Genomic DNA, 56,462 nt, shown 5'->3' with positions numbered 1-56,462 from the left:
TCGAGCACGTAATTGCGGATCTGACTGCCCCAGCCGATGTCGGCTTTCTCGTCTTCCGTGCTCTGCGCCTTGTCGCGCTGCTTCTGCAGCTCCAGTTCGTAGAGCTTGGCACGCAGCTGCTTCATGGCGTGATCGCGGTTTTTGTGCTGCGAGCGATCGTTCTGGCACTGCACCACGATGCCCGTCGGCTCGTGGGTGATACGCACCGCCGACTCGGTCGTGTTGACGTGCTGACCGCCCGCGCCCGAGGCCCGATATACATCGATACGCAGGTCCGAGGGATCGACGTCGATCGCAATGTCCTCATCGATCTCGGGCGAGACGAACACGCTGGCAAACGAAGTGTGCCGGCGATTGCCCGAGTCGAACGGCGACTTGCGAACCAGGCGGTGCACACCGGTCTCCGTCTTGCACCAGCCGAAGGCATGATCCCCCTCGACGTGAATAGTCGCACTCTTGATGCCGGCCACGTCACCCTCGGACAATTCGATGATCTCGGCCTTCCAACCGCGATTCTCGGCCCAGCGCAGATACATGCGCAGCAGCATTTCCGCCCAGTCCTGCGCTTCGGTGCCGCCGGAGCCGGCCTGGATGTCGATGAAACAGGGGCGGTTGTCCATTTCTCCGGAGAACATGCGCTGGAACTCCAGCTCCGCGACCTGTTTTTCGAGATCCTGTAGATCGCCGGCCACGCTCTCGAGCGTGTCCTCGTCCTCTTCCTCCTGGGCCAGCTCGAGCAGGTCCGCGGCGTCGCTGACACCTTCGATCACCGCCCGCTGGGCGGACACGGACCGGTCGAGATCGGAACGTTCCTTGCCCAGCTTCTGGGCATGTTCGGGATCGTCCCAGACGGATGGATCCTCGAGTTCCCGGGTGACTTCTTCGAGCCTTTCTACCTTGCCATCGTAGTCAAAGGTACCCCCTCAGCGCACTAACACGGCGCTCCAGGTCGTCCAGAAGGGTCTTGATTGCAGTCAGTTCCATTTCGGCTGTGATCCTTGTAGCAAGTCTGAATGGCAAAACGCGCTATTGTAACGCCGCCCAGTCACCAGCGGCCAGCACACCTAACCGAGCGATTCCACCAGGTAACGGATCTTCATCTGGGGTATCACTCGCCCCTGCCAGCGGTTGACTTCCAGGCTGTAGACCACGCCGAGCGGGTCCGGCAGCTCCTGGTGGCAGAGGCTGCCGGCTCCGAAGGCGATGGCATCGAGCGCGGGACCACCCGACTCCGCCTGGAGTCGCAGCTTGAGATGGTGCGCGCCGACCACGCGGCGGTCGAGCACCCGAAAACGACCGTCGAACAACGGCTCCGGCCAGGCCTGACCCCAGGGACCCGCCTCGGCGAGCGCGGCGGCCGTCTCCAGCGACAGTTCCTCGGCCGCCAGCGCGCCATCCGTATGGACGATATCGGGCTCGAAGGTTCGATCGGCCAACTGTTCGTGAAAGGCCTGGCGAAAGGCCTCCAGGCGGTCTTCGTTGAGGCTCAGTCCGGCCGCCCGGGCATGACCGCCGAATCGGTCGATCAACCCCGGATTCCGGACGTCGATATCGACCAGCAGGTCGCGCATGTGCACGCCGGCGGGGCTGCGCCCCGACCCCTTGAGTTCGCTGCCGCCGGCTTCGGCCGGCGCAAAGGCGATAACCGGTCGTTGCAGGCGCTCGACCAGGCGCCCGGCCACCAGTCCGACGACGCCCTGGTGCCAATCGGGATCGAAGACGCAAAGGCCCGGCAGGTCGCCATCGAATTGCTCACCCAGGCGCTTCGCCTGTTCTTCGGCCATTTCCTGCATGTCGGCCTGCAGCGACTGGCGCTCGCGATTGAGCGCATCCAGTTGTTGCGCCAGTTCGGTGGCCTCCGATTCGTTGTCTGCCAGCAGGCAGCGAATGCCGATACCCATATCCTCCAGGCGCCCCGCGGCATTGAGGCGAGGGCCGGCGGCAAAGCCCATGTCTGACGCGTCGACATGGCGCACGTTGCGCCCCGCCACTTCCAGCAGAGCGCGGATGCCCGGCAGGCATCGTCCGGCACGGATGCGCTGCAATCCCTGTTGGACCAGGCGGCGGTTGTTCTCGTCAAGCGGCACCAGGTCGGCCACCGTGCCAAGCGCGACCAGGTCGAGCCACTGATCGAGCCGCGGCTCGGTTCCGTGCGCAAAACGGCCGTGCTTGCGCAAATGCGATCTAAGGGCCATGAGCAGGTAGAACATCACCCCCACTCCGGCGAGCGCCCTGGAACCGAAGGTCTCTCCGGGAAGGTTGGGGTTGACGATGGCGTGGGCCGGCGGCAGTTCCTCGCCCGGCAGATGGTGGTCGGTGACGATCACGCGCATGCCGGCCTCGATCGCACGCCCGATACCCTGGTGCGAACTCACGCCCTGATCGACGGTAACAACGAGGTCGGGCGCGAGTTGCTCCAGTTCTTCGACAAGGGTGAGACCGAGGCCATAGCCGTGACGAAAGCGGTCGGGTACCCGCCAGTGCACATCAGTCGCGCCCAGCGCGCACAATCCGCGCACGGCCAAAGCCGTGCCCGTGGCCCCGTCGGCATCGAAGTCGCCCACCACGACGATGCGCCGCTTTTCGGCGATGGCGTCGGACAACAATTCGCAGGCGGCTTCCAACCCCTGCAAGGTTGGCGGCAAAAGCGTCGACAAGGAATAATCGGGAACGCCCGTGGCACCCCGCGCGGCCAGCACACGGCCGACCACCGGGTGAACACCGGCCACGGATGAGGCCAGCCCGTCGCGACGGCGGACATGCACACGGCGGATCATCGCCACACCCGCCAGGCATCTCCAACCGAGAAACGACGCAGCGTTTCCATGCCGGCCAACTCCAGCTCGCGGATACGACCCAGCCGCAGCCGACGCCAGACAGGACGAAGGTATTCCTGCAATTGCTCGAGATTGGATTCGGCGGAGGCCTCGAAGCGTGACGGCCACTCGACCAGATCGCCGGCTTGCAGCTCGACGTTCCTGCCAAACGTCCGATTCGGCAGACCCAGCCAATCCGCGAGGCCACCCAATATCGGGTCGTCGGCGACGATGCGGCACACTCGCGGCTCGATCGACTCGGGGTCCGGCAGCGCACCGCCACCCCAGAACCACAGGCTCCCCGGAATCGAAGCCGGCTCTTCCGCGCCTTGGCGATACTGCTGCAGGAGAACCTGCGTTTCGTTGAGCAGCCGGCGCCATTGGCGGGCATCGGGGCCTTCCGGCAGGCAATGTTCGAGGCTGTTGCCCGCCAGGGTCCAGGGGGGCTGAAAACGCGCATCGGGAGGGGAATCGAGCCTCAGGTAGCCCCGCCCATGCTCGGTCAGATCCAGATCGAGATCCTCCTCCGCGAGCAATTCGACCAGCTCCCGTTTCCAGGGACCGGGCTCGAATCCCTTGTCGGCTTGCAGCCAGACCGCCGCGAGATCGGGAATCAGCCCGACCGGATCGGCCCGCAACCAGGTGCCGCTTGCATCATGGGGCCGGTCGATCCGTCGGGTCAGTGGTGCGGCCGGCAGCGCGACGCCGGACGCCAGTTCAGCCTGGGGCGATTGTCGATCCAGCGTCTGCGGCCGGCCGCTGCGAATCAGCGCAGCAATCAACGGCGGCAGGCACGCGGCTTCCCGCAGCAGGGACTCCAGCTGCGGGACATACAGGACAAGGCGCTGCTCAGGCTTCGTATCGGACCTCGACAATCTCATAGGTCCGTTTGCCGTTGGGCGCTTCGAACTCCACAACGTCACCCTCCTCATGCCCGATCAGGGCGCGAGCCAGGGGCGCGGAGATGGCCAGCCGGCCCTCGCTTGTGTCGGCTTCGAGGTCGCCGACAATCTGCCAGGTCACTTCCTCGGCATCGTCGGCATCCTCCATCAGTACCACCGTGGCACCGAAGACCACCTTGCTGCCGGCATTGAGCGAGGCAACGTCGATCACGCGGGAATTGCCCAGCGCGGCCTCGAGATCCCGAATGCGGGCCTCGATGAAGCCCTGCTGCTCGCGCGCGGCATGGTATTCGGCATTTTCCTTGAGATCGCCATGCGCACGCGCCTCGGCGATGGCCTCGATCACCGCCGGACGTTCCTTTTTCTTGAGCCGATCGAGTTCGGCACGCAGGCGCTCGGCGCCCGCCTTGGTCAGTGGCGTCTGGCTCATAGTTACTCCTAAGGGATTACTCGGCGTGCAGCTCGGATAGGCTGCGCACGCCCCGTTCGTCCCAGTGGTCCATCGCTTTCAGCGTTGCCCGGGCACCGGCGATGGTCGTCGAATAGTTGACCTTGCGCTGAAGCGCCTCGCGCCGGATGGAAAACGAGTCCGCGATGGCCTGGCGTCCTTCCGTCGTGTTGACGATGTAATCGATTTCATCGTTCTTGATCAGGTCGACGATATGCGGTCGGCCCTGGATCACCTTGTTGACGTAGTCACACTCGACGCCGTTTTCAACCAGGTACTTCCAGGTGCCTTCTGTCGCCACAAGGTCGAAACCTCTTTCCGTCAGTTCGCGCGCAACCGGCAACAGGTCTTCCTTGTCAGCGTCGCGCACGCTGAGGAACACGCGGCCGCTCATCTTGACGATGATACCCACACCCTGCTGCGCACGCGCCACGGCCGATCCGAACGACCGGCCGACACCCATCGCCTCGCCGGTCGAGCGCATCTCCGGCGTCAGGATCGGATCCACACCCTGGAACTTGATGAAGGGGAAGACGGGCTCCTTGATGGAATAGAACTGACTTGAAAGATCATCGACAATACCTTGATCTTCAAGTGATTTTCCAACCATACAACGGGCGGCAATCTGCGCCATGGCAACGCCCGTGGCCTTCGAGACGAAGGGCACGGTCCGCGATGCCCGGGGATTGACCTCGAGCACGAAGATATCGTCACCACGAACGGCGAACTGCACGTTCATCAGGCCGACGACCTTCAACCCCAGCGCCATCTGGCGAGTCTGGTGGCGAATTTCCTCGATCACCGCTTCGGGCAGGGAAAACGGCGGCAGGCTGCAAGAGGAGTCGCCGGAATGCACGCCGGCCTGCTCGATATGCTCCATCACGCCGCCGATAACCACCCGCTCTCCGTCACAAACGGCATCCACGTCGACCTCGATGGCATGGTCCAGAAAATGATCGAGCAGCACGGGTGACTCGTTGGAAACCTTGACCGCCTCGTTCATGTAGCGCTTGAGCTCGTCCTCGCCGTGGACGATGTCCATGGCCCGGCCGCCGAGGACGTAGGAAGGCCGCACGACCAGCGGGTAGCCGACCTCACGTGCCAGGATCAACGCTTCTTCGGGATCACGCGCCGTTCGGTTGGGCGGTTGCTTGAGCCCCAGACGATTGAGCAGGTCCTGGAACCGCTGACGATCCTCGGCCAGGTCGATGCAGTCGGGCGTGGTACCGATGATCGGGGCGCCGGCGGCCTCGAGATCGCGCGCCAGCTTCAGCGGCGTCTGGCCGCCGAACTGGATGATGATGCCCTCCGGTTGCTCCAGCTCGACGATGGACAGCACGTCCTCGAGCGTGAGCGGTTCGAAATACAAACGGTCGGAGGTGTCGTAGTCGGTCGAGACCGTCTCCGGATTGCAGTTGACCATGATCGTTTCGTAGCCGAGATCGCGCATGGCCAATGCGGCGTGAACACAGCAGTAATCGAACTCGATGCCCTGCCCGATCCGGTTGGGACCGCCGCCGAGCACCATGATCTTGCGCCTGTTCGTCGGCTCGGCCTCGCAATACTCACCCCAGGTCGAATACATGTAGGCCGTACTCGTGGCGAACTCCGCCGCACAGGTGTCGACGCGGTGATACGCCGGCGCAATCGAGAGCTTGCCGCGCAACTTGCGCACCGAGCGCTCGCTCACGCCGGCCAAATCTGCAATACGGGCATCCGAAAATCCGTAGCGCTTGATCTCGAGCATCCGTTCGGCATCCAGTGCGGCCACGCCCTCGTCAAGCAGCACCTGTTCGATCTCGATGAGCTCTTCGATCTGGTCCAAAAACCAGGGATCGATGCGGGTAAGCTGACGGATCTCCTCGAACTCGATACCGCGACGAAAGGCTTCGGCGACGTACAGCAGGCGCTGCGGGCCGGCCTCGCGAAGTTCGCGCCGGATCAGGGTCAGCTCGTCGATTTCCTCGCTTTCGAATTCGACCGGGTCGAGCCCGGTCAATCCGGTCTCGAGACTGCGCAACGCCTTTTGCAGAGACTCCTGGAACGTACGGCCGATGGCCATCGCCTCGCCGACGGACTTCATCTGTGTCGTCAGGCGGTCGTTGGCGGCCGGGAACTTCTCGAAGGCGAAGCGCGGAATCTTGGTAACGACATAATCGATGGTCGGCTCGAAGGACGCCGGCGTAGCGCCGCCAGTGATTTCGTTTTCCAGTTCATCCAGGGTGTAGCCGACGGCCAGTTTCGCGGCCACCTTGGCGATCGGAAAACCGGTGGCCTTGGAGGCCAGTGCCGATGAGCGCGACACGCGCGGATTCATCTCGATGACCACGACACGACCGGATTCGGGATCGACCGCGAACTGCACGTTCGAACCGCCGGTATCGACACCGATCTTTCTCAGCACCGCGATGGCTGCGTTCCTGAGTGCCTGGTACTCCTTGTCGGTCAGCGTCAGCGCAGGTGCAACGGTGATCGAGTCGCCGGTGTGAACGCCCATCGGATCGAGGTTTTCGATCGAGCAGATGATGATGCAGTTATCGGCCTTGTCACGAACCACCTCGAGCTCGAATTCCTTCCAGCCCAGCAGCGACTCGTCGAGCAACACCTCGTTGGTCGGCGACAGGTCCAGACCATGCTCGACGATCTGCACGAACTCCTCCCGATTGTAGGCAATGCCGCCACCGGAACCGCCCATCGTGAACGAGGGCCGGATGATCACGGGAAAACCCATTCGCTTCTGGATCTCGATCGCCTCGTCCAGCGTATGGGCCATCTCCGCCTCGGGCGATTCAAGACCGATATCGCGCATCGCCTCGCGGAATTCCTCACGATCCTCGGCCATGTCGATGGCTTTCTTGGAAGCGCCGATCATCTCCACGCCGAACGCTTCCAGCACGCCTTCCCGATCGAGATCCAGAGCGCAGTTCAGTGCGGTCTGCCCGCCCATGGTCGGCAGCAGCGCATCGGGCCGTTCCTTCTCGATGATGTCGCGCACCACGTCCCAGCGGATCGGCTCGATGTAGACCACATCGGCGATTTCCGGGTCGGTCATGATGGTCGCCGGATTGGAATTGACCAGGATGACCTTGTAGCCCTCCTCACGCAGCGCCTTGACCGCCTGCACCCCCGAGTAGTCGAACTCGCAGGCCTGCCCGATCACAATCGGCCCGGCCCCGATGATGAGAATGGTCTGGATATCGGTTCTCTTAGGCATCTGCGGTTTCCATCATTTCCACGAATTGGGCAAACAGTGGCCGCAAGTCGTGCGGGCCCGGGCTGGCTTCGGGATGGCCCTGGAAGCCCATGGCCGGTTTGTCCTTGATGCGAATTCCCTGGAGCGTGCCATCGAACAGCGAGCGGTGGGTCGGAATGACCGTCGCCGGCAAGCTCGATTCATCGACGGCAAAGCCGTGGTTCTGGCTGGTGATCAGAACCTGGCCGGTCACGAGATCCTTGACCGGGTGATTGGCGCCATGATGGCCGAACTTCATCTTGACCGTCTTCGCCCCACCACTCAGAGCCAGCAACTGGTGGCCCAGGCAAATGCCGAATGTCGGCACATCCTTCTCGAGCAGGCCGCGGATCGCCTCGATGGCATAGTCGCAGGGCTCGGGATCGCCGGGGCCGTTGGACAGCATCACGCCGTCGGGCTTCATCGCCAGCACGTCGGCCAGCGGCGTCCGGGCGGGCACGACGGTCACACGGCAGCCGGCATCGACCAGGAGACGCAGAATGTTGCGCTTGACCCCGTAGTCATAGCAAACGACATGAAGGCGGCCCTGGCCCTGACGGAACTCGCCCGCTCCCAGATCCCAACTGCCGTCGTTCCACTCGTAGGCGCGCTCGACAGTGACCGTGCGGGCGAGATCCTGACCGCTCATCGGGGCGCATTCGCGGGCCCGGCGCAGTGCTTCCTCGGCATCGACGGTATCTCCGACCAGCAGACAGCCATTCTGGGCGCCCTTGTCGCGCAGCAGAACGGTCAGCGCACGGGTGTCGATTCCTGCAATGCCCGAGGCGTCGTTATCCGCCATCCAGTCCGACAGCGACTGCGTGGCACGCCAGTTACTGTGGCGGCGGGGATAATGACGGATGACCAGGCCGGCGGCATGGATTCTTCCAGCTTCGACGTCCTGTGGATTGACGCCGGTATTGCCGACGTGGGATGCGGTGAGGGTGACAAGCTGGCCGGCATAACTGGGATCGGTAAGGATCTCCTGATAGCCGGTCATGGCCGTGTTGAAGACCACCTCACCGGCCCGCGTGCCCGGCGCGCCGATGCCCCGCCCGGAAAACGTCGTACCGTCTTCCAGCGCCAGAATTGCCTGCATTGAAGAACCTCCGGGTACACAAAGCGGGCCGAAGCCGCGCACGGCAAGGCCCGCTTGTCGCTTACCGGGCCAGCCGCCCGGCATCCGGATCAGTATTCTAAACCAAGCCGGCCGGGCAGGCCAGAAAAACCGCCTCGAATCAGGCTTCGGGAGCCGCCGCCCCGACTTCCGGCGAAAAATCGCCCACAGGGTGCATTGTCTCGGCACCGTGGCCCCGGGCGATGAGATGATCTAGCCACTTCAGCAGTGCCCGGTTGAGCCGCCAGTTGCGAGCGACCAGACCGTTGATCGCCAGATCCGGCCCGGCGAATCGCTGGATTCCCTGCTGGGGGCTGAAAGCAGTGGCTTCGGCCATGGCAGCGTCGTGATAGATACGCACGTGGGCGTTGGGATTGTGCGAACGCTCCGCCCCGATAATGTAGGACAGGCGAACGAAAGTGGTATAGGGATGACGCTCGATCACCTCCAGGTACAGCTCGGGCTCGGAACCCGGCTGCGAGACGAGGTGGTCGCTTTCGGCAAGCGCATCGGGCAACAGGACATTGAGCGCGCGATAGAGCGCGCTGTGCAGTTCCGGAAGCCGCCGCGCCAGAATCCGGCTCGAGGGCTGCAGTTGGCGGGTCGTTGTGAGCATGGCCGGCGAGAATATCACACCGGCAGAAAACTGCCACCCCCTGCCCAACTTCAAGCACCAAATCCCAAAACCCAATTTCCAAACAAATTCGAATGATCGAAATTCGAATGTTCCAAACGGATTAGCGCATTTCGCGGTTGAGACCCAGTTCCAGCAGGATCCGGCTGGCCAGCTCTTCCACCGAGGTCTCGGTCGACGACAGCATCGGCACGCCTTCTGTTCGAAGCATGGCCTCGGCCGCCTCGACCTCGTATCGACACTGCTTGAGCGAAGCGTAACGGCTACCCGGGCGTCGCGCTTCGCGAATGTGGGACAGGCGCTCGGGGTCGATACTCAGACCGAACAGTTTCCGCTTGTGCTCGCGCAGGAAACCCGGCAGGCGCGTTTGTTCGAGATCCTCCTCGGTCAGCGGATAGTTCGCCGCCTTGACGCCGAAATGCAGGGCCATGTACAGGCAGGTCGGGGTCTTGCCGGAACGGGAAACGCCGACCAGGATCACTTCGGCCGTATCCAGACGCTTGGAGATGCCGTCATCGTGCGTCAGCGCATAATTGGTCGCCTCCATCCGGTCCTCGTAACCCTGCGAGTCGCCCATGCCGTGCGCCTGGCCGACACGGGGTGAACGGGGCACGCCCAACACCTCCTCCAGCGTTCCCATGAAAGTACCGAACATATCGAACAGGTGGCCTTTCGAATCGTCCAGGATGCCGCTGACTTCCGGGTCGACGATCGTGCTGAAAATAATGGGTCCTTCGCCGTTTTCGGCCTCGGCTGCCCGATCGATCAGGGAGACCGCATCACGCGCCTTGCTCGGTGTATCGACGAAAGGCAATCGCACCTGCCGGAAATCCACGTTCGAAAACTGCGTCATCAGGCTGTGCCCGAAGGTTTCGGCGGTAATCGCGGTGCCGTCGGAAACGAAAAATACGGTTCTTCGCATGAGCCTCGTGCCATCTACAAGCGGTTACAATAAGCAGCTGGTCTAAACCGCTGCTGTTGGAGTTCGAGTGTCCGAGTATATCCTTTGGCTCGATGAGCTTGGTATGGGCGACCTGGATCAGGTCGGTGGGAAGAATGCCTCGCTGGGGGAGATGATCAAGCATCTCAGTGACCTCGGGGTCAGCGTGCCCGGCGGATTCGCGACCACGGCCGACGCCTTCCGAAAGTTCCTCGAGCAGTCCGGACTGGCCGAGCGAATCGGCGAGACACTGGAGACGCTCGACGCAGACGACACCCGCGCCCTGGCGAAGGCCGGCAGTGAAATCCGGCAATGGATCATGGACACGCCCCTGCCGGAAGACCTGGAGCAGGGCATTCGCGACGCGTATGTCCAGATGCAGGAACGCTACGGGGGCGACCTGGCCGTCGCCGTGCGTTCCTCGGCCACGGCCGAAGACCTGCCCGACGCTTCGTTTGCCGGCCAGCAGGAAACCTTCCTCAACGTCTGCGGTATCGACGCGGTGCTCGAGAAGATCCACGCCGTCTTCGCCAGCCTCTACAACGACCGGGCAATCGCCTACCGCGTCCACCAGGGATTCGCCCACGCCGATGTGGCGCTGTCGGCCGGCATCCAGCTGATGGTGCGAGCCGGTACCGGCGCGGCCGGCGTGCTGTTCACCCTCGACACCGAATCCGGCTACCGCAACGTGGTCTTCATCACTTCCAGCTACGGGCTGGGTGAGTCGGTCGTCCAGGGTGCGGTCAATCCGGATGAGTTCTACCTGTTCAAGCCGAACCTGCGCGCCGACAAGCCGGCCGTGCTGCGTCGCAGCATCGGCACCAAGGCGAGCCGCATGATCTACGGCAGTGGTGACGGTGGCGGCGTGCATACCGAAGACACGCCCGAGGCGGACCGTCTCAAGTTCTCGATTTCCGATGCCGAAGCGACCGAGCTGGCGAAGATGGCCCTGACCATCGAAGATCACTATGGCCGCCCGATGGACATCGAGTGGGGCAAGGACGGCGAGACGGGCGAACTATTTATCCTCCAGGCCCGCCCGGAAACCGTGAAAAGCCGTGCGGGCCAGAGCATGGAACGCTTCCGGCTGGAATCGACCGGCTCGATCCTGGCCGAGGGCCGTGCCATCGGCCAGCGCATCGGGCAGGGCAAGGCTCGCGTGATCGAGTCACTCGACGAGATTCACGAAGTCGAGGAAGGCGACGTGCTGATCACCGACATGACCGACCCCGACTGGGAACCGGTGATGAAGCGCGCCGCTGCCATCGTCACCAACCGCGGCGGCCGCACCTGCCACGCGGCCATCATCGCCCGTGAACTGGCCATTCCGGCCGTGGTCGGCTGCGGCGACGCCACCGAGCGCGTCCCTCACGCGACCGAAGTCACCGTGGCCTGCAGCGAAGGCGACACCGGCCGCATCTACGACGGAAAGCTCGAATTCAGCGTCAGCGAGGATTCGCTCGACGACATGCCCGAGCCCCCGCTAAAAATCATGATGAACGTCGCCAACCCGGACCGGTCCTTCGATTTCGCCCTGATACCCAACCATGGCATCGGCCTGGCGCGCCTGGAATTCATCATCAATCGCATGATCGGCATCCACCCACTCGCCCTGCTCGACTACGACGGCCAGAGCGACGAAGTGAAAGCCGAGATCGACCGGCGAACCGCCGGTTACGACGACCCGGTGAGCTTCTACGTCGACAAGCTCGCCGAGGGCATTGCCACCATCGCCGCACCCTTCGGGCCCAACCCCGTCATCGTGCGCCTGTCGGACTTCAAGTCCAACGAGTACGCCAACCTGATCGGTGGCGAGCGCTACGAGCCCGACGAGGAAAACCCGATGATCGGTTGGCGCGGCGCCTCGCGCTACGTCGACGAGAATTTCCAGCCCGCCTTCGAGCTCGAATGCCGGGCAATGAAGAAAGTGCGCGAGGAAATGGGGCTCGACCATGTCTGGGCCATGGTGCCCTTCGTGCGCACCGTCGGCGAAGCCCGCGACGTTGTCGCCGTCATGGACAAGTTCGGACTCAAGCGCGGCGAGAACGGATTGAAGATTATCATGATGTGCGAGTTGCCTTCGAACGCGCTCAGCGCCGAAGCCTTCCTGGAGCATTTCGACGGCTTCTCGATCGGCTCCAACGACATGACCCAGCTGACCCTGGGCCTGGACCGTGATTCCGGGCTGGTCGCCCACCGCTTCGACGAGCGCGATCCGGCCGTCAAGGCAATGCTGGCGATGGCCATCGAGGCCTGCCGCAAACAGGACAAGTACATCGGCATCTGCGGCCAGGGACCGTCGGACTACCCCGACCTCGCCGAGTGGCTGATGGACCAGGGCATCGAGAGCATGTCGCTCAACCCGGACACCGTAGTGGACACATGGCGCAACCTGGCGCAGCATCGCGGTTGAGTTCGGTGGTGGTTGGTCTAACCTCGTCCGTCGGGGAATCCGGTGGCTCGACTGTCGAAGACAACCGGAACCACGGAAATCACGGAAGGCACGGAAAAAGAAAACCTTTTCACTCTTCCGTGTTTTCAGTGAGTTCCGTGGTTACAAGATTTTAAGTCCCACCAAGCTCCCCCATGAATCGCCGATAGTACTTGAGCTCCTCGACCGAATCCCTGATATCCTCAAGCGCCTGGTGGCTGGATTCCTTGCTGAAACCCTCGGCCACCCGCGGCGCCCAGCGGCGCGCCAGTTCCTTGAGGGTGCTGACATCGAGATTCCTGTAGTGAAAGTAGGCTTCGAGTTCGGGCATCAGACGCGCCATGAAACGGCGATCCTGGCAGATGGAATTGCCGCACATCGGCGAGACGCCGGCCGCAACGTGCTTCTCCAGGAAAGCGATTGTCCGTCGCTCGGCTTCGGGCAGATCGATCTCCGACTCAAGACAGCGGCGCACGAGCCCGGACTCGGTATGCGTGCGCGTGTTCCATTCGTCCATGCCCTCGAGCATCGCCCGAGGCGTGGCGATCGCCAGTTCCGGCCCGACGGCCACCTCGGCAAGATCGGCATCGGTCACCAGCGTGGCGATTTCGATGATCGTGTCGGCGGCCGGGTCAAGGCCGGTCATTTCCAGGTCGATCCAGATCAGGTAGTTGTCGTTCATGCCCGGGCGGGGAGTTGCAAAACCGGCTTCGCACTATACCAGCCCGGACGTTGCGCATGACCGCTGGCGCTGTCCGTCTTGTTCAGGCGCACGCCAATCATGGGGCAGCCGCGGTCGACGGTGAACTGAAGCCGGTCCACTTCCCACGCCGAATCGAACGCCCCCTGCCCGGCGATCTCGTCCGGATCGACAACGCCGGAACCCTGACCGAGGTTCTCGAGCGACGAAACCTCTTCGGCCGCGGCGATAATCGCGGCCGCTTTCGCCCGATTGCCGCCAATCTCGACCGCGCGGTGATCGTTATCGCAGCCGAACCGGCACCCAGCCGGGACCTGCTGCACCGCTACCTCGCCGCCTGCCTCATACGCGAGATTGAACCGCTGATCGTGGTCAACAAGTCCGATCTCCCGCGGCCCGAGCAGCCGCCATTTACCGAACTCGACCAACTTGCCGAACTCGGCTTTGCCTCGATCGAGGCACGCTGCCAGCCGGACCTGGACGTCGCGTCGCTCGAAGCAAGGATTCGCTCGGGCGTCACCCTGCTTGCCGGCCAGTCCGGCGTCGGCAAGTCGTCGCTGCTCAATGCGCTCATTCCGGACCTGGAAGCCCGGACCAGGCAGCTGTCACGGGTCACCGGCAAGGGCAGACACACAACCACCACGGCCACGGCCCACCCCTACGCGGACGGAGGCTGGCTGATCGATACGCCCGGGGTATGGGAGTACGGGCTCTGGAAAATGGACGCCAGGACGCTGGAGCGCGGCTTCCCCGAATTCTCGGAGCACGCCGCCGCCTGCCGCTTCCGCGACTGCCGCCACCGCTCCGAGCCGGGTTGCGGCGTCATCGCCGCCGTCGAATCGAGCGCCCTGCCCGCCTTCCGCCACGAAGCCTGGCTGCGCCTGCTGGCCGAGCAGGAGCGATTGGGTCGGTAGTCGGTAGTCTGTGGTCTGCACCTCTGACGACAGACTACAGTCCTACCATGGCAATTCCTCGCCATTGGCGTGGCGGAAGCTGCCGGTCGTTTCCATGCTCAGCTCGTCGATGCGCTCGACCAGGCCGGCAGCCGCCTCGGCGGGATCAACGTGCCCCTGACCGCCGGTCATGTCCGTGCGAACGAAGCCCGGGTGCAACAGGCCGACGGCAATCTCCCGGTCCCTGAGCTCGTGAGCCAGGGTCACCCCGGCCATGTTCACGGCGGCCTTGGACATGCGATAGGCCCAGGCGCCTCCGGAACCGTTGTCGGCGATGGAACCGACCCGCGAAGAAACGATCGCCACCTTGCCCCCGTCGTTGAGGTGATTGAGCAGGGCGCGCGTCACGCGCAGGGGTCCGAGGGAGTTGACTTCATACTGGGCCCGCCAGTTGTCGATTTCATCCTCGATGCTGTCCAGACTCGAAGGAATCAGGAGGCCGGCGTTGTTGACCAGCAGGTCGATCCGCGTGCCTCTCAGGCGGTTGGCCAGGTCCTCCAGGCTCGCGCGATCAGTGATGTCGATGCCCTCCTCGACCTGGGCGTCGAGCGCCTTGAGATCGGGTGACGCCTCACGGCAGACGGCGATGATTCGGTAACCCCGATCGCCGAGCTGGCGGGCCAGTTCGAGCCCGATACCGCGATTTGCACCAGTAATTACGGCTGTTTTCATGATTGCGAGAGTCCGCTTTGGGTCCGGCCCTTATGCTACTATTTTTGCGCGTACGTTTAGTCTTGCTGTGAAAATCACTGCAGGCCGTGAGGGCACTACCAGAGGAACTGCCATGATGCGAAGAATACCGGGCAAGCTGGTTTTGGGGGCGGCTTTGATTGGAATGACGGGGATCGCCATGGCCGGCGATGTGCTGTTGATCGAAAAGGTCGAGGAGCGCATGATGCGCGACCTCCCTCAGAACGGGCTCACCAAGGCCCGGGTCGAGGAGCGCTACGGCGCACCCGAAGAAAAGCATGCGGCCGTGGGTGAGCCGCCGATCACGCGCTGGGTCTACGACGATTTCAACGTCTTTTTCGAATACAACCTCGTCATTGAAAGCGTGCTCCACCACGACGCCATCGTTCGAGAGGCCGAGGCTCGGCGCTAGCCCTGGAAGCCGCGAGCAGTCATGTCGCATACCGACTACCGTCTTCCGGCGGAATGGGAGACCCAGAGCGCAACCCTGCTCGCCTGGCCGGCAGACGATTCCGACTGGCACCATAGCCTGGAAGCCATACGGGACGAATACCGGGCATTGATCGAAGCCACACTGGCTTTCCAGCCGGTCGTCCTGCTGCACTCCGCCGGCGAATCCGGCCCGGAAGGGCTGCCCCGGCGGCCCGACCTGCATCGCCTGCCGATGCGCTACAACGACACCTGGTGCCGCGACTACGGCCCGATCACCCTGGTATTTTCCGGGTATCGTCTGGCGCTCGATTTCTACTTCAACGGCTGGGGTGGCAAGTATCCGGCCTCGCTGGACAACCGCGTCAATACGCACCTGTCGCGCCACGACCTTTTCGACCGGATGCAGTTCCGCCAGTACCTCTTCGAACTCGAGGGCGGCGCCATTGACAGCGACGGTCGCGGTCGCCTGCTGGTCAACTGGCATTGTCTGAGCATGCGCCATCCCCATCTTGACAAGGGCGAGATCGACTTCGAACTGCATAACCTGCTCAATGTGGACAAGGTCATGGGCATCGATCTCGAGCCCATGACGGGCGACGACACCGACGGTCACATCGACACCCTGGCACGGTTTGCCGACCACGACACCATCGTCTTCCAGACCCAGTCGCAGGCGAAGCGCTCGAATCGGCTACGAGGCCAGCTGGAGGCGTTGCGTACGCGCGACGATGCCGAATACCGCTTGATCGCCCTGCCCCACCCCGACGATATCGGTGACGATCTGCCTGCCAGTTACGCCAACTTCCTGTTCGTCAACGGGGGCTGCCTGGTCCCCGCCTACGGCAGTCGACATGATGAGCGTGCATGCGACATCATGGCCGAACTCCTGCCTGACAGAGTGGTGGTATCCATACCGGCAGCCACGATGATCACCCAATCAGGCGGTCCGCATTGCGCCAGCATGCACATCCCGGCGGCACTCGGATGAGCACACGCCAACTCGACATCGCCCTTATCCAGCACGCCATGGGGCCGGAGGCCGAAGACAACCGAGCCACCACGGCCAGCGGCATCGCCGAGGCGGCCGAACTGGGCGCCGAACTGGTCGTGCTGCCGGAACTGCATGCCAGCGAGTATTTCTGCAAATACCAGGACCCGGCCCTGTTCGACCTGGCCGAGCCACTCGACGGACCCACCGCGCGAATGCTCTCGCACGCGGCAGCCGATCACGGCGTGGTGGTGGTCGGGTCGATTTTCGAGCATCGGGCGGCCGGGCTTGCGCACAATACCGCACTCGTGTTCGAACGCGACGGCAGCCTGGCCGGCATCTATCGCAAGATGCACATACCCGACGATCCCGGCTACAACGAAAAGTTTTACTTCACGCCGGGCGACCTGGGCTTCGAACCCATCGATACCTCGGCAGGAAGACTGGGCGTCCTGGTGTGCTGGGATCAGTGGTACCCGGAAGCGGCCCGGCTGATGGCCCTCGCGGGCGCGGAAGTTCTGCTGTATCCAACCGCGATCGGTCTCGACCCCGACGACGAGGAACCCGAACAGCTCCGTCAACTCGATGCCTGGCGCACAATCCAGCGGGCCCACGCAGTGGCCAACGGGATCCCGGTCGCCACCTGTAATCGGGTCGGTTTCGAACCCGACCGCTCGGGCGGAGAGCGAGAGGCGGAATTCTGGGGCCACAGCCTGGTCGCCGGCCCGCAGGGCGAGATTCTCGCCGAGGCCGGCAGCGAAGCGGAAGTCGTTTTCGCCCGGGTCGATCTCGGCCGCTCCGAGGAAGTCCGGCGCATCTGGCCCTTCCTGCGCGATCGGCGCATCGACGCCTATGGCGATCTTCTCAAGCGCTGGCGAAACTGAGCGGCAGCCGGGATCCATGGGCGCGCGCTTCGTCATTCTGACCTGGCATTCCATCCGGGTGCTCGACAACACCCCGGCGGAGAACGACCTGATCGCGTTCAGTGACAACCTCGCGCTGCTCGACAGGCTCGGCTGGACCATCCTGCCGCTATCCGACGCGCTTCGCCGCCTGGCAACGGGCGACTTGCCCGAGCGAAGCGTGGTGTTGACCCTGGATGATGGCTCGATCATGGACTTCCATGATTTCGAACATCCCACTTGCGGCCCGCAAGAAAGCATCTACAACCGCCTTCGGGCCTTCGCCCAATCCCCCGCCATCGGGCCGCGCCATCGCGTTCACGCCAGCACCTTCGTGATTGCCTCGCCCGAGGCGCGCGAAGAGCTCGACCGGAAAACCACCCTCGATCTGGGCGTCTGGCCGGACGACTGGTGGTCGGCCGCGAACGCCAGCGGCCTGATGTCAATCGAAAGCCACAGCTGGGATCACAACCACGATGCGCTGGCCCGCACAGCCCAGCGGGACAACCGCCGCGGCGACTTCAAGCTGATCGACACACCCGCCGAATGCCGCGCCGAGATCGACCAGGCCAGCGACTACATCGAGCATCGCGCCGGTCGCCGCCCGCGCTTTCTGGCCTACCCCTACGGCCAGGCCAGCGACTACCTGGTCAATGATTACCTGCCCCGCCACGCCGGGAATCTCGGCCTGGAAGCAGCGCTGGGGTGCGAGCCGGCCCCCGTCACTGCAGGAAGCAATCGCTGGATGCTGCCACGCTATGTCTGCGGCCACGACTGGACCAGTGATCAGGAACTCGAGCGCCTGCTCAATGAGGCGGCTCCGAAACTGACCGCGTCAACGATCACCGGCTAAATCGGTGGCTTGCTGTTACGGCTCAACGCCGGTTGAAGTACCAAATCACAAGCACCAAATTTCAAACAATTCCCAATGAACGAAATTTCAATGACCCAAACCGGGCCGCCGGCGAGATCATGCGGTTTGCCGCAATCCCGGGTCAGATCGGCCCTTATTGACCTCGCATATGGGTGCTTGAAATTTGGGATTCTTCAAGCCCGATCCATAGCCAAAAGGCGAGTAGTTTGCGGATCCCCTATCCGGGACTCGAAAGCGCGGCGTCCTTCCATTCAAAAGGGACCCAACTCGTATACCGCCTCGGTCAGTGCCTGCTTGCGCTGCGCTTCGATCGGTCGATGAAAATGAGCGAGCAGGTGCTTGTACCGGGTGTACTCGAATCCGGCTTGCAGGTCCACTTCTTCGGCGCGGGCGTCCCCGCAGTAGCCGAAAAAAGCCTCGAAGTCCCCGGCCATTCGCGTGAAGGCATGACGCAGGAGCGAATAGAGGACACCGCCGGCTTCGCGGATGGCCGCGGCGTGCCCGGCGTCGACATGCGCAAAGGCCCGGCCGTCCGTGCAGCCTCCTCCGACCAACGCGACCGTTTCATGCCGACCGATCTGCAGGTATCCCAGGGGCACGAATCGAAACGGCCCGGCCCGATAGCAGCCGATGAGGTGCCGACCGCGATCGGGCAGTTCATGGCCCAGCTTGTGGCGAAAAATCTCGCCGGCGAGAAAGTCGCCGTCGCTGACCTCCACGACGCGATAGAAATCCTGCAAACGAGTCACGGTTGATCCCCGCCTACCAGTGGATACCGCGCATGAGCGAAGCGAAGGCCACCTGCTCCTGGGTCGGCTGGACTTCACCTTCGTCCTCGCGCCCCTTGGCGGCCGCCGAGTCCGGGAACATCCGGAACGCGGAATTCATCACGATCTCCGCGATCTTGGGCGTTGTGGCGTGCAGGACCTGGGAAAAGATGCCCAACCTGGTCGCGATCCGCTGCGGCCGGTAGATGACCGCCTGCTTGATCATGTCGGCGGCATCCTCGGGCGTGATGGTCGGTACGTGCTCGTAGATCTTGGTCGGCGCGATCATCGGCGTGCGTACAAGGGGCATGTTGATGGTGGTGAACGACACCCCGGTATCGGCAAACTCCGAAGCCGCGCAACGCGAAAATGCATCCAGGGCCGCCTTGGACGCGACGTAGGCTGAAAACCGTGGTGCGTTCGAGAGCACGCCGATCGACGAAATATTGATGACCTGTCCGCCGCCACGCTCGACCATCACGGGCAGGAACCCCATGATCAGCTTCAAAGAACCGAAATAGTTGAGCTGCATGAGGCGCTCGTAATCGTGGAAGCGGTCGTAGGAAAGCTGGATGGAACGGCGAATCGAGCGGCCCGCGTTGTTGACCAGGATATCGACCGCGCCATGGTCGGCCAGCACTTGCTCGATCAGCTTCTCGCCCTGCTTCATGTCGGCAAGGTCGGCGGTGTAGTAGAAGGCCTTCCCGCCGTCGGCCTCGATTTCGGCCTGGGTCTCCTTCAGGCCCTCCTCGCCGCGCGCGACAATCACGACCTTGGCGCCGGCCTGCCCCATCATCAAGGCGGTGGCCTTTCCGATACCTGAGGAAGCGCCGGTGATCAAAACGATCTTGTCGCGCACCTGCCCCGACAGTGACCGGTCGATGAACAACTCCGGATCGAGGTGACGTTCCCAGTAGTCCCAGAGCACCCAGGCATAATCTTCCAGCGGCGGCACTGAAATACCCGAACCCTTGAGCGCCTTTTCCGCATCGCGATTGTCGAAGCGCGTGGGGTAGCTGAAAAAGCTGAGCATGTCCTTCGGAATGCCGAGATCCTCGAGCACCTGCTTGATGATCCGGCGTACCGGCGGAAGCATGGTCAGCCCCTGCTTGACCGGGGCCGGAATGAAACTGAACAGCCGTGCATCGATGCGCATCGACATCAGCGGCGCATGCGCGGCTTCGGCAAACAGGTTCATCACCTCGCCGATGCGCTTGGGGTTGGGATCGGTCAGGTGAAAACACTGGCCGTCGAGCTTGGGCTTGTGGGCGATGTGATCCATGGCCTGGGCGACGAAGTCGACCGGCACGATATTGATGCGGCTACCCTCCAGGCCGAGCGTCGGCACCCAGGGCGGCAGCATGCGACGCATTTTCTGAATCAGCTTGAAGAAATAGTAGGGGCCGTCGATCTTGTCGATCTCGCCGGTCTTCGAGTGACCGACGACGATACCCGGCCGGTAGATCCGCCAGGGAACGGAACATGTCCGGCGCACCAGGCCCTCTGACTCGTGCTTGCTCCGAAAGTACGGGTGCTGCAGTCCCGTCGCCTCCTCGAACATGTCTTCCCGGAAAGTGCCCTGGTAGAGGCCGGCAGCCGCTATCGATGAAGTGTGGTGGAAACGCTTGGCATTGATCTTTTCGGCCAGCTCGATGGCGTGCCTGGTGCCACCGATATTGGCCGCCTCATTGCTTTCGGCATCCGCCGCCAGGTCATAGACTGCGGCCAGGTGGAAGAAATGCCTGACCTTCCCCTTGAGCTGCTCAACATCCGCCTTGCCGACGCCGAGTGCCGGCTTGGTCAGGTTACCGGTCACCGCCACCAGGCGCCGCTTGTGATCCGGCCAGCGTTCTTCGACGAGCTTGTTGAACTTGGTCTTCGAACCCCGCCGCACCAGCACGTAGATCGTTCCCTTGCGCCTGACGAGCTGGTCGATCAGATTGCGGCCGATAAATCCGGTCCCCCCGGTGACGAAATAGCTCATTTCTGGCACTCCCTGCGACGTGGTTGTGATCAGCCCCAAAGATACCGACTCAATTCCCATTCCGCCACCATCCAGCGCCGGAATCGAAGCGTTGACCCGTTTCGGGCGGCATGCTAGAAAGACCGATACTGGCGACCATAAAGGGAAAACGACTCGATGAGCGACCTGGAGACACGCTTCAAGCAGGCAGCCGACGATGCCCAGAATCTTGACCAGCGTCCGGACAACGACACACTGCTCAAACTCTACGCGCTGTACAAACAGGGTTCGAAAGGAGACGTCTCCGGGGAAAAGCCGGGGTTTTTCGACTTCGTCGGCGTGGCCAAGTACGAAGCCTGGGAGAAACTGCAGGGCATGGATGCCGACGAGGCGAAGCAGAAATACATCGACCTGGTCGAGTCCCTGAAAAGCTGAGTCTGCCTTCCCGGCCGCGACAGGAATGAGCCGGAACACGCGTGAACGCATTCAGGGCGTCGCCCTGACCCTGTTCAATGAACTGGGTGAGCCGCACGTTCCCACCAACCGGATTGCCGATGAACTCGAAATCAGCCCCGGCAATCTGCATTATCACTTCCGCACCAAGGGTGACCTGATCCAGGCGCTGTTCGAATCCTTCGAACACCGCATGCTGGATCTGCTGGCCACACCCGATTCACGCAATGTCCACGTCGAGGATATCTGGTTTTTCCTGCACCTGGTATTCGAAACCATCGGCGAGTATCGCTTCATCTACCGTGACCTGACCGACCTTTGCGGACGCTTCCGCAACCTGCAGCAACGTTTCCAGGCCATCATCAAATTGTCGATGCAGACAGCCCGCCACCTGAGTGAAGGCCTGGCCGATCAGGGGCAACTCGAGGCGAGCCCCGAAGAGTTGGACGCACTTGTCCGCAACATCGTGCTGGTCTCGACCTTCTGGCTGTCCTTCGACCAGGTCGCCGAGCGCAACGCAGAGCCGCAACCGGATCGTGCTGCTTGGCAGGTGATGAGCCTGATTGGTCCGTATTTGGTCGGGGAGGCGCGGGAGGAGTTGTCGGAGCTGGCCAGGGCGTATCGCCGGGAATAGAAAAAAAGAAAATAGTGAATAGAAAATAGAGGGTGACCCTGTCGGCCACTGCGGCGTTGCTGCGGCCGCGATCCACCTTTCCTTTTTTCTATTTTCTATTTTCTAACCCCATTTTCTTTTTTCTAGAAGGCGAATCTCCAGCATCTCGCTCAAAGCCTTAACCAGGCGCATCCCAGCCCGCACGGCCATCAGCCAGACAAAAAAAGACCCGGACAGGGTCCGGGTCGAAGGAGCAGCGGTTCCGGGCCGAGGGAGGGAGCCCGGGCTGCTTCGGGGTAGTCTGGAGAAGTCGACTACTGCACCTCAGGAAGCGCTCTTGCTCTCGGCAGGCTTGCTGGCGGCCTTCTTGCTGGCCGTCTTCTTGCTGCCTCCGCCGGCAGACTTCTTCTGCTGCTGGGAAAGTGTGCGAACCTCCTTGTTCAACTCGGCGACACGATTGCTGAGCTGGGTGATTTCGTCGGAGGTCGGTACACCCAGGCGAGACAGGGCACGAGCGACGCGCTGCTCGAATACCTTCTCAAGCTTGTCCCAGTTGCTCTGGGCCGATTCGCGCACCTTGCCGACTCGGTTTTCGACGTCGTCGCGCACACCGCTGACGGTGTCAGTGGCCGCCTTGCGGCCCCGGCCTTCGAGCTTGCTGCCTTCCTTGACCAGGCGTTCGAACATCTTGTTGCTTTCACCCACAACTCGGCTGCTGGTTTGCTCGACGGTCTTGCGACTTTGATCGAACAGCTTCTCACCTTCCTGCTGCGCCATTGCGAAAGCGCCCAAGCCGGCCAACCAGATCTCGTGGGCGTAGTCCTGAACCTGTGAAGTGGCAGTCTTGCGCGCGGCGGTCTTGCGGGTTGCCGTCTTGCGCGTTGCAGTCTTCTTGGCCACCTTCTTCTTGGCGACCTTCTTCTTGGCAGTCTTCTTAGCCATGTCTCTGCTCCTTTCTCCGCCGCTTGGCGGATGTCACGTGGATTTCAGTTGTAAGATAGGCCGAATTTCTAGAGCAGGCACACTAATCATGGATACCGCCAGCTGGGCCGCCTTCCCGCATGCCAACAAGACGCTTCAGTACCCCGGTGACAAGCTTGTCCAGGCCTGGGATGAGCTCCATCGCGGCGACGCTGAACCGCTCCCGGAAGATTCCGCCATCCTCGAGGCTTGGCGCCGATTTCACGCTGGCGACTTTGCCCAAGCGGTGGACCTGGCGGACAGCACCGGCCTCGAGGCGCATGCCGTGGCCAACAAGGCAAGCGGTATCTACGCCGACTACCTTGAAGAAGACGAGGACACCCAGGTGGCCATCTATCAGGAGGGTATCCGGCGCGCCGAGGCGGCGATTCGAAAGTGGGATGACGACGCCAACGCTCACTACTTTCACGCCTTCCTGCTCGGCCGCTACAGCCAGAGCATTTCGATCGGCCGGGCCCTGACGCAGGGTATCGGCGGCAAGGTACGCGATTCGCTCGAGAATGCCCTGTCGCTGGCTCCCGACCACGCCGAAGCCCATACCGCACTCGGGCTCTATCACGCAGAGATCATAGGCAAGGTCGGCAGGATGGTCGGCAAGCTCACATACGGCGCCACTACCGAAAAGGCGCTCGAACATTTCGAGCAGGCCCTGAAACTGACTCCCGAGGCGCCGATCGCACACATCGAGTACGGCAACGGTCTGCACCTGCTGTTCGGTGACGACCGCCTGGACGACTCCAACGCCGCTTATGAGAAGGCCGCAACCATCAAGCCCATCGATGCCATGCAGAAGCTGGATGTGGAGTTTGCGAAGGCGAGCGTGTGAGGGGGCGCCGACTCAATCATTGGGGCGCCCATTGATCAGCTGACCTAATCACGCAGTGGTGACCAGAAAATAGAAAAAAGTAAATAGAAAAAAGTGAAAAGAAGTACTCCACGAGGCCTGATCGAGGACCGCCTCTATTTTCTATTTACTATTTTCTTGCCACTACTGGCACGGCACCTACGGACAGCCGAGCCCCCTGCTTCGGCAAGCCACTTAAATCCCCTCCCCATCGATCCACTCATGCACCATCTCGGCCATCTCCGGGTGGGGCGGCTCTTCCTGCGGGCCCAGCAGCATGGCCAGGTGCAGCAGGTTTTCGAATTCACGGCCGAAGTTGACCACGACATTGTGCGGGTCGGGCACCAGCTTGTTGTCGGTAATCAACCCCGAGAACACCTTGCCGTTGTAGCTGATGATGCTGATGCCCATGCCCACCGATCCGTTTTGCGGAACCCAGACCATCATTTCGCGAATTCTGGCGCCGGCCATGTAAAGCGGTGCCTGCGGACCGGGCACATTGGTCAGGACGGAAGAGGCCTTGCGACTGAATAAGTCGAGCGCGGGTTTCTGCAAGGACGCCGGGCCCATACCGAGCGCGGCTAGAAGACCCAGGGACATCATTGCCTGCCTGGAATTCTTGAGTTCATGCATGAGGTCGGCCACGCGGTAGACTCGGGCCAACGGATTGTCCTCTGCGACCGGCAGCTCGAGGAACACCAGGCCGAAATGGTTGCCGAGCTCGCGAGCATGCTCCAGTGGTCGCAGGTTCACCGGGACCGTGGCACGCATGGTGACCTCCGACGGGTCGTCGCCACATTCGACCATGTAGCGATGCAGCGCCCCGCTCATCACCGCAATGAGCACATCGTTGACGGTGCAGCCCAGCGCCTTGCCGACGGCCTTGACCTCCTCGAGATCGATTGGCTCGGCCCAGGCGACGTTCTTGCGCACGCCGAGCTCCCCCTTGAAACGTGACGGCGGATCGTCCGGCAGCAGCAACACATTGATCAGTTCGGCGCTCAGGTCAGTGGCGATCCCGGCGTAATCGCCCGCCAGATGGGGCTCGCGAAACACCTGCGCGACCTCCTCCAGCATCTTGTAGCTTAAATGGCTCACTGCGTCGATTCCCTCCCGCGCCGGAGCCATCAGCCGTCGGAATATGTTCGATTCCGCCGCCCGCCGCTTCTTCCAGCGCTCGGGGCTGATTTGCCGCAGCGACTTGTCGGGATCGGACTCGGTCAGTGACAGCAGCACCTCCACCAGCGCGATGCCGTCTGCATAACAGTGGTGAATGCGGCTGATGACCGCCGGACCGCCCGCGTAGTTCTCGACCAGGTGGAACTGCCAAAGCGGCTTCGTCTTGTCCAGGGGGGTCGAGGCAAGCTGGGAGACCAGCTCCTCGAGCTCCACCTTGCCGGCGTCGCCGGGAAGCGCGGTGCGCACGATGTGGGCGCTGGGCTCGAAAAGCTCGTCGGTTTCCCACCAGCAACCTCGAGCGGATTCCACAGCCTTCTGGCGAAATCGGCGAAAAGCCAGAAAACGGTTGACCAGTACATCGCGAAACGCCTCGAAGTCGACCGGCTCATCGAGCATGATCACACCGGTGATCATCATCAGATTCGTCGGCTGCTCCATCCGCAGCCAGGCGATATCGACCTTGGAAATGGGTTCCCGCTGCACTCCCGTCACGTGCTCATGTCCCTGCTGTTGTCGTGGCTCGATTCTTCCACGCCCACCACCCCGGGTCAATTTGATCCCCTTTCACCAACAAGCGCACTTCACACTTGAAATGGGTCAATGCACCTGTCTCTGGCCGACCTGCTGGGCCGCGTTGCCTGCCAGATCGTAAGGCAGTTTGATCTGGTCGAGCCCGAATTGCTTGAAAATCGGCTGGAGCTGGTGGTGAATGAGGGGGTAGAGCTGCCTGGTCAGGGTGCCGTGATTTTCCTTGAACGTCTCGAACCCGACCGGCTCACCCCGAAACTGTTCGTAGACCACTTGCAGGACCAACTCGATCGTGAACAGTGGCTGGTCGGGGTTGTCCGATTCCCTGTTTCCCCGGCATTTCAGGCGGGCAGTCACCTGATACTGGGGCAGCTCACCCTCGTAAGGCATCTCCAGCGGCGTGAGCTTGAGTTCCACCTTGGCGCTGAACGGCTCGTCAGGCGACACGATTTCCCGCAGGTCCGCATTGAGGCGCGTTACCTGGGTGTGCGCAAGGGAAAAATGGTCTAGCAGGTTGATCATGAAACATCCACAGGGGCGGAACAAGTACAGAAGATGGCCTTGATCTCGATGCGTTTCAAGATTCAGGCCCCAGACCGGAAAGGAAAGCGCCCGCACGGTGGCGGGCGCTTTCGACTCCGTCAACGCCGTCAAAAGTTCATGGCGTGAAGGTCGTGCTATCCACGGCGCTCGACTGACCACCGCTTTCGCCGAAGCTCAGCGGCAGGTAGTCGTTGACGAGCCACAGACGCAACTGGTTGGTGTAGAAGGGACTCACCAGTACACCGCTGCGACCACCGGGCAGAACCTCCGATACGTTTGGCGTGCCGGGCGTCATCTCGGCAACCGTGCGACGCGCCGGGCCGGATCCAAACATGAAATCGTTGACCCCATCGGCCCGAACGCTGTGCGAGGCGGCATCGACCGTCTGGTAGCCACCCGCTCGTGCCACGCCGGGCAGGCCCTCACCCACGTCGCTCAGGCCGCCGCCGTTGGGTACGTTGAACGGATCGCTGCCCAGGGGATGACTGAAGACGATGCGGTGCAGCTTGCCCCAGCGATAGTCGCTCTGGTCGGTAGAGTTGGCGAACGCCGGTGCGAACTCGTCGCTGGCCAGCAGCTCGAGCGACTGCGCCAGACTGGCGAGCAGAATCGTGTCTCGCGCCGAGGCCATGTCCGGGGCTTCCTCGACATTGAAAAACGGCACGCCTGAAGCGCCAAAGCCGCCATTTTCATCAAAGTTGGCCAGCAGGTTATGGAATGCGCGCAGGGCGTCGCTCGAACCCGGTCGATGGTCGCCAAGCTGCAGGGCCTCGAGCGTGGCATCGATCGTGTTACCGATCACCTGGCCGCGCCAGACCGAGTAGATGGTGGCCGCCACGCTGTTGGCAACTTCCTCGGCCGAAGGCTCACCACTACCGGCCGGGCTGCCGGGATCCCAGCCTGCGGCCAGGCCCGTAGGCGTGGAGAAATCCCATTCGGCCAGACGACCGATGGCTTCCTGCACACCCGGATCGAGGGCGAACTGCGCCAGTCCGGGCCAGGCATCCTCCCCGGTGGCGTTTTCGAAGGCCTCGAGAATATGGGGCACCAGCAGTTCGGCATCGAACATCTGGTTGTTGGCCTGCAGGGCCTTCATCTGATCAACGCTGACCGGACCGGCGGCGATCATGTCCTGCAGTTCCCGATCGATGCGCGCCATGCGCAGTCCCGAGTAGGACGGGTTGAGGTAATAGATGCCGTTGCCGTCCGGACGCAGTTGGTTGAGCGGGTTGTTATCCAGCGTGGTACCCACCGGATCGTTGTTGGCGTTGGCGATGTAGCCCCAGGGCGGATTGACCACGTGCGGCATTTCCGACTTCGGCAGCGAGGCGAACGGCGCTGCCCGCGGCGAGTCTTCGTTGGCGGGCAACCAGTCGTGGCCGAGGGCGCCCGAGCCGTCGCGAAGCAGGAATGGCGGAACGCCGCCGCCGACGTTGTTGTTTTGCAGGTCTTCGCGCAGTGGCACCGCGCCGGTGGTGAAATAGGCGATGTTGCCCTCGACGTCGGCGTAGGCGACGTTCTGTGAGCCGAAGGTCCAGTTGTCGATGGCCGCCCGGAATTCCTCCATATTGCTGGCACGCTCGAACCCGCGCAAGGTGCTCAGTTCGAACGTCGCGCCCCAGCCGGCGTACTGCACCGAAATCGCGGAACTGGCATCGGGCTGAGCGACGATGGGGCCATTGTTACGACGCGGCACAAGGAAGGTGATGCCACCGGCATCGTAGCCGACGTTGGCCCGATTGACGTTGTCCATTTCGCCGTCGCCGACGCCGTTGACGAAATAGCTCTGGAAAGCATAGAGCACAGACTCTTCGCCGTCTTCGTGAACGGTGTGCGTGGGCAGGCCGTAGCTGTTGGTCAGGATGTCTTCCTGGAAGTAGTCGGTGACGTCGATATTGTGATTGGTCAGCCCCCAGCAGATGTTGAGGTTGCAGCCCAGCAGCGTGAGCGGCGTTCCGGGCGGGTTCACACCGCTGACGACCCGTTCTTCGTCACGGATGACAATATTCTCGTTGATCATCAGCGCCGGCATGTCCAGGCCCAGGTGGGGATCGTTGGCCATGACCGGGAAACCGCTTTCGGTGTGTTCGCCCGAAACGACCCACCAGTTCGAACCGGCACGGTTCTCGGCCCGGCCGACGGTCGTGCCCAGCAGCGGGATGTTGCGGACACGCTCCATGTAGCTGCTCAGGCTGTCGACGACTGCATCGTCGAGCTGCGGTACGTTCTGCCAGCCACCTGATGCAGAAGATTCGCCGCCTTCCGACTGCAGGCTCGGCTCTTTCGAGCCGGGGACCTGAACGATGCCGGCGGACTCGAAGAAATTCGGAATACTGAGGCGATCATCCATGGGCGCGCTGCGCGAGAGATCCTCGGAAAACAGCGCCATGCCGTCGAAACCGGCTGCGTCGCCGACCCCCTGGTAGTTGGCCAGTCGGATGGTGCGATCGACCACGCCGGAGTCGAACGACAGCTGGAATGCCAGCAGCTTGCCGATAATGAGCGAATCCACCGGCGACCAGCGTTCGACCTGGGTCAATTCCAGGGCGCCGTATTCCGGCGGCAGCTGATCGGCCGCGGCCAGGAAGGCGTTGACGCCGTCGGAATACGCCTTGACCCAGGCCTTCTCGTCGGCGTTCATGTGCTGCCAGGTTTCGAGCGCTCCGCGCCGCAGTCCCAGCGTACGCAGTTCGATGTCGCTGCTCAGCGCGCCTTCGCCCAGCAACTCGGCCAGGGTACCGGACGCGACCCGCCGCAGGTAATCCATCTGGAAGAGTCGATCGCGCGCGTGCAGGAAGCCGCGCACGTAGTTGACGTCGTGCTCGGTGTCGCCGACGATCGTCGGTATGCCGTTGGCATCGGTATGAACCGTCACCGGCGCGGAAAGGGCCGGCATCGGCACCGACTGCGCATTGAGGCCGGCAGCCAGCGCCAGTCCGCCGACGAGTGTGATCAGTTTTTTCATCCTCGAGTACCCCTGATTGTTGTGTTAAAGCAAAAGTGATTATGGCATAAACGCCCCGATAGCCTCCGAATTGGCGGCATTTGCCACTTTTCCCGTCCTGAAGCCGCCCAGGCGCGAAGGTGACAGGGTGTTTCCTCCCGCCGGTTCGAAGCGCTTATAATACGCCCCCGTTTCGGAGTGGCCGGCCGGCGCTCCGGGATCCGGAAAATCACAAAGAGAGGATTCGTCATGGCGCAGACCGCCGCCGCCTTCAAGGTGGATTATTTCCAGTTTCTCAAGCCCGACGGCAAGCTGGTCGAGGACCAGCAGGTGCCGGCGCTGGCGAAGGACTTCGATAGGCTGACCGAGCTCTACAAGCTGATGGTGCTCACGCGCAGCTTCGACAAGAAGGCCGTTGCCCTGCAGCGTACCGGCAAACTCGGCACGTATGCGTCAAGCCTGGGGCACGAAGCCGCCCACGTGTCCATCGGCGCGGCCATGAAGGAAGAGGACTGTTTCGCTCCCATGTACCGCGAGTACGGCGCACAGTTCTATCGCGGCGTGAAAATGTCGGAGGTTCTCCTCTACTGGGGTGGCGACGAACGCGGCAGCGATTTCAGCGGACCCGAACACGATTTCGCCTGGTGCGTACCCATCGCCACGCAGTGCCTGCACGCTGCCGGTGCTGCCATGGCCTTCAAGCTCAAGAAGGAAGAGCGCGTGGCCGTGACCGTCGTCGGCGACGGCGGCTCCTCCAAGGGTGACTTTCTCGAGGCCATCAACGCCGGCAGCGCCTGGAAGCTGCCGCTGGTGCTGGTCATCGTCAACAATCAGTGGGCCATCTCGGTGCCGCGCAAGAAGCAGAATACCGCCGCGACGCTGGCGCAGAAGGGCATTGCCGGCGGCCTGCCCAGCATCCAGGTCGACGGCAACGACCTGATCGCGTGCCTGTGGGCCATGGACAAGGCGATCAACGCCGCGCGCCGGGGAAAGGGTGCTTTCGTCATCGAGATGCTCACCTACCGCCTAAGCGACCACACCACGGCCGACGATGCCCGTCGCTACCGTCCCAGCGACGAAGTCGACGAAGCCTGGGACAAGGAACCGCTGTCACGCCTCAAGACCTACCTGGTCGAACAGGGTGCCTGGAACGAAGAGCAGGAAGAGGAATTGCTGGGTGAGTGCAAGCAATGGGTGCAGCAGGCAGCGGACGAGTACCTCGAGATGATCGAGAACGATCCGCAGCCCGTGACGGCCATGTTCGATTACATGTTCAAGGAGTTGCCGCACGACCTGATCGAACAGCGCAGCTACGCGCAGGACTACGCCGAGGACGGAGGGCAGCACTGATGGCAGCGATTACCCTGATTGACGGGATCACCATGGCGCTCGCGCGGGCCATGGAAGAAGACCCGGCCGTGGTCATGTTTGGCGAGGACGTCGGCGTCAACGGCGGCGTCTTCCGGGCCACCGCCGGCCTGTACGACAAGTTCGGCGAGGAACGCGTCATCGATACTCCTCTGGCCGAAGTGATGATTGCCGGGATGAGCGTCGGCATGGCCGCCCAGCACATGAAACCGGTTGCCGAGGCCCAGTTCTGCGGCTTTACCATGCCGATGATCGACCACATCATGTGCCACGCCGGCCGCCTGCGCAATCGAACCCGTGGCCGGATGAGTTGCCCGATGGTGCTGCGTTTTCCTTCCGGCGGCGGCATTCACGCACCGGAACATCATTCCGAAAGTCCCGAAGCACTGTTCGCCCACATGCCGGGGGTTCGGGTCGTGATCCCCTCCTCCCCGTCGCGCGCCTACGGGCTGATGCTGGCGGCCATCCGCGATCCCGATCCGGTCATCGTCATGGAACCCAAGCGCATCTACCGCTGGCAGAAGGAAGAAGTGGCCGACGACGGTGAAGAACTGCCGATGGACGTCTGCTACACCCTCCGCGACGGCAACGACATCACCCTGGTCACCTGGGGTTCGATGGTCAAGGAGACCCAGGAGGCCGCCGATCAGCTCGAAGAGCAGGGACTGAGCGTCGAGGTCATCGACGTGGCCACGGTCAGCCCGCTCGACATGGAGACCATCATCGAGTCGGTGGAGCGCACGGGTCGTTGCGTGATCGTGCAGGAAGCGCCGAAACACTGCGGCGTGGCCAGCGAAATCGCGGCCGGCCTGGCAGACGCCGGCATCTGGCACCTGCACGCGCCGGTCAAGCGCGTTTGCGGCTACGATGTGGTCATGCCGCTGTATCGAAATGAAATGAAGTACATGCCCAGCGCCCGTCGCATCGTCGACGCGGCCAAAGAGATTCTGGAGGTTTCATGAGCGTTTTCAATCTGCCCGATCTCGGCGAGGGTCTGCCCGATGCCGAAATCGTCGAATGGCTGGTTTCCGAGGGTGACGAGGTCGAAGTGGACCAACCCCTCGTTTCGATGGAAACGGCCAAGGCCGTGGTGGAAGTCCCGAGCCCGTTCGACGGCAAGGTGGTCAAGTTCTACGGCGGCCCCGGCGACGTGATCAAGACCGGCGCCCCGCTGGCCGAGTTCGAGGTCGAGGGCGATGCCGGCACCGAAGCCTCCACGCAGGACGAACCGCCGGCCACCGAGGCGGCGGCCGAATCGGAACAGCCGGACGAAGCTGCGGGCGAGGCCTCAAGCGAAGCATCGCCGCAGGAAAGCTCCGAGTCCGATACCACTGGCTCCGAAACCGGCGACTCCGAAACCACCGGGAGTGAAGAACGCGAGGATTCAGGCACGGTCGTCGGCAAGATGCAGGCCGGTGGCGAAGTGCTGCAGGAACGCACTTCGACCGTCGGGGGCGTCAAGGTCACTCCGGCCGTCCGCGCCCTCGCACGCAAGCACAAGGTCGATCTCGGCCAGGTCACGCCTACCGGCGCCGACGGCGTAGTCACGGCCGCGGACGTTCGAAAGGCAGCCGAAGAGGGTACGGCTCCGTCGAAACCGCGCCAGGCGCAGTCGGCAGGTCGCCCCGAGCCGGATTTTCCGACCGACGCCGAACGCGCGCAAAAGCCGGCCGAGTCCGGCCGACCCAGCCAGCCGGCCGCATCGGCCAGCGGCGAATGGGAACCGCTGCGCGGCACCCGCCGAACCATGGCGCGCACGATGAGCGAAGCGCACAAGCGCGTCGTACCCACCACCCTGATGGACGACGCCGACATCCACGCATGGCGTGCGGGCGAGGACGTCACTTTCCGCCTGCTGCGCGCGCTCGCCGCCGGCGCGAAGGCCGAGCCGGGACTCAACGCCTGGTTCGACGACGAACAGAACATGCGCATGGTGCACAAGGGCATGGACGTCGGCATGGCGGTCGACACCGCCGACGGCCTGTTCGTGGCCCGGCTCAAGGGCGTGCACAACGGCTCGCACGAGGACATCCGCGGCGAGATCAACCGCCTGAAGGAAAACGTCAACAACCGCAGCATCCCGCCCGAAGACCTCAAGGACTACACGATCATGCTGTCCAACTTCGGGGTGTTCGCCGGGCGCTATGCCACGCCGATCATCAATCCGCCCTGCGTGTCCATCGTCGCCGCGGGCGTGCTGCGCCACGACGTGGTCCCGGTTCTCGGCGGCATGGAAGTACACCGCATGATCCCGCTGTCGCTGACTTTCGATCACCGCGCCTGCACCGGCGGCGAAGCGGCGCGCTTCCTCAGGGCCATGATCGCCGACCTCTCGAAGGCAGAATAAAGGCCGAAAAACATGCAACCACGGAAATCACTGAAAACACGGAATGTCATCAGCAGATCCTTTTTGACCTCCGTGATTTCAGTGTCTTCCGTGGTTCATTGTTTTCCGGAACCGGCATAAGAGGATGAAATCGCAGATCCAGCCCAACATGATTATCGGCGCCTGCGAGTGGGTCGCCCTGCCCGACCTGGGAATCAGTCAGCTGCGGGCGCGGGTCGATACCGGCGCCAAGACGTGCGCGATGCATGCCAGCGACATCGAGCAGGTCGAACGCGATGGCGTCACGCTGGCCATCTTCCACATTCCCATCGGCCGCCACGAGACCGTCCGCTGGCAGCGCTGCGAAGCCGAAGTACGCCGGATTCGACGGGTCCGCAACACCTCCGGTGAGCCGGAAGAACGCCTGACGATACGAACTCCACTGGTGATCGGGCATTCGCGCTGGGACGTCGACATCACCCTGACCAACCGTGAGAAAATGCGCTATCGTATGCTGCTGGGACGCACCGCCATGGAAAACCATGCGCTGGTCTACCCGGCACGCACGTTCCTGCAGGGCAAACCGCGCCTGTAAGCTTCATTCGAACACTCAGGGATTCGCCGACCATGCGCATCGCCATTCTCTCCCGTAGCCGCCGCATCTACTCCACTCGCCGCCTGGTCGAAGCCGCAAAGGACCGCGGTCACGAAGTCCAGGTGGTCGACACCCTGCGCTGCTACATGAACATTGCCTCGCACCGGCCGACGATCCATTTCCGCGGCGACCCGATCGCTCCGTTCGACGCCGTCATTCCGCGAATCGGTTCGTCCGTTACCTTTTACGGCACGGCGGTCCTGCGCCAGTTCGAAATGATGGGTACATTCCCGCTCAACGAGTCGGTGGCGGTCACGCGCTCGCGCGACAAGCTGCGTTCCCTGCAGTTGCTCGCCCGCAAGGGCATCGGCCTGCCGGTGACCGGCTTCGCCTACGCCACCAAGGACATCAGTGATTTGATCCAGATGGTCGGCGGCGCTCCACTGGTGGTCAAGCTGCTCGAAGGCACCCAGGGTATCGGCGTGGTGCTGTGCGAGACGAAAAAGGCCGCCGAGAGCGTCCTCGAGGCCTTCATGGGCCTGAATGTCTCGATCATGGTGCAGGAATACATCAAGGAAGCCGGCGGCGCCGACATCCGTTGCTTCATCGTCGGCGGCAAGGTGGTCGCCGCCATCAAGCGTCAGGCCCAGCCGGGCGAGTTCCGCTCGAACCTGCACCGGGGCGGCTCGGCCAGCCTGATCAAGATCACGCCCGAAGAGCGCTCCACGGCCGTGCGCGCGGCCAAGATCATGGGCCTCAATGTTGCCGGCGTGGACCTGCTCCGTTCCAACCACGGACCGCTGGTCATGGAAGTCAACTCCTCGCCCGGCCTGGAAGGCATCGAGACGGCAACCGGCAAGGATGTCGCCGGCCTGATCATCAGCTTCATGGAAAAGAACGCCCAAAAGAACAAGACGCGCACCCGCGGAAAGGGTTGATCCAGAGGAATTCTTGCGGCCAGGCGGGTCTTGAAAACCGCCGCGTCATCCCTATTATGCGTAATGCGGGCACGGGTGTGCCCGCCGACGAAAGTCGTTGTTGTTCGTTTTGCTTTCGGTCAATTTGGCTGAGGAGGTGATTCGTATGGCAATGACCCACCTGACGACCCCCACTCGCTGGTTCCGTCGTTCCGGCGCTGAACCGGTCAGCCGCATGCAAAGCGGCTCGATGACGCGGGACAACGATCCCCTCGCCCGCATGCACGAACAGATGAACCAGTTGTTCGACAACTTCTTCGGCGATGCCGGCTGGTCGATGGACCGTCCACTGGTCGACGGTTCCAATGCGCTGATGCAGCCCCAGCTCGACATTTTCGAAACCGACAAGGAATATCGGCTGTCGGTCGAACTGCCGGGCGTGGAGCGCGATGACATCGACCTGAGTATAGATGACGACGCGCTGGTCATCCGGGCACGCAAGGAGCGTCGCAGCGAAGACGTCGATGAAGACCGGTACCATCGCGTCGAACGCAGCTACGGCCGTTTCGAACGCATGCTCACGCTGCCCATGGACGCGGACACCGAAAAGATCGGTGCTGAACTCAAAAACGGCGTGCTCGAGGTAACGATCCCGCGCCGCGACGACATCGAGACGACCAGCGGCCGGCGAATCGACATCAAGGGCGGCTGATTCGCCCGATTACAGCCGGAAGAAGAAGATTTCGGGGTGGCTTGCCACCCCGTTTTTTATGGCCGCATCAGCCTGCTTGCCACGTCAGAATTCCAGGCGATCGAACTCACGGATATTGACCAGCATCTCGTGGATGCCCTTCTCCATGCCGCGACGATCGGTCGCTTCGGCCAGGCGCCGGATGCTGTCGACAATGGCGATCCACCAGTTCATGTGCGTGGCCGAAAGCTGGGCGGCCACCGCCACCAGGTCGCGCGTCATCGACAGCGATTCCTCACCTTCGCGCTTGAGCGCCACCAGGCTGTCGAGATCGGGGTGCTTGTGCTCGAGCTCGCTGAGCATGCGGTCGATCACCTGGGGATCACGCTCGAGCTCCTTCGAGGAGGTGGGCTCGGTGTTGGGCTCGAGGAAGGCGATATCGAGCAGGGACAACAGGTCGCGAAATGACCCGCGCAGGCTCAGCCACATCTGCTGCCGACGTCGATGCTCCAGGTAGCGCTGGATCAGGCCGAGCAGACCGACCAGGAAGAAAGCCTCGATGCAGAAGACGACCAGTTCCGGCACCAGTTCCCCGCGAAACTGGCCGCCGCCCGTGCCGTAGACAAAGTACAGCCACAGCCCGACCCCGGTGAGCCCGAAGACCACCATCAGAACGATGATGAACAGGCGACTCATGACTCTGCGTCCGGCGGTGTTTCGTCATCGTCACGGGCGAACGCCCGCACCACCCGTGCGATGCGTTCGGCCTCCAGGCGGGACAGATCCAGCGGTAGGTTGGCCACATAGACCGTTTCGTCCTCGCGCAGCGCGATGGGAACGATATTGGACGGATTCTCGGTCGATTCCAGGGTGATGCGTTCGGCCACCTCACGCTCGGGCGTAAGCGATCCGCGCGGAATGGCGCGGCGCCGCTCGCCGCCGACACTCTGGAAGCCGGCCGGGTTCTCGTTCCAGGCCAGGAAGTCGGCCTGCGCCATCCGTACCCGCTCCGCGTACAGCGACAGGGCCTCGCTGCGGATGCTCGAGCCTTCGAGCTTGTGGAAACGCGAGGCCAGTTCATCGACGTCGAGCTCTCGCACGTCGTCACGCTCCGCCTCGGTCATTTCGTCCGCCAGCCGCTCGATGGCCTTCCGCCGCGCACGTGCCACCGCCGGATTGATCAAGCCCTCCATTCCGGCGTGCTTGAGGAACTCCAGCAGGGTGTCTACCGAGTAAGAACCGTTGGGCATCATCGCGGCCGTCTCCCTCTGATCAGCCGGCAGTATATCAACGTCTCGATCGCCGCCAGCGAAGCAACCAGGCGACACCGAGACCGGCCAGCAACACCAGGTAGGCGCTGACCACGGCGATGATATTGCGATTGAGATCGTCGTACGCCAGGGTCCGGTGCAGCCCGACCAGCACCGCACCGGCCAGCACCAAAGCCAGGAGCGCCGGCAGACGGTCGGCCAGCCAACGTCGGCCGGTTAAGCCCCGCGGCCCCGAGTAAGCGTAAAGCCACAGCAGGAACAGCGTGACCGGAAGCAGAATCAGGGCATCAATCAACATCGAATTCTCCAGTCATCGATTATTTCGTCAGTCGCCGGCCGGCGCGTTCATGCGTCTGCCCGCGAACAGGCCGAGTGCTCCGGCAGCAAGCCAGCACGTGAGCGACACGGCGACATGCCAGGCGACAATCGCCGGCTCCGCCAGGAGGGCAAGTGATTCCAGCGCAAAGGTCGAGAACGTCGTCAGGGCGCCGCAGAAACCGGCCATCAGGCCCAGTGCGACGGCCGGCGGCAGCCGGTGACGTCCAGCGGATTCGCTGAAGGCCAGTACCAGGCCGATAAGGAATGAACCGCCAGAATTGATCGCTAGCAACGCCAGCGGAAACTCCCCGGGCTGCCCCGACCACAGGGCCAGTACCAGTGCGCGCAGCAGGCCGCCGGCAACGCCTCCGACGGCGACGGCGACATAGACGCCAACCGAAGGCCCCAGCCTCACGACAACCCAACCATCCGGGCGGCCAGCAGCCAGCCGGCCCAGGCCAGAAGCAGTCCGCCCAGCATCGACAACAGGACGTAGACAGCCGCCCTGCCCCGCCTGCCCGACTGCCAGAGACCCAGCGTTTCCAGCGAAAAGGAGGACACGGTGGTATAGCTGCCCAGAAAACCCGTTGCCAGAAAACCTGCCAGGAGCTCGTGTGATTGCCAGGCGCTTCCGGCGAACAAGCCAGCCAGCCCGCAACCACTCAGGTTCACCCCCAGCGTGGCCAGCAGGGGGAAGCGGGAATCGATGCGCAGGAACCACTGCCCCAGTGCAAATCTCGACAGCGCACCCAGCGCGCTGCCCAGGGCCACCAGGACAATCTCGACCATCTTCAGGCGGCAACGAGTTCGAAAGCGAGTTCCGGCAATCCCTCGATGTGCGCACGCACATGCTGGCCCGGATAGAGCGCCGAGACCCCGGCCGGTGTACCGGTGAATACCGCATCGCCGGCGGCCAGGGTGACCGTCCGCGACAACTGCGCGAGCAGTTCAGGCACAGTCCAGATCATCTGACCGAGTTCGGCGGACTGACGCTGATCGCCATCGACAGACAGTCCGATGGCGCTTTCCGGATTCGGTTGCCAGCTACCCGCGGGCACGATCATGCCCGCCGGTCCCGACTGATCGAAGCCCTTGCTCATCTCCCAGGGCTGGCCGGCCGCCTTGGCGCGGGCCTGGACGTCCCGCCGCGTCAGGTCGACGCCGACGGCATAGCCGAAAATCGCAGCTTTCACCTGTTCCGGCGAGAGATCACGACCGCCGTCGGCCAGAAAGACCACGAGTTCGACTTCGTGATGCAGCTCGCCGGTGTCGGGCGGATACTGCACTTGATCGGCGTGCACCAGTGCCCGGGCCGGCTTCGAGAAGAAAACCGGCGCCGATCGCTCGGGATCGACACCCATCTCGCGGGCGTGCTCGACATAGTTGCGGCCCACGCACCAGGCATGCCGCACCGGAAAGACGCGCCCGTCGCTCACCGGCAGCATTGGCGGCTGCCATGACACGGCCAACTCGCTCATCCCAGGGAACGAATACCCACAGCTTCACGCAGTTGTTCGACGAAGGGCCGGCTGAGTTCACGCGCGCGCTCTGCCCCGCGCTGGAGTTCCTGCTCGACCGTGGCCGGGTTGTTGATCAAGGCCTCGTAACGCTCGCGCGGGCCCGCGAGCTCGGCGTTGATCAGTTCGAACAACTGCTGCTTGACCTCACCCCAGGCGATGCCGTCGGCGAAGGCCTGGCGCATTTCCGCTCGCTGTCGCTCGCTGGCGAAGGCCGCGTAGACGGCGTAGACAGAGGCCGTATCGGGATCCTTGGGTTCGCCGGGCTCCTGCGAGTTGGTCTTGATCTTCATGATGGCCTTGCGCAATTTCTTCTCGGGCAGCCACAGCGGGATGGTGTTGTCGTAGCTCTTCGACATCTTGCGCCCATCGGTGCCCGGCAAGGTGGCGACATGTTCGTCTACCTGGGCTTCGGGCAGCACGAAGTGCTCGCCGTAGCGATGGTTGAAGCGCTGGGCAATGTCGCGCGCCATCTCGAGGTGCTGCACCTGGTCCCGACCCACCGGCACCGTGTGGGCATTGAACATCAGGATATCGGCCGCCATCAGCACCGGGTAGGAAAAAAGCCCCATGGTGATGCCCCAGTCCGGATCCTCACCGGCCTCGACGTTGTCGTCGACCGCCGCCTTGTAGGCGTGCGCCCGGTTCATCAGGCCCTTGGCGGTCACGCAGGTCAAAAGCCAGGTGAGTTCGGGAATCTCGGTGATATCCGACTGCCGGTAGAACAGCGAGCGCGAGGTATCCAGGCCCAGCGCCAGCCAGGTCGCCGCGATCTCCAGCGTGGACTGCTGCACGCGCCCCGGATCCTCGCACTTGACCAGCGCATGGTAGTCGGCCAGGAAATAGAACGTATCGATCTCGGCATCGCGGCTGGCGGCGATGGCCGGCTTGATCGCGCCGACATAGTTGCCCAGATGCGGCGTTCCTGTCGTGGTAATTCCGGTGAGGACGCGCTTTTTGGCGGTCATGGCTGGTTTCTGGCTCGGATCCAAACGGCTTATTGTAAGCTGGGTCGGTTGTCGGTTGTCGGTGGTCTGTAGTCCGTCAACTCAACACAGACCACCGACCACCGATAACTGACCACTGTCCCGACCTAATCCGCGAGTTACCAAGTTCCGAAGATGGCAACCAACCTGATCGAAGCCACCTACGTTGCCACCCGCCCGGATCGCGAGCCGGAAGTGCTGGCCGAGAACATCGCCCGCGAGCAGAGCCTGGAGATCGTGCCGGAACTGATTTCCGACGAGATCCGTGATCGTCTGCTCGGCCGCGTGCTTAGCGTCGAACAACTCGACGAGGTGCGATGGGCGCTGCGTATCGGCTATCCCGGGGAACTGGCCAGCCGGCAGGTCGGGCAGCTGCTCCATTTGCTCTACGGCAATGTCTCCTTCTATCCCCGCATCCGCCTGACCGAGCTCGCGCTGCCCGAATCACTCCTGCAGGACCTGCCGGGGCCGATCGGCGGCATCGAACGCATTCGCGAAATCACCGGCGTGGACAATCGCGCCATGCTGATGACCGTGCTGAAGCCACGCGGTAGCAATCCGGACTATCTGGCCGACCTTGCCCTGCGCTTCGCCCGCGGTGGCGGCGACCTGCTCAAGGACGATCAGAACCTGGTCGAAACCGACATTCATAGCTTCACAGACCGCATAAGAAAATGCGCACAATCCATTGAAAAAGCATCGGAAATGACTGGCTGGCGCTGTCTCTACCTTCCGCACGTGGCCGGTAGCGGCGAGCACCTGCACAGGCAGGTCGAGGCAGTCGCCGAGGCCGGACTTCAGGGTGTCGTGCTCTGCCCGTGGGTGATGGGCCTGGAAACGGCGGCCGCGGCGGCACGGGAATTCGACCTGATGTGGCTGGCCCACCCCGCCCTGGCCGGCAGCCTGACCGAGCCCGAAGACCGGGGCGTGAGCACTGACGTACTTCTTGGCACCCTCGTGCGCGCGGCCGGGGCCGATATCAGCATTTTCCCCGGTAGTGGCGGACGCATTCATTCCAGCCACAATGACGAAACGACCACCTGCCGGAGATTGACGGGCGAGCTGGGCACGTTGAAACCCACCCTTCCCTGTACCGGCGGTGGCAAGCGACTCGACCAGGTAGACGATGCCGGCCGGCGACTCGGGCCCGATTATGCTGTCCTGGTGGGCGGAGACCTGCTCAGACAGGGTGAGCAACTGGAAGAAGCTACACGACAGGCTATCGCCAGCCTGCACTGAACCGCTCAGGCGTCACGGATCACTGAAATCGGCTCCATGTCGTCATCGACGGCAACCATGGCAAGATGCCCCTCGATTGCCAGCTTCTGGGTGGCGCTACGCGTGTTTTCGAGCAGGATCTGTACACGGACGGTCACCGAGGTGTTCCCGACCTTCGTGACCTCTCCAACCAGTTCGACGATGGCGCCCTGCGGAATCGGCACCTTGAAATCCACCCGGTCCATGGAGACGGTCACGATCTGGCAGCGAGCGAAGCGCGTAGCGGTCAGAAATGCGACCTCGTCCATCCACTTCAGCGCCGTGCCCCCGTAGAGCGTGCCGATGGGGTTGGTGTCCTGCGGGAACACGAGTTTGGTGATGCGCGTGCGTGATTGTTCGATGCGAACTTCGTGCTCATTCATGCCCGCAGTATACGCGAGCGAGACAGAATGCCGGCATCACCCCAGCATATCGATTTCATAGTTATTTGATATGATCTTGCCCCATGAATCTGCGCGCTCTTCAGTACCTTATCGCGCTGGCCGACGTGCGGCATTTTTCCCGCGCCGCGGAACGCTGCCACGTCAGCCAGCCGACGCTGAGCACGCAGATCCGTAAACTCGAGGAAGAGCTCGAGGTGCAACTGGTCGAACGTCATCCGCGCCAGGTCATGCTGACTCCCGTGGGTGAGGAAATCGTCAGCCGTGCGCGCACGCTGATCGGAGAGATGGAAGCCATCCGGGCGATTGCGCGCCGTTCGCACGATCCGCACAGCGGAACGGTGCGTATCGGTATCTTCCCGACCCTGGCACCCTACTTTCTGCCGCATGTCATTCCGGGAATCCGAAAGGCGTTTCCGCGGCTCACCCTTCGGCTGTATGAGGAAAAGACGGAGGATGTCCTCCACATGCTCGCCGAGGGCAAGCTGGATGCCGGCCTGCTGGCGCTGCCCCTGACGGCGGACTGGCTGGAGAGCCGGATTCTGTTCGAAGAGCCTTTCGTCCTGGCCGTGCCCGAGAACCATTCCCTGGCTTCGGTGCCGGAAGTGGACATGGACGATCTGGCGGACCAGGAGCTTCTGCTGCTCGAAGATGGCCACTGCCTGCGGGAGCAGGCCCTGGAAGTCTGTCAGCTGACCGGTGCCCAGGAAAAGCTGGACTTCCACGCCACCAGCATGGAAACACTCCGCCACATGGTGGCTGCTAATGCCGGTATCACACTAATGCCGACGCTCTCCATCAAGCCGCCCCTGGCCAACACGGAAAACCTCGTGACCCGGCCATTCAAAAGCCCCGGCCCCAAGCGCACGATCGCGATGGTCTGGCGCAAGTCCTCGGCGCTGGCCGATTTTCTTGAAGAACTCGCGGAAATCTTTGCCGACATCGATCCGGTCCTGCTCACTCCACCCGGGAGCGATACCGGAGACTGAGGTGCCTCAACCTTCCGACGCTTTTTCCGGTGCCACCAGCAGATCCTCGGTGGTGGGTCTGAGAAAATCGAAGCGCTCTTCGGAGACGGCAAATTGCCATGGTGCCAGGCGCCCGTCCACGGCGACGATATCAATCTCCCGCTCCGCGTCCCCGGTTTCGGGGGAGTCGGTGCCGGAATCCTCAGACGAATCACGGGACTCGTCTTCGCTCACCCGGAAGTGCACCCAATTGCCTTCCTCGTCCGACCAGGTCCTTGCGGTAAAGATCATGCCGTCGCGGGTTCGGTAAACAGTTTCGACGGCGTCGTCGGGTACCGGAGCGGACTCATGGGGCCGCACGTCCTCCATGTTCAACGTGGCAAGCGCATTCGCCGTCTGCTGCAGCTGCCAGGCCTGCTTGACCTCCCGATCGGCCGGCGGATCGAGCATCACCCAGATGCTGCCCTCCTCGTCACCGGGTCTGAGCTCGACTTCGTCACCGTCCGGATGGCGCACGCTCACTTCGCGAATATCGGTGGCCGGGATGCCCATGATTGCGCGCTCGAGCCATTCCATTCTTTCGAGTGGCAATTCCAGGTTCCGGTCAGTCAGCCAGGCCTGTGACTCGTCTTCCCGTCGAACGTAGCGCCCGATGCCCGCGGGATCCGTCCGACCCACGATCACCGACGGTAACTCCGAGTCCGGAAAACGCACCACCGTACCGCTGCCCTCGCCTTCGCCCGGGGCGGCCACACCGAGTCGCCCGTACCACTCGGGCTTGTCGGTTTTCCCTTCCAGGCGCTCAGCCCGGGCCAGATCCCGCAAGAGGTCGTGGATACGGGCGAAATCCGCTTCGTAATCGTGCTTCTCGCGCATCCGCCAGCGCTCTCGCTCGCGGCGCAGGGTGGCCACGGTCTCGCCATCGGGCCCGACGATATCCAGGGCATCGATGGAATTGACCCGATCGGCCAGCCCGGGCAGGAGAAGTTGCTCGTCGCCTTGTGAGGGGGTTTCATCGGAACGATCAACAAACATCAGCGCCAGCGCGATGGCCATGACGGTTCCCAGCCCCAGAACCAACAGCATCCGGGCATTCATTGTCCGTCACCTCCCACCGCGTCGCTCTGGTAGCGCTGCCGCCGCTTGCGCCATGCCAGGCCGAGCGCGAACAGGGTGACCAACGCGGGCATCAGCGCGATATTGAGCACCTTGATGCGCGTGCCCAACTCCTCGATCTCCTCGTCAAGTTCGCGGCGCACTTGACGTAGTTCGCGCCGGATCTCCACGCGCTGCTCCATGAAGCGATCGAGTTCAGCCTCCTGCTCCTCGGTGAGGATATCGAGATCCGTACCGCCCCGAGCCTGCTGCAGTTCGGTGAGCCGCTGCTCGGTCTCGGCCAGTTCGGCTTCGAGACGCTGTTCCGTGGAGCGAAGGTTTTCCTCGGCCTCGCGTCGAAGCGATTCGACCAGCGTGAACGGCCGGTTCGATGTCGCGCGCGAACGAACGCTGATCAGGTCGGCGTTGCCGATCAGGTTGTCGATGGCATTGATCACGAAATCGCCGTTGTCGGCAAAGGGTTCGAGCACGCTCGTCCCGAAGAAACGCTGACGCTGCACCCAGTAGCGGTCGGCGAGCATGTCGACGTCAGCGACGACGATGGCGTTGAGTGGATATTCGCCATTACCGCCACCAAGCACCTTCGGTACCTCACCGCTGAGCCTCGCGGCCAGCGTGTATTGCTCGCCGGTGGCGCCCATCTGGTCGATCAACTCCGAGGGATCGGACAGCATCTGGAGCTGCTCGGCGTCCATCAGGCCCGCCTGCTCGCTCGAGCGCATCAACGGCTCCATCTCGAGCGGGCTGTCCTCGCCAAGCGCCAGCCGGCCCACACTGGCCAGGTTGACCGCGTCGAGTTCACCGGTGATGACGTCGTCGGCATTCATGTTGTCTCCTGTGACGCCCAGGATACCGACATGCCGTACCGGCCGCTGGCTTTGGGCGGTATTCACCTGCAGCGCCAGACCGGCGTCGGCAACGAAGCGCTCGGGGCTGAAATCGACCCCCCACGCATCGAACAAGGTTGCCAGATTCGAACCGCGATCCATGTTCATCGCAGCCATGGGGTCATTCGGGTTGGCCGGCGTGGCGTTCTCGGCCCAGGGATCGACGAAGGCCAGCAATCTTCCGCCCTCGGAAAGGAATCGCTCGATATCGGCAAGCAGCGCTTCCGACAGTCCCTGGGGATGGATGAGTGCGAGCACATCCACATCATCGGGCAGGGAATCGTCCTCGGCGGCCACCGTTTCGACTTCGAACATCTCGTTGATCTGTTCCTGGATGGCCCATGGGTCACGCTGCTGGCCGGTCTGCATGTCCATGCCGCCGTCCATGTCGATGCCGCTGAGCAGCGCGACGCGCGGCTTGTCGGGCCGGCTGAGCAGATAGACCATGCGCGCGAGCTCGTACTCGAGGAACTGCTCTCGCGAAGGCGAGAGAAACGGCAGGACCTCCAGACCGTCGATCGTGTTGGTACCGACGATCCCGAGATAGACGCTGTCGCCGCCGCTACCCACCGGCGCGGCTTCCAGGCCATAACTGGCGGCCTGGTCCTCCGCCTCGCTGAAGGGCTCCGGGTCGACGCGGCGCACGCGCAGATTGCCGTCGGCCTGCTCGGCCATCTCGTCGAGCAGTTCCTGAACACGACGGGCGAAATTGCGCACCATCGGTAGATCGGCGCTGGCCTCCTCGCTGAAGTAGAACTCGAGCGTGACCGGCTCCTCCAGATCCTCCAGGATGTCGATCGTTCCGGAGCTGAGCGTGTAGAGCCCCTGTTCGGTCAAGTCGATGCGCATGCCGCGCAGGGCCGCCCCGCCGAGAATGGTCAGGGCGAGGAACAGGATCGCAAGCAGCACCAGCCCGGTTGCACTGTAGACGTTCTTCATGACTCAGTCCGCCTTTTTCAGTTCGAGCACGATGCGATTGGCCGTCAGCCAGAAGCCGATGACCAGGGCGAAGTACACCAGATCGCGCAAGTCGATGACGCCACGGGAAATCGAATTGAAATGCACCAGGAAGCTCAGGTTGGCCACGCCGTCGAGCAGCACTTGTGGCATCCAGCCCCGGAAGAGATCGAGCACCATCGGCAGGCCCGACAGCAGGAAACCGAAACACACCACCACCGAAATAATGAAGGCCACCACCTGGTTGCGCGTGACCGCTGAAAGCGCTTCGCTGATGGCGAGCATTCCGCCGGCCATCAACCAGCTACCGATATAGGCAGCCACGATCACGCCGTTGTCCGGGTTGCCCAGCATATTGACGGTGATCCAGATGGGAAAGGTCAGTGCCAGCGCCAGGCCGATGAACAGCCAGGCCGCGACGAACTTGCCGACCACGGCCTCGGTGATGGTCAACGGCAGGGTCAGCAACAGCTCGACCGTGCCGGACTTGCGCTCCTCGGCCCACAGCCGCATGCCCACGGCCGGCACCAGGAACAGGTACAGCCAGGGATGGAAGCGGAAGAACGGCTCCAGGTCGGCGATTTCACGTTCGTAGAAGCCGCCCAGGTAGAACGTGAACGCCGAGGACATCATCAGGAAGATGACGATGAACACGTAGGCGACCGGCGTGGCAAAATAGCCGATCAGCTCACGCCGCATGACCGTTGAGATATTTCGAAGACTCATGCCGCCTCCTCGCGCGTGATGCTGCGGAATACTTCGTCGAGCCGGCCGGGCTCGTACTGAAGCTGCTGCACCGTCCAGCCCTCCTCCTCGATCACCCGGCTGACCGCCTGGAACAGGTTGCCGTGCTCGGACGGAAAGACGGTCACGCGTGCATTGCGCACTTCCACCTCGCGCGCCTCTTCGAGTCGGCCCAGCCGGGAGGCTGCTCGTTCGGGATCGTCGACGTGAAGGGTTACGGCGTTGTGATACCGCGACCTCGTCAGCAACCCGGCCGGCGTATCGTCCGCCAGCAAACGACCGTTCGCGATGATCATCGCCCGGCTGCACAGGGCGTCGACTTCCTCGAGGATATGCGTGGAGATCACGATGATCTTGTCGGGCGCCATTTCCCGAATCAAGTGGCGCACCTGCTGCTTCTGGTTGGGGTCGAGGCCGTCGGTCGGTTCGTCGAGGATGAGCACCGGCGGATCGTGGAGAATGGCCTGCGCCAGGCCGACCCGCCGCTTGAAGCCTTTCGAAAGGGTCTCGACCGTCTGCTGCATCACGCCTGCCAGTTCGAGCCGTGCCGCCGCGTCGGCGATCCTGCGGTCCCGTTCGGCACCGGAGAAGCCGCGTGCATCAGCGATGAAATCCAGAAGCTGGGAGACCGTCAATTCGCCATACAGGGGCGCACCCTCCGGCAGGTAACCGATCAGGCGGCGCGCAGCCACCGAGTCGCTGCGGATATCGTGGCCGAAGACTTCTGCCGTACCCGAGGACGGTGACAGGAAACCGGTCAGCATTTTCATGGTGGTGGACTTGCCGGCTCCATTGGGCCCGAGGAAACCGAGGACGGTTCCGGGTTCCACCTCGAAGGAAATATCGTCGACGGCCAGAAGGTTGCCGAAACGACGGGTCAGATTCCTGGCTGCAAGCATCTGTCCGTTCTCTTTTTTGGCTGGTTGTTGTTCAAGAACCATTCGCCATCCCCTCCTCTAGGGGCAGGCTCGCGGTTTATCAAGACCGCGCTTGGGCGCGGCGAGTTCCCCCGATCGGGCTCGAAGCACCATAACAGGTCTTTCCACCGGGACGGGAAGCGGTTACGTTATCTCCCCTTATGGAACCCGTCATTCTCGATCATCTGCCCGACGGCCTGCTCGATCGGCCCGCCAGTCGCCTGCACGAAGTGCTCGACGGGCCCACGCTCATTCATCTGCCGGGACGGCGTCCGCAACCGCTTTTTGTCAGCGTGCTCCAGCACGGCAACGAAATATCGGGCTGGGAAGCCGTCCGGCGCCTGTTGAAGGGGCGCTACGCCCGCGACCCCCTGCCGCGCAGCCTGATCCTGATGATCGCCAACGTCCGCGCCGCCTCGCGCAACCGGCGCTACCTGTCCGACCAGCCCGATTTCAACCGCTGCTGGCCGGGATCCGCTACCGAAGCCGGCCCCTTCCACCGGCTGTTCGAGCACATCACGGCGCATGTACGCGCACAGAAACCACTGGCCAGCATCGACATCCACAACAACACCGGAGAAAACCCCCACTACTCGGCCATCAACCGCATCGAGCCGGCCCATCTTCGCCTGGCCTCGCTGTTCTCGCGCACGGTGGTTTATTTCACCCAGCCGCGGGGCGTTCAGTCCATGGCCTTCGGCGAATTCTGTCCGTCGGTAACGCTTGAATGCGGACCACCGTCGCGCCTGGATGGGGCTGACCACGCCATGTCCTTTCTGTCGTCGATCATCAATGCCGAGGGGCTCGACAGTCGGCCGCCCTCCCCGGAAGATGTCGAACTCTTTCAGATGGTCGCCACGGTTAATCTGCCACCGGCACACTCGTTCAGCTTTGCACCGGACGGATCGGATATCGTTCTGCGTCCCGATCTGGACCAGCTCAATTTCCGGGAGCTGCCGCCGGGATCCCGACTGGGTCATGTCAATGCGCAAATCGATCGACCCTTGCTGGTGCGTGGGCACGACAACATTGATGCCTCGTCGACCTGGTTCCACATCGACAATGACGATATCCTCACCAGTAGACCCATAATGCCGGCCATGCTCACGACCGACGAGCGCGTCATTCGGCAAGACTGCTTGTGCCATCTTATGGAGCGAATTCCGGTAGGGCGGCCGGTGCGGGATTTCGACGACTGGCACGAGCTGCCCGAAAGTCAGCCCTGAATTGTCTGTCCCTCGCAGAAGGATTGGAATATGAATCTCTTTTCCGCCATGGTTGCCATTGCCGCGATCATCGGTATCGTTGCCGTTTCCCGGTACTGGTTCGAGTCAAGGCATAGCCAGGCCGTCGAGCGGGAACACTTCGAACGGGTGGAAACCGAGTTGCGAGAGCGCATCGAGACACTCGAACGCATCGTCACCGATCAGCGAGAGAAACTGAGGAAAAAAATCGATGACCTTTGAAACCGAACAGTCTGAATCCCTCGTCACGCGACTCGTCGGCTTGTTCCTGAAGGGTCTGGCCGCGATCATCCCGATCGCGCTGACGGTAGCTATCGTCATCTGGCTTGCCGGCATCGCCGAGAAAGGAATCGGGACACTGATCAAGCTGGTCCTGCCGGAAGACCTCTACATTACGGGGATGGGGTTGGTCGGCGGTATCGCACTGGTGCTCGCCATCGGCGTGCTCAGCCAGGTCTGGCTGTTTCGCAAGGTCATCGATCTGGGTGAAGCGATTCTCGACCGCATGCCGGTGATCAAGTCGGTCTTCCGGGCCACCAAGGATTTCGTGGGGTATTTTTCCAGTGACGACACCCGGCGCTTCAGCCAGGTCGTCATGGTCCGCCACCCGGAACTGAAAGCCGGCCTGCTGGGCTTCATTACCCGTGAGGAGTTTTCCGAACTGCCGTTCGGCGAGGAGGGAGAGGTCGCCGTCTACCTGCCGATGAGCTACCAGATTGGCGGCTACACGCTGTTCGTGCCGAAGGCATGGTGCGAGCCGGTCGATCTTCAGTTCGAGGACGCCCTGCGGTTGATTCTTACCGCCGGAATGTCACGACGAGGAGGATAAGATTAAGAGAGCCGGGCTGTGCCCGGCCACACTGTTCCGTTATCGTTCGTCGATTGAAGGGACTGCCCGATCGTCAGGCCCGATGTAATCCGCACCGGGACGAATGATACGGTTGTCAGCGCGCTGCTCCATGATGTGAGCGCACCAGCCGGTCACACGCGACATCACGAAAATCGGCGTGAACAGCCCCGTCGGGATACCCATGAAGTGATAGGCCGAGGCGTGATAGAAGTCGGCATTGGCGAACAGCTTTTTCTCGTCCCACATCGTCTTCTCGACGATTTCCGAGACGGGGAACAAGGTGTCGTCCCCGACGTCCTCGGACAGCTTGCGCGACCACTCGCGGATAATCGCATTGCGCGGGTCCTTCTCGCGATAGACCGCGTGACCGAAGCCCATGATCTTTTCCTTGACCTCGAGCTTGCGCAGCACGTCATCGCGCGCCTGCTCCGGTGTGTGATATTGCTCGAGCATGGCCATGGCCATCTCGTTGGCGCCACCGTGCAGCGGGCCCCGGAGTGAACCGATGGCGCCGGTCACGCAGGAATGCATGTCCGACAGGGTCGAGGCGCACACGCGGGCGGTGAAGGTCGAGGCATTGAATTCATGCTCGGCGTAGAGGATCAACGAGACATCCATCACCCGCGCGTGCAGTTCACTCGGCGGCTTGCCGTGCAGCAAGTGCAGGAAATGGCCGCCGATGCTGTCGTCGTCGGTTTCCACGTCGATGCGCTTGCCGTCGTGGCTGAAGCGATACCAGTAGTTGATCATCGACGGGAAACTCGCCAGCAGGCGATCGGCTACATCCTGTTGCGCGTCGAAGCTCTCTTCGGTTTCCAGGTTGCCCAGGAACGAACAACCGGTCCGAAGGACATCCATGGGATGTGCCGAATCCGGAATACGCTCCAGCACTTCCTTGAGCGCGTCGGGCAGACCGCGCAGCGACTTCAGCCGCTTCGTGTAGGCGTCCAGCTCCTCGCGATTGGGCAGATGCCCCTTGAGAATCAGGTGGGCCACCTCGTTGAACGAGGCCTTTTCGGCCAGATCGTCGACGGCATAGCCGCGATATCGCAGGCTGTTGCCCGCTGCACCGACGGTGCAGATCTCGGTCTGGCCGGCGGACTGGCCGCGCAGGCCGGCTGAGGGTTTCTTCTCGGTCATGACGACTCCTTGCTGAACAACTGATCCAGTTTCTGTTCGTACTCGTGATAGCCGAGCACCTCGTATAGTTCATCGCGCGTCTGCATCGAGTCGACCACATTCTTCTGGTGGCCGTCGCGCCCGATCGCCTCGTACACCGCCAGCGCCGCCTTGCTCATGGCGCGGAAGGCCGACAGCGGATACAACACCAGGCCGGCGCCCGCTTCGCGCAACTCGTCGACCGAGAACAGCGGCGTCTTGCCGAACTCGGTGATATTGGCCAGCACCGGCACATCGACCTGGCGGGCGAACTCGGCGAACTCCTCGAGCGTGTGCAGTGCCTCGGCGAAGATCATGTCCGCCCCGGATTCGGCGTAGAGACTGGCCCGATCGACCGCGGCGGCCATGCCCTCGCCGGCGTAGGCGTCGGTACGCGCCATGAACACGAACGAATCGTCCTGCCGGGCGTCGACAGCGGCGCGCACCCGGTCGGCCATCTCCTCGGGGCTGACCAGGGCCTTGTTGGGCCGATGCCCGCAGCGCTTGGCCGCCACCTGATCCTCGAGGTGGACGGCCGCCACGCCGGCGCGCTCCATTTCACGAATCGTTCTGGCGATATTGAACGCACTGCCCCAGCCGGTATCGACGTCGACCAGCAGCGGCAGGTCGCTGACGGCGGTGATACGACGGGCGTCCTCGAGCACGTCGGCCAGTTGCGTGATCCCCAGGTCCGGCAGGCCGTAGGAAGCGTTCGCCACGCCGCCGCCGGACAGGTAGATGGCGCGATGACCCGCGTTTTCGGCCAGCAGCGCGGAATAGGCATTGATGGTGCCGACGACCTGCAGTGGCGGCTGTTCGGCCACCAGCTTTCGAAAGCGTGCGCCGGGCGTGTAATCGCTCATTGTCAACCGGACTCCGGTGTAGGGAAACAGCCGCGCATTTTATCACGGGGCCGCTCTCGGACCCGGCCAATCGCGGTGAGCTCAGACGCGATGCGCCAGGGAAGTCTCGGCCGCATGGATCGCCCGATTGGCCAGATCAACCGCGTCATCAAGGGCAATGAACGGCACCGTGACCTGTCCCTGGGGGAGCACCAGTCGCACCGAGGCCAGGCCGTGACGTCGAAAGTACGGCGTGCGCACAACCGAAGCCTGCTGCACTTGGGAAAGCTCGAAAGCATCACGTCGCAGCCCGAACAGCCCCTGCTGGATCCAGCACACACCGTCGGCGACCTGCCATCCCCAACAACGCCAGCTACGGTGGATCAACCACAGCACCAGCAACAGCAAACCCAGGGCCCCGGCGACCGCCAGACGCTGGTCCGGCAACTGCCAGAATGCCAGCCCGGCCAGCACCAGCGCGACGGCACTGATGCGTGACCAGAACAGGGTTCTGAAACGGCGGCTGATCGGTCGCATTTCATCCGGCACCGAAAAGCCCTCCATAAGGCGGGCGACGATGTCGAAGTTGTCTTTCCTCAGGCCCGGTATCAGGAAGTTTTGACCCGAGCGGTCCACCTCGACTTCCTTGCTGGTCGCCTGTTTGCCGACCAGATACCACTGACCAATCAGGCGGCCAAGGGCGGTCTGGTAGAGGGTGAGCCCGGTGAGTTTCTCACGACGGATATTCTGCTCACGCTTGTCGAGCAGCCCGCCGACTGCCAGAAAGCGATCTCCAAGATCGCGCAGCACGAAGCCGTGAAAGCGGATCAGGGACAGCACGCCCGAGAGTCCGAACAGCAACAGGACCAGCGACAACACACCCGCCAGGGCCGCAACCCAGCCCAACTCGATAAGGCGCTGTGCCACCAGGCTGACACCAATCGAGTCGATCCACTGCTCGAAGCGTTCCCGCAGCGTACCGATCAGCCAGGCGCCCACGCCGGCGATCAGCCAGACCTGGTTGCTGACCAGACCATGGGTGAACAGTCGCAGGCTGCCGGGCCGATGCAGGACCGCGGTATCGCCCGTCTCGCGACCGACATCTTCTACGGCCTCTTCCGCCGTCACATCCTCATCACTGGCTTCCGCAATCGCCCCACCACCCGCCCGGGCGATGTGGTCGCGCAGCGCAAGGGCCAGCTCGCGGCTGATACCCGGCAGCGCCACTTCGGTGGACTCCGCACCCGGCGTTTCGAGCGTAAAGCGCACCAGCCCGAAGGGCCGGAAGTAGATCGGCTGGCTCAAACCCACGTTCTGAATACGCGCGAAACGGATGCGCAAGTCCTTGTTTTCAATGATGCCTCGGCGAAGGCGAATGGCATCGCCTTCGATTCGGAACCGGAAACGCCGGTGGTAGATCGCGGCAATCAGCACGGCCACGAGCAGCGCAATCAAGCCGCCGAGCAGGAATTCGCGCATACCCAGCCGATCGAGGAAGGCGAAACCGGCACCGGCGCCGGCAAAGGCATAGAGATTCTCGCGAACGAACTTCGCGCCGCCGTTGATGATCAAGAACAGCAACGCCATCGGTGCGAGACGCTGCCAGGTATTGAGATCAATCGGCCTCACGGGCCGACTCCTGTGCCTGCTCATCAGTTTGCTCGTCGCCATCGGCGCTTGCAGCGATTTGCTCGAGCAGGTATTGGCGCACACGTCGCGCTGAGGCTCGATCCAGTCCCTTGACGGTCAGGTCGGCGGTCATGCCGCCGGCGGTGAAGCACTTGACCCGCATCAGGTCCAGGTAGCGCTCCAGCGGTCCGTGCACCGCCTCGACGTGCTGGATTCGGGCAAACGGCACGATCACCGTCTTGCGCCAAACGACCCCGTAGCGGTAGATCAGATCATGCTCGCGCAGCGCCCAGGCGCGATAGCGGGCATCCAGCCGGGCATGGACCGCCGCGATCACCGCCACGCCCAGCGGCGGCAGCGGCAGCCACCAGAATCCCATCGCCACCATTACATCAAAAATCTCGAAGGGCAGCAGCGGCAGCACCACGGCAACGGCGGCCAGCAGCAGCCAGAACAGCGTCTGCGTGATCAGTGCCCAGGGCAGGTAGGCATCCGCCACCGGCGTGAGCTCGACGCGCTGAAAATCAGGCAGCGTCGAGGCATCCACCTTCTCGTTGCTGAAAATCTCTCCCTGTTCCATCCCACTCCCTTCCGATTGAACACACCAATCAATGTCGTATAAAAATGCACGTACGAATAGTGCATTTAGTCCCGCAGTGGCTAAAAACCCACAACGGCACCATTGCCCGGCTTAGGACATTGGAATTTCGGTCATTCGAATTTTGAAACTCGCTCCAGCCCCAAGGCTCGGGGTTGGCGGACCCCCGCTTGCGACGGCTCCCGATCAGTGCCCACGCTTGATGATCCTCCGGCAACGCCACAGCAAGTAGTTGACGGCGAGCCAGAAGTGCTTGAAGGCCTTGTTGTTGGTCTGCCGGTGATGGTAGCGGTAATAGATCTGCTGGGCGATGACGGCGAGACGAAACAGGCCATAGACCTCGTAAAAGGCCCAGTTTTCCGGCTCGAAGCCGGTCTTCTCACAGTAATAATCGACAACTTCGCGACGCGTCATCATGCCCGGCAGGTGCGTTGGCTGGCGGCGGAAGCCTCGGAAATAGAAGTCGTCATCGGCCTGTACCCAGTAGGCCAGGGAGTTGCCCAGATCCATCAAGGGATCGCCCAAAGTGGCCAGTTCCCAGTCCAGCACGCCGATGATGCGCATCGGATCGTCGGCATCCAGCACCAGGTTGTCGAATCGAAAGTCGCCGTGGATGATGCGGATCGCGACCTCGTCGGGAATATTGTCGGCCAGCCAGTCCATGACGTAACGGCCGGATCTGACATTCCAGGTCTTCGCCTTGCCGAAGCGCTTCGACCAGCCCTCGATCTGGCGACGGTTGTAGCCCGCGCCCTTGGCCAGGCCATCCAGCCCGGCCGCCTTGACGTCGACCGAGTGCAGTTCGATCAGGCGATTGACGGCGTTGAGACAAAGCCGGCGAACCTGCGCCTCGTCCAGTTCGAGACCGTCGGGCAGATTGCGCCGGAGGATAATGCCCGAAATGCGCTCCATGACGTAGAAATCACAACCGATCACCGAATGATCGGTGCACAATGCCAGCATTTCCGGCACATAAGGATAGACCGGCTTGAGCGCGTCCTGCAGGTCGTGCTCGCGCACCATGTTGTGTGCCGACTTCGCCTTGGTGCCCGGCGGCGGCCTGCGCAGGATCAGGTCGCGATCCGGATAGCGCAGCAGGTAGGTCAGGTTCGATGCGCCTTTCGAAAACTGTTTGACCTCGGGCCGGCCTTCCAGCCCCTCGACGTGTTCCTTGAGCCAGGCATCGACGGCATCAACGTCGAACCGGTCTTCGTCACGCAGAGCCTTCGGGCGATCGATCAGGTCGGTGTCCGGCATGGATCCCCCGGAGCTAAAACCTCATGATACACGGCCGGATCCAGGCTGCCCGGCGGAATCCAATGCTCAATGCCGGCCAGGCCTCCTGCTTGCCCGATGGCCTCTCTTGCGCACATTGGAAACGATGAGGGTGGTTTTCGCGGCCTGGCCAAGAACCGAAACCGCCGTTGCGAGCTTGCTTATTGGCGAGAAAGACATCCACGCTCAGGAGATAGGTGCGCCCGATTCCCGCGGAAACTGCAGAGACCGAGCAGAACATGATCAGAACGCAACTCAAATGCCGACTTTAAGAGCACACGGATTTTTCGAAAAGTCGGCCGTGAGCAAGTCCAGACGTTGATAAGCGCTTATAATGGAGATGTAACTTTTCGGATTCACAGGCAGTTGAACCGGTGCCGGAATCCGGCGGGGGCTTCGCGATGATTTTCCAGAATGGCTTTCGCTTGCGCGAGTGGCGTGTCGAGCCCCAGCAGAATCGAATCTCCGGCCCGGACGGGGAAATCCGTCTGACCCCGCGCACCATGGATGTTCTGGTGCTCCTGGCCGAACGGGCAGGAAAGGTCGTCGGTCGCGATGAATTCAGTGAACGGGTCTGGAGCCCGACCGTGGTTTCCGATGATGCCCTGACTGGCTGCATCGCCGAGCTCAGGCGCGCCGTTGGCGACACCATCAGAAGTCCTAGATTCATCGAGACCATCCCCAAACGCGGCTACCGTCTGGTGGCCAGGGTGCAACCGCTGGAGGAATCCCCGGCTGGTTCCCAAGAGCCGCAACCCGAAGTACGTTCAGTCGAGTTCGAACCGGGTAGCACATTGCCCCGTCGACGCTGGCCCCTCGCCGGGCTTGGAGCACTGGCGGTCGCCCTGGTGGGGATCACGGTGCTGGTACTGGTACATGAACCACGTGCCGCCGCGGACGAGCCGTCAATTGCCGTTCTGCCCTTCGAGGCTGTCGGTGACGAGGCTGCCAACTCTTTTATTGGCGGCCTGCACCATGACCTGCTCACCCGCTTGTCCAGTATCGACGAATTGCGGACCATTTCCAGCACCTCAGTACGGCAGTACCAGGACAGCATCAAATCAGTACCCGAAATCGCCCGGGAACTGGATGTGGGCTGGGTGCTCGAAGGCTCGATACAGCAAGCTGGAGAGGAGTTCCAACTCAATGCCCAGTTGATCGATGCCCGAAACGACACTCATATTTGGGCCAACAATTATCGCCGCACACTGACGGCCGAAAATCTGTTTGCAATACAGGCCGAGATCGTCAATGACATTGCCACCTCGCTGGAAGCGGAACTGACCGCTCGTGAGGAAAGCCAGGTCGAAGCGGTACCGACACGGAATCTGGCCTCCTACAAGCTCTATGTGCAGGGCCGGACCTATCTCGATACCCGTACCGAGAACGGCATGAGCCAGGCGTTGATATTCTTCCGTCGGGCAACGGAACAAGATCCGGAGTTCGCCCTCGCCTGGGTCGGACTGGCCGATACGCTGGCCTTGTTGCATGATTACAAGTATCGCTCCGAAGGGGTCCTGCCCGAGGCCGAATCCGCGGTGGATCGGGCGCTGGAACTCAACCCCGAGCTGGCTGAAGCCCATGCCTCGCTGGGTTTGCTGAATTCGACCCAGCGCGATGGACCGGCTGCACTGCAGTCCCTCGAGAAGGCGACGGAACTGCGCCCGGGTTATGCCGAAGCCCACAACTGGCTGAGCTGGAATTACGAGGTACTCGGGTTTCCTGGCCAGGCATTGGCCAGTGCCGAACGGGCCGTCGACCTCGATCCATTGTCGCCGGAAGCCCTGAGCAACCTCGTTCTGTCCAACATCATCAATGACCGGCATGAACAAGCGATGCGCCAGATTGAGAATATCGAGTCTCTTGGTCTCTCCTACAGCACCGACCGCTTCTACAAGGGCATACTGTTTTACAAGACCGGCCGCTACGACGAAGCAATCGAGGTTCTCGATGGCCTGACGGCAACCTGGTCCGGTGGCGGATCGCAGGCTCTCCTGGCCATGGCATATATGGCCGTCGATCAGAGGAAACCGGCCGAATCCCTGTTGGAAGAATTACGCGAAATGGAAGATCATTTCTCGGTCGCGATGGTACTGGGCGCCATGGGAAAAGAAGAGGCTGCTGTCGAAACCCTTGCCGATATCGAAGAATGGGGTGAATGGCCGGCACTGGCGATGAATCATTTCCAGGACTCCCTGCTGGCCAACCTGGCATCCGATCCTCGTTTCGAGTCGATCCACGCCGAAATGCGGCGCCATTACGGTTTGCAGGCCGACGGCCGGCTTCCCTGAGTGGCGGGTCAAAGACCAACACGCGGCTGAACTTTTCCCGACTGTTCACTTCCCCTGCATGCTCGTCCAGGCGCTCCAGCCCGTCCATGGCTCGTGAAGTGAGCTGGATTTGCCCGCCCGGACCTGTCAAACGATCTTGCTCGGTATGGATGGTCCGCTCTTAGAGGTGGAGTCCGCCGAGATCCATGCGGCAACCAGCTCCAGGTGGATTTGAAGACCGATTGTATCGCGCCTGTTTTCACCCTCCACGCCGCGTCCCATCTTTCTGACAGAAAAATACCAGAGTTTGCCCAGACGCTTCGCAGGACATACAGCAGGCCTCCCCTGTAGCTTGAGAGTCACATCCGCGTTTTGGCGGCTTTGGCTTCAAAGTAAGCAGGAGAACAGGAAAATGCACAGCACTTCAATCAGACATATCTTTACGGTGACGGCAGCGCCACTTGTTCTGGCGGCGGTCCTGGCCGG

Annotated in this window: 54 protein-coding genes (1 of these 54 running past the window's edge); 21 read left to right on the top strand and 33 right to left on the bottom strand. The window is 62.5% G+C overall.

The window, feature by feature from the left end:
* The 8 genes from prfB to DZK26_RS00640 all read right to left on the bottom strand — a co-directional run.
* Positions 1-984, bottom strand: a protein-coding gene (prfB, locus tag DZK26_RS00675) for a peptide chain release factor 2 (RefSeq protein ID WP_116896977.1) whose coding sequence is annotated in 2 segments (ribosomal slippage) — positions 1-911 and positions 913-984 — 1,098 coding nt in all; it reaches 115 nt to the left of the window's first position. Because the reading frame shifts where the segments join, the coding sequence is not laid out codon by codon here.
* Between the two features lie 80 nt (positions 985-1,064).
* Positions 1,065-2,777 carry a single-stranded-DNA-specific exonuclease RecJ gene (gene recJ / locus DZK26_RS00670; RefSeq protein WP_116896978.1) on the bottom strand — a complete coding sequence of 571 codons (1,713 nt, stop codon included), beginning with the start codon at positions 2,775-2,777 and terminating at the stop codon, positions 1,065-1,067.
* Positions 2,774-3,697 (bottom strand): hypothetical protein, encoded by a 924-nt coding sequence (locus DZK26_RS00665; RefSeq protein WP_147316846.1) that lies wholly within the window; start codon positions 3,695-3,697, stop codon positions 2,774-2,776. Before DZK26_RS00665 ends, recJ begins: the two co-directional genes overlap by 4 nt.
* Positions 3,666-4,148: a transcription elongation factor GreA gene (gene greA / locus DZK26_RS00660; RefSeq protein ID WP_116896980.1), complete on the bottom strand. Its 483-nt coding sequence runs from the start codon at positions 4,146-4,148 to the stop codon at positions 3,666-3,668. Before greA ends, DZK26_RS00665 begins: the two co-directional genes overlap by 32 nt.
* A gap of 16 nt (positions 4,149-4,164) precedes the next feature.
* Positions 4,165-7,380 (bottom strand): carbamoyl-phosphate synthase large subunit, encoded by a 3,216-nt coding sequence (gene carB, locus DZK26_RS00655; protein WP_116896981.1) that lies wholly within the window; start codon positions 7,378-7,380, stop codon positions 4,165-4,167.
* Complete coding sequence (gene carA / locus DZK26_RS00650) at positions 7,373-8,497, bottom strand: glutamine-hydrolyzing carbamoyl-phosphate synthase small subunit (RefSeq protein WP_116896982.1); 1,125 nt, start codon at positions 8,495-8,497, stop codon at positions 7,373-7,375. The genes carB and carA overlap by 8 nt, the downstream gene beginning before the upstream one ends.
* Positions 8,498-8,636: 139 nt before the next feature.
* Positions 8,637-9,131, bottom strand: coding sequence for a DUF1249 domain-containing protein (locus DZK26_RS00645; protein ID WP_116896983.1), 495 nt, complete (start codon positions 9,129-9,131; stop codon positions 8,637-8,639).
* Between the two features lie 121 nt (positions 9,132-9,252).
* A complete protein-coding gene (locus DZK26_RS00640) occupies positions 9,253-10,071 on the bottom strand; it encodes a pyruvate, water dikinase regulatory protein (protein WP_116896984.1) in 819 nt (272 codons plus the stop codon).
* A gap of 67 nt (positions 10,072-10,138) precedes the next feature.
* Here DZK26_RS00640 and ppsA point away from each other — a divergent pair, with 67 nt between their 5' ends.
* Positions 10,139-12,502, top strand: coding sequence for a phosphoenolpyruvate synthase (gene ppsA, locus DZK26_RS00635; protein WP_116896985.1), 2,364 nt, complete (start codon positions 10,139-10,141; stop codon positions 12,500-12,502).
* A gap of 151 nt (positions 12,503-12,653) precedes the next feature.
* Here the strand turns inward: ppsA and orn are convergent, their stop codons facing one another.
* Positions 12,654-13,202, bottom strand: coding sequence for an oligoribonuclease (orn, locus tag DZK26_RS00630; protein WP_116896986.1), 549 nt, complete (start codon positions 13,200-13,202; stop codon positions 12,654-12,656).
* 56 nt (positions 13,203-13,258) lie between these two features.
* On the opposite strand from orn, the gene rsgA reads away from it, so the two are divergent.
* Positions 13,259-14,134, top strand: coding sequence for a ribosome small subunit-dependent GTPase A (gene rsgA, locus DZK26_RS00625; protein ID WP_116896987.1), 876 nt, complete (start codon positions 13,259-13,261; stop codon positions 14,132-14,134).
* A gap of 42 nt (positions 14,135-14,176) precedes the next feature.
* Here the strand turns inward: rsgA and DZK26_RS00620 are convergent, their stop codons facing one another.
* Positions 14,177-14,845 carry an SDR family oxidoreductase gene (locus DZK26_RS00620; RefSeq protein WP_116896988.1) on the bottom strand — a complete coding sequence of 223 codons (669 nt, stop codon included), beginning with the start codon at positions 14,843-14,845 and terminating at the stop codon, positions 14,177-14,179.
* A gap of 112 nt (positions 14,846-14,957) precedes the next feature.
* Here DZK26_RS00620 and DZK26_RS00615 point away from each other — a divergent pair, with 112 nt between their 5' ends.
* From DZK26_RS00615 to DZK26_RS00600, 4 genes are read left to right on the top strand one after another with little or no spacing between them, the layout of a single operon-like run.
* A complete protein-coding gene (locus DZK26_RS00615) occupies positions 14,958-15,275 on the top strand; it encodes a phosphodiesterase (RefSeq protein ID WP_147306582.1) in 318 nt (105 codons plus the stop codon).
* Between the two features lie 21 nt (positions 15,276-15,296).
* Positions 15,297-16,283, top strand: coding sequence for an agmatine deiminase family protein (locus DZK26_RS00610; RefSeq protein WP_116896990.1), 987 nt, complete (start codon positions 15,297-15,299; stop codon positions 16,281-16,283).
* On the top strand, positions 16,280-17,167 hold the full coding sequence (locus tag DZK26_RS00605; protein ID WP_116896991.1) for a carbon-nitrogen hydrolase: 888 nt from the start codon (positions 16,280-16,282) through the stop codon (positions 17,165-17,167). Before DZK26_RS00610 ends, DZK26_RS00605 begins: the two co-directional genes overlap by 4 nt.
* Complete coding sequence (locus DZK26_RS00600; protein ID WP_116896992.1) at positions 17,136-18,038, top strand: polysaccharide deacetylase family protein; 903 nt, start codon at positions 17,136-17,138, stop codon at positions 18,036-18,038. Before DZK26_RS00605 ends, DZK26_RS00600 begins: the two co-directional genes overlap by 32 nt.
* A 272-nt stretch (positions 18,039-18,310) precedes the next feature.
* On the opposite strand, the gene DZK26_RS00595 is transcribed toward DZK26_RS00600, so the two are convergent.
* Complete coding sequence (locus DZK26_RS00595; RefSeq protein ID WP_147306583.1) at positions 18,311-18,808, bottom strand: hypothetical protein; 498 nt, start codon at positions 18,806-18,808, stop codon at positions 18,311-18,313.
* A gap of 13 nt (positions 18,809-18,821) precedes the next feature.
* A complete protein-coding gene (locus tag DZK26_RS00590; RefSeq protein ID WP_116896994.1) occupies positions 18,822-20,810 on the bottom strand; it encodes an SDR family oxidoreductase in 1,989 nt (662 codons plus the stop codon).
* 156 nt (positions 20,811-20,966) lie between these two features.
* Here DZK26_RS00590 and DZK26_RS00585 point away from each other — a divergent pair, with 156 nt between their 5' ends.
* Together DZK26_RS00585 and DZK26_RS00580 are read left to right on the top strand one after the other, a co-directional pair.
* Complete coding sequence (locus DZK26_RS00585) at positions 20,967-21,224, top strand: acyl-CoA-binding protein (protein WP_116896995.1); 258 nt, start codon at positions 20,967-20,969, stop codon at positions 21,222-21,224.
* 25 nt (positions 21,225-21,249) lie between these two features.
* A complete protein-coding gene (locus DZK26_RS00580; protein ID WP_116896996.1) occupies positions 21,250-21,876 on the top strand; it encodes a TetR/AcrR family transcriptional regulator in 627 nt (208 codons plus the stop codon).
* A gap of 303 nt (positions 21,877-22,179) precedes the next feature.
* On the opposite strand, the gene DZK26_RS00575 is transcribed toward DZK26_RS00580, so the two are convergent.
* Positions 22,180-22,797 carry a phasin family protein gene (locus DZK26_RS00575; RefSeq protein ID WP_116896997.1) on the bottom strand — a complete coding sequence of 206 codons (618 nt, stop codon included), beginning with the start codon at positions 22,795-22,797 and terminating at the stop codon, positions 22,180-22,182.
* Between the two features lie 88 nt (positions 22,798-22,885).
* On the opposite strand from DZK26_RS00575, the gene DZK26_RS00570 reads away from it, so the two are divergent.
* Positions 22,886-23,662, top strand: coding sequence for a hypothetical protein (locus DZK26_RS00570; protein ID WP_116896998.1), 777 nt, complete (start codon positions 22,886-22,888; stop codon positions 23,660-23,662).
* Between the two features lie 213 nt (positions 23,663-23,875).
* Here DZK26_RS00570 and DZK26_RS00565 read toward each other — a convergent pair whose 3' ends face one another.
* The 3 genes from DZK26_RS00565 to DZK26_RS00555 all read right to left on the bottom strand — a co-directional run bounded on the left by DZK26_RS00565 (position 23,876) and on the right by DZK26_RS00555 (position 28,895).
* Complete coding sequence (locus DZK26_RS00565; RefSeq protein WP_220336978.1) at positions 23,876-25,351, bottom strand: wax ester/triacylglycerol synthase family O-acyltransferase; 1,476 nt, start codon at positions 25,349-25,351, stop codon at positions 23,876-23,878.
* A gap of 105 nt (positions 25,352-25,456) precedes the next feature.
* A complete protein-coding gene (locus DZK26_RS00560; RefSeq protein WP_116896999.1) occupies positions 25,457-25,909 on the bottom strand; it encodes a hypothetical protein in 453 nt (150 codons plus the stop codon).
* A gap of 136 nt (positions 25,910-26,045) precedes the next feature.
* On the bottom strand, positions 26,046-28,895 hold the full coding sequence (locus DZK26_RS00555) for a penicillin acylase family protein (RefSeq protein WP_116897000.1): 2,850 nt from the start codon (positions 28,893-28,895) through the stop codon (positions 26,046-26,048).
* A gap of 228 nt (positions 28,896-29,123) precedes the next feature.
* Between DZK26_RS00555 and pdhA the strand changes: the two genes are divergently transcribed.
* The 6 genes from pdhA (at position 29,124) to DZK26_RS00525 (ending at position 34,792) form a co-directional block, all read left to right on the top strand.
* Positions 29,124-30,224: a pyruvate dehydrogenase (acetyl-transferring) E1 component subunit alpha gene (pdhA, locus tag DZK26_RS00550; protein WP_116897001.1), complete on the top strand. Its 1,101-nt coding sequence runs from the start codon at positions 29,124-29,126 to the stop codon at positions 30,222-30,224.
* Positions 30,224-31,204, top strand: coding sequence for an alpha-ketoacid dehydrogenase subunit beta (locus tag DZK26_RS00545; RefSeq protein ID WP_116897002.1), 981 nt, complete (start codon positions 30,224-30,226; stop codon positions 31,202-31,204). Before pdhA ends, DZK26_RS00545 begins: the two co-directional genes overlap by 1 nt.
* Complete coding sequence (locus tag DZK26_RS14465) at positions 31,201-32,589, top strand: dihydrolipoamide acetyltransferase family protein (RefSeq protein ID WP_116897003.1); 1,389 nt, start codon at positions 31,201-31,203, stop codon at positions 32,587-32,589. Before DZK26_RS00545 ends, DZK26_RS14465 begins: the two co-directional genes overlap by 4 nt.
* Before the next feature lie 124 nt (positions 32,590-32,713).
* Complete coding sequence (locus tag DZK26_RS00535) at positions 32,714-33,163, top strand: RimK/LysX family protein (RefSeq protein ID WP_220336980.1); 450 nt, start codon at positions 32,714-32,716, stop codon at positions 33,161-33,163.
* 32 nt (positions 33,164-33,195) lie between these two features.
* Entirely contained in the window at positions 33,196-34,101 is a 906-nt protein-coding gene (gene rimK, locus DZK26_RS00530; protein WP_116897004.1) for a 30S ribosomal protein S6--L-glutamate ligase, read from the top strand.
* A 145-nt stretch (positions 34,102-34,246) separates the two neighbouring features.
* Entirely contained in the window at positions 34,247-34,792 is a 546-nt protein-coding gene (locus DZK26_RS00525) for an Hsp20/alpha crystallin family protein (protein WP_147306584.1), read from the top strand.
* 84 nt (positions 34,793-34,876) lie between these two features.
* Here the strand turns inward: DZK26_RS00525 and DZK26_RS00520 are convergent, their stop codons facing one another.
* Genes DZK26_RS00520 through DZK26_RS00490 form a run of 7 tightly spaced genes read right to left on the bottom strand, consistent with a single transcriptional unit; the run spans position 34,877 to position 38,845 of the window.
* Positions 34,877-35,467 carry a hypothetical protein gene (locus tag DZK26_RS00520; protein ID WP_116897006.1) on the bottom strand — a complete coding sequence of 197 codons (591 nt, stop codon included), beginning with the start codon at positions 35,465-35,467 and terminating at the stop codon, positions 34,877-34,879.
* On the bottom strand, positions 35,464-36,024 hold the full coding sequence (locus DZK26_RS00515) for a hypothetical protein (protein ID WP_116897007.1): 561 nt from the start codon (positions 36,022-36,024) through the stop codon (positions 35,464-35,466). The genes DZK26_RS00520 and DZK26_RS00515 overlap by 4 nt, the downstream gene beginning before the upstream one ends.
* 34 nt (positions 36,025-36,058) lie before the next feature.
* A complete protein-coding gene (locus tag DZK26_RS00510) occupies positions 36,059-36,340 on the bottom strand; it encodes a hypothetical protein (RefSeq protein WP_116897008.1) in 282 nt (93 codons plus the stop codon).
* A 27-nt stretch (positions 36,341-36,367) separates the two neighbouring features.
* Entirely contained in the window at positions 36,368-36,775 is a 408-nt protein-coding gene (locus DZK26_RS14215; protein ID WP_181918240.1) for a CrcB family protein, read from the bottom strand.
* A complete protein-coding gene (locus tag DZK26_RS00500) occupies positions 36,772-37,149 on the bottom strand; it encodes a CrcB family protein (RefSeq protein ID WP_116897009.1) in 378 nt (125 codons plus the stop codon). Before DZK26_RS00500 ends, DZK26_RS14215 begins: the two co-directional genes overlap by 4 nt.
* Positions 37,150-37,151: 2 nt before the next feature.
* Positions 37,152-37,823, bottom strand: coding sequence for a fumarylacetoacetate hydrolase family protein (locus DZK26_RS00495; protein ID WP_220336981.1), 672 nt, complete (start codon positions 37,821-37,823; stop codon positions 37,152-37,154).
* A gap of 11 nt (positions 37,824-37,834) precedes the next feature.
* Positions 37,835-38,845 (bottom strand): tryptophan--tRNA ligase, encoded by a 1,011-nt coding sequence (locus DZK26_RS00490; protein ID WP_116897011.1) that lies wholly within the window; start codon positions 38,843-38,845, stop codon positions 37,835-37,837.
* Positions 38,846-38,998: 153 nt separating this feature from the next.
* On the opposite strand from DZK26_RS00490, the gene DZK26_RS00485 reads away from it, so the two are divergent.
* Positions 38,999-40,102: a RuBisCO large subunit C-terminal-like domain-containing protein gene (locus DZK26_RS00485; protein WP_116897012.1), complete on the top strand. Its 1,104-nt coding sequence runs from the start codon at positions 38,999-39,001 to the stop codon at positions 40,100-40,102.
* A gap of 5 nt (positions 40,103-40,107) precedes the next feature.
* Here the strand turns inward: DZK26_RS00485 and DZK26_RS00480 are convergent, their stop codons facing one another.
* Entirely contained in the window at positions 40,108-40,503 is a 396-nt protein-coding gene (locus tag DZK26_RS00480; RefSeq protein WP_116897013.1) for an acyl-CoA thioesterase, read from the bottom strand.
* A gap of 83 nt (positions 40,504-40,586) precedes the next feature.
* On the opposite strand from DZK26_RS00480, the gene DZK26_RS00475 reads away from it, so the two are divergent.
* On the top strand, positions 40,587-41,510 hold the full coding sequence (locus DZK26_RS00475) for a LysR substrate-binding domain-containing protein (protein WP_116897014.1): 924 nt from the start codon (positions 40,587-40,589) through the stop codon (positions 41,508-41,510).
* Positions 41,511-41,516: 6 nt separating this feature from the next.
* Here the strand turns inward: DZK26_RS00475 and DZK26_RS00470 are convergent, their stop codons facing one another.
* From DZK26_RS00470 to DZK26_RS00455, 4 genes are read right to left on the bottom strand one after another with little or no spacing between them, the layout of a single operon-like run.
* Positions 41,517-42,587: a DUF4340 domain-containing protein gene (locus DZK26_RS00470; protein ID WP_116897015.1), complete on the bottom strand. Its 1,071-nt coding sequence runs from the start codon at positions 42,585-42,587 to the stop codon at positions 41,517-41,519.
* Complete coding sequence (locus tag DZK26_RS00465) at positions 42,584-44,431, bottom strand: Gldg family protein (RefSeq protein WP_116897016.1); 1,848 nt, start codon at positions 44,429-44,431, stop codon at positions 42,584-42,586. The genes DZK26_RS00470 and DZK26_RS00465 overlap by 4 nt, the downstream gene beginning before the upstream one ends.
* Positions 44,432-44,434: 3 nt before the next feature.
* Positions 44,435-45,175, bottom strand: a complete 741-nt coding sequence (locus DZK26_RS00460) for an ABC transporter permease subunit (protein WP_116897017.1) — start codon at positions 45,173-45,175, stop codon at positions 44,435-44,437.
* Entirely contained in the window at positions 45,172-46,092 is a 921-nt protein-coding gene (locus DZK26_RS00455; RefSeq protein ID WP_116897018.1) for an ABC transporter ATP-binding protein, read from the bottom strand. Before DZK26_RS00455 ends, DZK26_RS00460 begins: the two co-directional genes overlap by 4 nt.
* A gap of 179 nt (positions 46,093-46,271) precedes the next feature.
* Here DZK26_RS00455 and DZK26_RS00450 point away from each other — a divergent pair, with 179 nt between their 5' ends.
* The 3 genes from DZK26_RS00450 to DZK26_RS00440 are packed head-to-tail and all read left to right on the top strand — an operon-like array spanning position 46,272 to position 48,183.
* A complete protein-coding gene (locus DZK26_RS00450) occupies positions 46,272-47,336 on the top strand; it encodes a M14 family metallopeptidase (protein WP_116897019.1) in 1,065 nt (354 codons plus the stop codon).
* A gap of 30 nt (positions 47,337-47,366) precedes the next feature.
* A complete protein-coding gene (locus DZK26_RS00445) occupies positions 47,367-47,576 on the top strand; it encodes a hypothetical protein (RefSeq protein ID WP_116897020.1) in 210 nt (69 codons plus the stop codon).
* Entirely contained in the window at positions 47,566-48,183 is a 618-nt protein-coding gene (locus DZK26_RS00440; RefSeq protein ID WP_116897021.1) for a DUF502 domain-containing protein, read from the top strand. Before DZK26_RS00445 ends, DZK26_RS00440 begins: the two co-directional genes overlap by 11 nt.
* A gap of 39 nt (positions 48,184-48,222) precedes the next feature.
* Here DZK26_RS00440 and prpC read toward each other — a convergent pair whose 3' ends face one another.
* The 5 genes from prpC to DZK26_RS00415 all read right to left on the bottom strand — a co-directional run bounded on the left by prpC (position 48,223) and on the right by DZK26_RS00415 (position 53,688).
* A complete protein-coding gene (prpC, locus tag DZK26_RS00435; protein WP_116897022.1) occupies positions 48,223-49,344 on the bottom strand; it encodes a 2-methylcitrate synthase in 1,122 nt (373 codons plus the stop codon).
* Entirely contained in the window at positions 49,341-50,225 is an 885-nt protein-coding gene (prpB, locus tag DZK26_RS00430) for a methylisocitrate lyase (RefSeq protein WP_116897023.1), read from the bottom strand. The genes prpC and prpB overlap by 4 nt, the downstream gene beginning before the upstream one ends.
* Before the next feature lie 81 nt (positions 50,226-50,306).
* Positions 50,307-51,833 carry a PH domain-containing protein gene (locus DZK26_RS00425; RefSeq protein WP_181918242.1) on the bottom strand — a complete coding sequence of 509 codons (1,527 nt, stop codon included), beginning with the start codon at positions 51,831-51,833 and terminating at the stop codon, positions 50,307-50,309.
* Positions 51,820-52,413, bottom strand: coding sequence for a PH domain-containing protein (locus tag DZK26_RS00420; protein ID WP_116897025.1), 594 nt, complete (start codon positions 52,411-52,413; stop codon positions 51,820-51,822). Before DZK26_RS00420 ends, DZK26_RS00425 begins: the two co-directional genes overlap by 14 nt.
* A gap of 204 nt (positions 52,414-52,617) precedes the next feature.
* Positions 52,618-53,688: a phosphotransferase family protein gene (locus DZK26_RS00415; RefSeq protein ID WP_116897026.1), complete on the bottom strand. Its 1,071-nt coding sequence runs from the start codon at positions 53,686-53,688 to the stop codon at positions 52,618-52,620.
* Positions 53,689-54,107: 419 nt separating this feature from the next.
* Here DZK26_RS00415 and DZK26_RS00410 point away from each other — a divergent pair, with 419 nt between their 5' ends.
* Positions 54,108-55,997 carry a winged helix-turn-helix domain-containing tetratricopeptide repeat protein gene (locus tag DZK26_RS00410; protein ID WP_147306585.1) on the top strand — a complete coding sequence of 630 codons (1,890 nt, stop codon included), beginning with the start codon at positions 54,108-54,110 and terminating at the stop codon, positions 55,995-55,997.
* The last annotated feature ends 465 nt before the right edge of the window (positions 55,998-56,462 follow it).

This window comes from Wenzhouxiangella sp. 15190 (genome assembly GCF_003417465.1).
GTDB lineage: Bacteria > Pseudomonadota > Gammaproteobacteria > Xanthomonadales > Wenzhouxiangellaceae > Wenzhouxiangella.
This window is presented reverse-complemented; position numbering and strand designations above follow the sequence as displayed.

Excerpts from the sequence above, each read along its gene's own strand:
- recJ (WP_116896978.1), bottom strand. The coding sequence starts at position 2,777 with ATGATCCGCCGTGTGCATGTCCGCCGTCGCGACGGGCTGGCCTCATCC.
- DZK26_RS00665 (WP_147316846.1), bottom strand. The coding sequence starts at position 3,697 with ATGAGATTGTCGAGGTCCGATACGAAGCCTGAGCAGCGCCTTGTCCTG.
- greA (WP_116896980.1), bottom strand. The coding sequence starts at position 4,148 with ATGAGCCAGACGCCACTGACCAAGGCGGGCGCCGAGCGCCTGCGTGCC.
- carB (WP_116896981.1), bottom strand. The coding sequence starts at position 7,380 with ATGCCTAAGAGAACCGATATCCAGACCATTCTCATCATCGGGGCCGGG.
- carA (WP_116896982.1), bottom strand. The coding sequence starts at position 8,497 with ATGCAGGCAATTCTGGCGCTGGAAGACGGTACGACGTTTTCCGGGCGG.
- DZK26_RS00645 (WP_116896983.1), bottom strand. The coding sequence starts at position 9,131 with ATGCTCACAACGACCCGCCAACTGCAGCCCTCGAGCCGGATTCTGGCG.
- DZK26_RS00640 (WP_116896984.1), bottom strand. The coding sequence starts at position 10,071 with ATGCGAAGAACCGTATTTTTCGTTTCCGACGGCACCGCGATTACCGCC.
- orn (WP_116896986.1), bottom strand. The coding sequence starts at position 13,202 with ATGAACGACAACTACCTGATCTGGATCGACCTGGAAATGACCGGCCTT.
- rsgA (WP_116896987.1), top strand. The coding sequence starts at position 13,259 with ATGACCGCTGGCGCTGTCCGTCTTGTTCAGGCGCACGCCAATCATGGG.
- DZK26_RS00620 (WP_116896988.1), bottom strand. The coding sequence starts at position 14,845 with ATGAAAACAGCCGTAATTACTGGTGCAAATCGCGGTATCGGGCTCGAA.
- DZK26_RS00615 (WP_147306582.1), top strand. The coding sequence starts at position 14,958 with ATGATGCGAAGAATACCGGGCAAGCTGGTTTTGGGGGCGGCTTTGATT.
- DZK26_RS00610 (WP_116896990.1), top strand. The coding sequence starts at position 15,297 with ATGTCGCATACCGACTACCGTCTTCCGGCGGAATGGGAGACCCAGAGC.
- DZK26_RS00605 (WP_116896991.1), top strand. The coding sequence starts at position 16,280 with ATGAGCACACGCCAACTCGACATCGCCCTTATCCAGCACGCCATGGGG.
- DZK26_RS00600 (WP_116896992.1), top strand. The coding sequence starts at position 17,136 with ATGGCGATCTTCTCAAGCGCTGGCGAAACTGAGCGGCAGCCGGGATCC.
- DZK26_RS00590 (WP_116896994.1), bottom strand. The coding sequence starts at position 20,810 with ATGAGCTATTTCGTCACCGGGGGGACCGGATTTATCGGCCGCAATCTG.
- DZK26_RS00585 (WP_116896995.1), top strand. The coding sequence starts at position 20,967 with ATGAGCGACCTGGAGACACGCTTCAAGCAGGCAGCCGACGATGCCCAG.
- DZK26_RS00580 (WP_116896996.1), top strand. The coding sequence starts at position 21,250 with ATGAGCCGGAACACGCGTGAACGCATTCAGGGCGTCGCCCTGACCCTG.
- DZK26_RS00575 (WP_116896997.1), bottom strand. The coding sequence starts at position 22,797 with ATGGCTAAGAAGACTGCCAAGAAGAAGGTCGCCAAGAAGAAGGTGGCC.
- DZK26_RS00570 (WP_116896998.1), top strand. The coding sequence starts at position 22,886 with ATGGATACCGCCAGCTGGGCCGCCTTCCCGCATGCCAACAAGACGCTT.
- DZK26_RS00560 (WP_116896999.1), bottom strand. The coding sequence starts at position 25,909 with ATGATCAACCTGCTAGACCATTTTTCCCTTGCGCACACCCAGGTAACG.
- DZK26_RS00555 (WP_116897000.1), bottom strand. The coding sequence starts at position 28,895 with ATGAAAAAACTGATCACACTCGTCGGCGGACTGGCGCTGGCTGCCGGC.
- pdhA (WP_116897001.1), top strand. The coding sequence starts at position 29,124 with ATGGCGCAGACCGCCGCCGCCTTCAAGGTGGATTATTTCCAGTTTCTC.
- DZK26_RS00545 (WP_116897002.1), top strand. The coding sequence starts at position 30,224 with ATGGCAGCGATTACCCTGATTGACGGGATCACCATGGCGCTCGCGCGG.
- DZK26_RS14465 (WP_116897003.1), top strand. The coding sequence starts at position 31,201 with ATGAGCGTTTTCAATCTGCCCGATCTCGGCGAGGGTCTGCCCGATGCC.
- DZK26_RS00535 (WP_220336980.1), top strand. The coding sequence starts at position 32,714 with ATGAAATCGCAGATCCAGCCCAACATGATTATCGGCGCCTGCGAGTGG.
- rimK (WP_116897004.1), top strand. The coding sequence starts at position 33,196 with ATGCGCATCGCCATTCTCTCCCGTAGCCGCCGCATCTACTCCACTCGC.
- DZK26_RS00525 (WP_147306584.1), top strand. The coding sequence starts at position 34,247 with ATGGCAATGACCCACCTGACGACCCCCACTCGCTGGTTCCGTCGTTCC.
- DZK26_RS00520 (WP_116897006.1), bottom strand. The coding sequence starts at position 35,467 with ATGAGTCGCCTGTTCATCATCGTTCTGATGGTGGTCTTCGGGCTCACC.
- DZK26_RS00515 (WP_116897007.1), bottom strand. The coding sequence starts at position 36,024 with ATGATGCCCAACGGTTCTTACTCGGTAGACACCCTGCTGGAGTTCCTC.
- DZK26_RS00510 (WP_116897008.1), bottom strand. The coding sequence starts at position 36,340 with ATGTTGATTGATGCCCTGATTCTGCTTCCGGTCACGCTGTTCCTGCTG.
- DZK26_RS00500 (WP_116897009.1), bottom strand. The coding sequence starts at position 37,149 with ATGGTCGAGATTGTCCTGGTGGCCCTGGGCAGCGCGCTGGGTGCGCTG.
- DZK26_RS00490 (WP_116897011.1), bottom strand. The coding sequence starts at position 38,845 with ATGACCGCCAAAAAGCGCGTCCTCACCGGAATTACCACGACAGGAACG.
- DZK26_RS00485 (WP_116897012.1), top strand. The coding sequence starts at position 38,999 with ATGGCAACCAACCTGATCGAAGCCACCTACGTTGCCACCCGCCCGGAT.
- DZK26_RS00480 (WP_116897013.1), bottom strand. The coding sequence starts at position 40,503 with ATGAATGAGCACGAAGTTCGCATCGAACAATCACGCACGCGCATCACC.
- DZK26_RS00475 (WP_116897014.1), top strand. The coding sequence starts at position 40,587 with ATGAATCTGCGCGCTCTTCAGTACCTTATCGCGCTGGCCGACGTGCGG.
- DZK26_RS00470 (WP_116897015.1), bottom strand. The coding sequence starts at position 42,587 with ATGAATGCCCGGATGCTGTTGGTTCTGGGGCTGGGAACCGTCATGGCC.
- DZK26_RS00465 (WP_116897016.1), bottom strand. The coding sequence starts at position 44,431 with ATGAAGAACGTCTACAGTGCAACCGGGCTGGTGCTGCTTGCGATCCTG.
- DZK26_RS00460 (WP_116897017.1), bottom strand. The coding sequence starts at position 45,175 with ATGAGTCTTCGAAATATCTCAACGGTCATGCGGCGTGAGCTGATCGGC.
- DZK26_RS00455 (WP_116897018.1), bottom strand. The coding sequence starts at position 46,092 with ATGCTTGCAGCCAGGAATCTGACCCGTCGTTTCGGCAACCTTCTGGCC.
- DZK26_RS00450 (WP_116897019.1), top strand. The coding sequence starts at position 46,272 with ATGGAACCCGTCATTCTCGATCATCTGCCCGACGGCCTGCTCGATCGG.
- DZK26_RS00445 (WP_116897020.1), top strand. The coding sequence starts at position 47,367 with ATGAATCTCTTTTCCGCCATGGTTGCCATTGCCGCGATCATCGGTATC.
- DZK26_RS00440 (WP_116897021.1), top strand. The coding sequence starts at position 47,566 with ATGACCTTTGAAACCGAACAGTCTGAATCCCTCGTCACGCGACTCGTC.
- prpC (WP_116897022.1), bottom strand. The coding sequence starts at position 49,344 with ATGACCGAGAAGAAACCCTCAGCCGGCCTGCGCGGCCAGTCCGCCGGC.
- prpB (WP_116897023.1), bottom strand. The coding sequence starts at position 50,225 with ATGAGCGATTACACGCCCGGCGCACGCTTTCGAAAGCTGGTGGCCGAA.
- DZK26_RS00420 (WP_116897025.1), bottom strand. The coding sequence starts at position 52,413 with ATGGAACAGGGAGAGATTTTCAGCAACGAGAAGGTGGATGCCTCGACG.
- DZK26_RS00415 (WP_116897026.1), bottom strand. The coding sequence starts at position 53,688 with ATGCCGGACACCGACCTGATCGATCGCCCGAAGGCTCTGCGTGACGAA.
- DZK26_RS00410 (WP_147306585.1), top strand. The coding sequence starts at position 54,108 with ATGATTTTCCAGAATGGCTTTCGCTTGCGCGAGTGGCGTGTCGAGCCC.